General features: G+C 63.0%; 57 protein-coding genes and 1 pseudogene (2 of these 58 running past the window's edge). 14 read left to right on the top strand and 44 right to left on the bottom strand.

Features of this window, described 5'->3' with window-relative positions; translation table 11 throughout:
* The 6 genes from O0881_RS09325 to rpsF all read right to left on the bottom strand — a co-directional run.
* Nucleotides 1-394, bottom strand: the 5' portion of a protein-coding gene (locus O0881_RS09325; RefSeq protein WP_010400015.1) for a DUF47 domain-containing protein. 233 nt of this gene lie to the left of the window's left edge; the window shows 394 of its 627 coding nt (coding positions 1-394); it begins with the start codon at nt 392-394; the stop codon falls past the left edge of the window.
* 94 nt (nt 395-488) lie between these two features.
* Entirely contained in the window at nt 489-1,874 is a 1,386-nt protein-coding gene (locus tag O0881_RS09330) for a replicative DNA helicase (RefSeq protein ID WP_034750488.1), read from the bottom strand.
* 135 nt (nt 1,875-2,009) lie between these two features.
* On the bottom strand, nt 2,010-2,465 hold the full coding sequence (gene rplI / locus O0881_RS09335) for a 50S ribosomal protein L9 (protein WP_034783456.1): 456 nt from the start codon (nt 2,463-2,465) through the stop codon (nt 2,010-2,012).
* A gap of 27 nt (nt 2,466-2,492) precedes the next feature.
* Nucleotides 2,493-2,783, bottom strand: coding sequence for a 30S ribosomal protein S18 (rpsR, locus tag O0881_RS09340; RefSeq protein ID WP_010400024.1), 291 nt, complete (start codon nt 2,781-2,783; stop codon nt 2,493-2,495).
* 25 nt (nt 2,784-2,808) lie between these two features.
* On the bottom strand, nt 2,809-3,108 hold the full coding sequence (gene priB, locus O0881_RS09345) for a primosomal replication protein N (RefSeq protein ID WP_034783455.1): 300 nt from the start codon (nt 3,106-3,108) through the stop codon (nt 2,809-2,811).
* 20 nt (nt 3,109-3,128) lie between these two features.
* A complete protein-coding gene (gene rpsF / locus O0881_RS09350) occupies nt 3,129-3,518 on the bottom strand; it encodes a 30S ribosomal protein S6 (RefSeq protein WP_034750499.1) in 390 nt (129 codons plus the stop codon).
* Between the two features lie 275 nt (nt 3,519-3,793).
* Between rpsF and lexA the strand changes: the two genes are divergently transcribed.
* Nucleotides 3,794-4,429, top strand: a complete 636-nt coding sequence (gene lexA / locus O0881_RS09355) for a transcriptional repressor LexA (protein WP_034783454.1) — start codon at nt 3,794-3,796, stop codon at nt 4,427-4,429.
* Nucleotides 4,430-4,499: 70 nt separating this feature from the next.
* Here the strand turns inward: lexA and O0881_RS09360 are convergent, their stop codons facing one another.
* From O0881_RS09360 to leuC, 16 genes are all read right to left on the bottom strand, one after another.
* On the bottom strand, nt 4,500-5,741 hold the full coding sequence (locus O0881_RS09360; protein WP_289911028.1) for a cystathionine gamma-synthase family protein: 1,242 nt from the start codon (nt 5,739-5,741) through the stop codon (nt 4,500-4,502).
* A 43-nt stretch (nt 5,742-5,784) separates the two neighbouring features.
* Nucleotides 5,785-7,308: an amidophosphoribosyltransferase gene (purF, locus tag O0881_RS09365; RefSeq protein WP_034783451.1), complete on the bottom strand. Its 1,524-nt coding sequence runs from the start codon at nt 7,306-7,308 to the stop codon at nt 5,785-5,787.
* A gap of 38 nt (nt 7,309-7,346) precedes the next feature.
* A complete protein-coding gene (locus O0881_RS09370) occupies nt 7,347-7,835 on the bottom strand; it encodes a CvpA family protein (RefSeq protein ID WP_289911029.1) in 489 nt (162 codons plus the stop codon).
* A 20-nt stretch (nt 7,836-7,855) separates the two neighbouring features.
* On the bottom strand, nt 7,856-8,839 hold the full coding sequence (locus tag O0881_RS09375) for an SPOR domain-containing protein (RefSeq protein ID WP_289898562.1): 984 nt from the start codon (nt 8,837-8,839) through the stop codon (nt 7,856-7,858).
* A gap of 24 nt (nt 8,840-8,863) precedes the next feature.
* A complete protein-coding gene (gene folC, locus O0881_RS09380; RefSeq protein WP_289904076.1) occupies nt 8,864-10,162 on the bottom strand; it encodes a bifunctional tetrahydrofolate synthase/dihydrofolate synthase in 1,299 nt (432 codons plus the stop codon).
* 101 nt (nt 10,163-10,263) lie between these two features.
* A complete protein-coding gene (gene accD, locus O0881_RS09385) occupies nt 10,264-11,136 on the bottom strand; it encodes an acetyl-CoA carboxylase, carboxyltransferase subunit beta (RefSeq protein WP_010400390.1) in 873 nt (290 codons plus the stop codon).
* A 197-nt stretch (nt 11,137-11,333) separates the two neighbouring features.
* On the bottom strand, nt 11,334-12,131 hold the full coding sequence (trpA, locus tag O0881_RS09390; RefSeq protein WP_251350432.1) for a tryptophan synthase subunit alpha: 798 nt from the start codon (nt 12,129-12,131) through the stop codon (nt 11,334-11,336).
* An 81-nt stretch (nt 12,132-12,212) separates the two neighbouring features.
* Nucleotides 12,213-13,463, bottom strand: a complete 1,251-nt coding sequence (gene trpB, locus O0881_RS09395; RefSeq protein WP_289898564.1) for a tryptophan synthase subunit beta — start codon at nt 13,461-13,463, stop codon at nt 12,213-12,215.
* Nucleotides 13,456-14,139 carry a phosphoribosylanthranilate isomerase gene (locus O0881_RS09400; RefSeq protein ID WP_099666996.1) on the bottom strand — a complete coding sequence of 228 codons (684 nt, stop codon included), beginning with the start codon at nt 14,137-14,139 and terminating at the stop codon, nt 13,456-13,458. Before O0881_RS09400 ends, trpB begins: the two co-directional genes overlap by 8 nt.
* A 22-nt stretch (nt 14,140-14,161) precedes the next feature.
* Complete coding sequence (gene truA / locus O0881_RS09405; RefSeq protein ID WP_289911030.1) at nt 14,162-14,965, bottom strand: tRNA pseudouridine(38-40) synthase TruA; 804 nt, start codon at nt 14,963-14,965, stop codon at nt 14,162-14,164.
* Nucleotides 14,966-15,138: 173 nt separating this feature from the next.
* A complete protein-coding gene (locus O0881_RS09410) occupies nt 15,139-17,628 on the bottom strand; it encodes a FimV/HubP family polar landmark protein (RefSeq protein ID WP_289911031.1) in 2,490 nt (829 codons plus the stop codon).
* 244 nt (nt 17,629-17,872) lie between these two features.
* Complete coding sequence (gene asd, locus O0881_RS09415) at nt 17,873-19,000, bottom strand: aspartate-semialdehyde dehydrogenase (RefSeq protein ID WP_071653756.1); 1,128 nt, start codon at nt 18,998-19,000, stop codon at nt 17,873-17,875.
* A 45-nt stretch (nt 19,001-19,045) separates the two neighbouring features.
* Nucleotides 19,046-20,116, bottom strand: coding sequence for a 3-isopropylmalate dehydrogenase (leuB, locus tag O0881_RS09420; RefSeq protein WP_289911032.1), 1,071 nt, complete (start codon nt 20,114-20,116; stop codon nt 19,046-19,048).
* A gap of 11 nt (nt 20,117-20,127) precedes the next feature.
* Nucleotides 20,128-20,775 (bottom strand): 3-isopropylmalate dehydratase small subunit, encoded by a 648-nt coding sequence (gene leuD / locus O0881_RS09425; RefSeq protein ID WP_251350427.1) that lies wholly within the window; start codon nt 20,773-20,775, stop codon nt 20,128-20,130.
* A 51-nt stretch (nt 20,776-20,826) separates the two neighbouring features.
* A complete protein-coding gene (locus O0881_RS09430; protein ID WP_010400408.1) occupies nt 20,827-20,949 on the bottom strand; it encodes an entericidin A/B family lipoprotein in 123 nt (40 codons plus the stop codon).
* A gap of 68 nt (nt 20,950-21,017) precedes the next feature.
* Nucleotides 21,018-22,421, bottom strand: coding sequence for a 3-isopropylmalate dehydratase large subunit (gene leuC, locus O0881_RS09435; protein ID WP_289904070.1), 1,404 nt, complete (start codon nt 22,419-22,421; stop codon nt 21,018-21,020).
* Between the two features lie 587 nt (nt 22,422-23,008).
* On the opposite strand from leuC, the pseudogene O0881_RS29230 reads away from it, so the two are divergent.
* Nucleotides 23,009-23,722, top strand: a pseudogene (locus tag O0881_RS29230) (S41 family peptidase); the annotation flags it as partial.
* A gap of 348 nt (nt 23,723-24,070) precedes the next feature.
* On the opposite strand, the gene O0881_RS09445 reads toward O0881_RS29230, so the two are convergent.
* Nucleotides 24,071-25,960 carry a chemotaxis protein CheA gene (locus O0881_RS09445; protein ID WP_289911034.1) on the bottom strand — a complete coding sequence of 630 codons (1,890 nt, stop codon included), beginning with the start codon at nt 25,958-25,960 and terminating at the stop codon, nt 24,071-24,073.
* The gene (locus O0881_RS09450; RefSeq protein WP_289911035.1) at nt 25,960-26,826 is read right to left on the bottom strand and encodes a protein phosphatase CheZ; all 867 of its coding nucleotides are present in this window, start codon (nt 26,824-26,826) and stop codon (nt 25,960-25,962) included. Before O0881_RS09450 ends, O0881_RS09445 begins: the two co-directional genes overlap by 1 nt.
* A 466-nt stretch (nt 26,827-27,292) precedes the next feature.
* On the opposite strand from O0881_RS09450, the gene O0881_RS09455 reads away from it, so the two are divergent.
* The 6 genes from O0881_RS09455 to O0881_RS09480 all read left to right on the top strand — a co-directional run bounded on the left by O0881_RS09455 (nt 27,293) and on the right by O0881_RS09480 (nt 31,828).
* The gene (locus O0881_RS09455) at nt 27,293-27,760 is read left to right on the top strand and encodes a universal stress protein (RefSeq protein WP_099666987.1); all 468 of its coding nucleotides are present in this window, start codon (nt 27,293-27,295) and stop codon (nt 27,758-27,760) included.
* Between the two features lie 154 nt (nt 27,761-27,914).
* Nucleotides 27,915-28,559 carry a response regulator transcription factor gene (locus tag O0881_RS09460; protein WP_034783426.1) on the top strand — a complete coding sequence of 215 codons (645 nt, stop codon included), beginning with the start codon at nt 27,915-27,917 and terminating at the stop codon, nt 28,557-28,559.
* Nucleotides 28,560-28,899: 340 nt separating this feature from the next.
* Nucleotides 28,900-29,706 (top strand): helix-turn-helix domain-containing protein, encoded by an 807-nt coding sequence (locus tag O0881_RS09465; RefSeq protein ID WP_289911480.1) that lies wholly within the window; start codon nt 28,900-28,902, stop codon nt 29,704-29,706.
* Nucleotides 29,707-29,954: 248 nt separating this feature from the next.
* Nucleotides 29,955-30,152 (top strand): hemin uptake protein HemP, encoded by a 198-nt coding sequence (locus O0881_RS09470; RefSeq protein WP_034750559.1) that lies wholly within the window; start codon nt 29,955-29,957, stop codon nt 30,150-30,152.
* A gap of 85 nt (nt 30,153-30,237) precedes the next feature.
* On the top strand, nt 30,238-30,564 hold the full coding sequence (locus tag O0881_RS09475) for a hypothetical protein (protein ID WP_251350423.1): 327 nt from the start codon (nt 30,238-30,240) through the stop codon (nt 30,562-30,564).
* Nucleotides 30,565-30,601: 37 nt separating this feature from the next.
* Nucleotides 30,602-31,828, top strand: a complete 1,227-nt coding sequence (locus O0881_RS09480) for a DUF2325 domain-containing protein (RefSeq protein WP_289911036.1) — start codon at nt 30,602-30,604, stop codon at nt 31,826-31,828.
* 13 nt (nt 31,829-31,841) lie between these two features.
* Here O0881_RS09480 and O0881_RS09485 read toward each other — a convergent pair whose 3' ends face one another.
* The 6 genes from O0881_RS09485 to O0881_RS09510 all read right to left on the bottom strand — a co-directional run bounded on the left by O0881_RS09485 (nt 31,842) and on the right by O0881_RS09510 (nt 36,942).
* Entirely contained in the window at nt 31,842-32,393 is a 552-nt protein-coding gene (locus tag O0881_RS09485) for a glutathione peroxidase (RefSeq protein ID WP_289911037.1), read from the bottom strand.
* A gap of 72 nt (nt 32,394-32,465) precedes the next feature.
* Nucleotides 32,466-33,830, bottom strand: coding sequence for a sulfite reductase subunit alpha (locus O0881_RS09490; RefSeq protein ID WP_289911038.1), 1,365 nt, complete (start codon nt 33,828-33,830; stop codon nt 32,466-32,468).
* A 12-nt stretch (nt 33,831-33,842) separates the two neighbouring features.
* Nucleotides 33,843-34,874 carry an FAD:protein FMN transferase gene (locus O0881_RS09495; RefSeq protein ID WP_289904058.1) on the bottom strand — a complete coding sequence of 344 codons (1,032 nt, stop codon included), beginning with the start codon at nt 34,872-34,874 and terminating at the stop codon, nt 33,843-33,845.
* A 30-nt stretch (nt 34,875-34,904) separates the two neighbouring features.
* Nucleotides 34,905-35,729: a DUF4198 domain-containing protein gene (locus O0881_RS09500; RefSeq protein ID WP_099666981.1), complete on the bottom strand. Its 825-nt coding sequence runs from the start codon at nt 35,727-35,729 to the stop codon at nt 34,905-34,907.
* 10 nt (nt 35,730-35,739) lie between these two features.
* Complete coding sequence (locus tag O0881_RS09505) at nt 35,740-36,255, bottom strand: DUF2271 domain-containing protein (RefSeq protein WP_077407565.1); 516 nt, start codon at nt 36,253-36,255, stop codon at nt 35,740-35,742.
* A 33-nt stretch (nt 36,256-36,288) separates the two neighbouring features.
* Nucleotides 36,289-36,942 carry a PepSY-associated TM helix domain-containing protein gene (locus O0881_RS09510; RefSeq protein ID WP_289911039.1) on the bottom strand — a complete coding sequence of 218 codons (654 nt, stop codon included), beginning with the start codon at nt 36,940-36,942 and terminating at the stop codon, nt 36,289-36,291.
* 273 nt (nt 36,943-37,215) lie between these two features.
* Between O0881_RS09510 and O0881_RS09515 the strand changes: the two genes are divergently transcribed.
* Nucleotides 37,216-37,713 (top strand): pyridoxamine 5'-phosphate oxidase family protein, encoded by a 498-nt coding sequence (locus O0881_RS09515; protein WP_289911041.1) that lies wholly within the window; start codon nt 37,216-37,218, stop codon nt 37,711-37,713.
* 134 nt (nt 37,714-37,847) lie between these two features.
* Here the strand turns inward: O0881_RS09515 and O0881_RS09520 are convergent, their stop codons facing one another.
* From O0881_RS09520 to O0881_RS09555, 8 genes are all read right to left on the bottom strand, one after another.
* On the bottom strand, nt 37,848-38,111 hold the full coding sequence (locus O0881_RS09520; protein ID WP_077407571.1) for a hypothetical protein: 264 nt from the start codon (nt 38,109-38,111) through the stop codon (nt 37,848-37,850).
* A 200-nt stretch (nt 38,112-38,311) separates the two neighbouring features.
* Complete coding sequence (locus O0881_RS09525) at nt 38,312-38,680, bottom strand: KGG domain-containing protein (protein ID WP_289911043.1); 369 nt, start codon at nt 38,678-38,680, stop codon at nt 38,312-38,314.
* 312 nt (nt 38,681-38,992) lie between these two features.
* Nucleotides 38,993-39,391 (bottom strand): MAPEG family protein, encoded by a 399-nt coding sequence (locus O0881_RS09530; RefSeq protein WP_099666977.1) that lies wholly within the window; start codon nt 39,389-39,391, stop codon nt 38,993-38,995.
* Between the two features lie 49 nt (nt 39,392-39,440).
* The gene (locus tag O0881_RS09535; protein WP_289911044.1) at nt 39,441-42,845 is read right to left on the bottom strand and encodes a PAS domain S-box protein; all 3,405 of its coding nucleotides are present in this window, start codon (nt 42,843-42,845) and stop codon (nt 39,441-39,443) included.
* Nucleotides 42,842-43,966 carry a hybrid sensor histidine kinase/response regulator gene (locus tag O0881_RS09540; RefSeq protein ID WP_289911046.1) on the bottom strand — a complete coding sequence of 375 codons (1,125 nt, stop codon included), beginning with the start codon at nt 43,964-43,966 and terminating at the stop codon, nt 42,842-42,844. The genes O0881_RS09535 and O0881_RS09540 overlap by 4 nt, the downstream gene beginning before the upstream one ends.
* 106 nt (nt 43,967-44,072) lie before the next feature.
* Complete coding sequence (locus O0881_RS09545) at nt 44,073-44,681, bottom strand: chemotaxis protein CheB (protein WP_289911048.1); 609 nt, start codon at nt 44,679-44,681, stop codon at nt 44,073-44,075.
* Nucleotide 44,682: 1 nt separating this feature from the next.
* A complete protein-coding gene (locus O0881_RS09550) occupies nt 44,683-45,516 on the bottom strand; it encodes a CheR family methyltransferase (protein ID WP_034783398.1) in 834 nt (277 codons plus the stop codon).
* A 130-nt stretch (nt 45,517-45,646) separates the two neighbouring features.
* Nucleotides 45,647-46,633, bottom strand: coding sequence for an aldo/keto reductase (locus O0881_RS09555; protein ID WP_289911050.1), 987 nt, complete (start codon nt 46,631-46,633; stop codon nt 45,647-45,649).
* Between the two features lie 89 nt (nt 46,634-46,722).
* Between O0881_RS09555 and O0881_RS09560 the strand changes: the two genes are divergently transcribed.
* The 3 genes from O0881_RS09560 (at nt 46,723) to O0881_RS09570 (ending at nt 48,191) form a co-directional block, all read left to right on the top strand.
* Nucleotides 46,723-47,112 (top strand): LysR family transcriptional regulator, encoded by a 390-nt coding sequence (locus O0881_RS09560; protein WP_289911051.1) that lies wholly within the window; start codon nt 46,723-46,725, stop codon nt 47,110-47,112.
* A 9-nt stretch (nt 47,113-47,121) separates the two neighbouring features.
* The gene (locus O0881_RS09565; protein WP_289911052.1) at nt 47,122-47,613 is read left to right on the top strand and encodes a LysR family substrate-binding domain-containing protein; all 492 of its coding nucleotides are present in this window, start codon (nt 47,122-47,124) and stop codon (nt 47,611-47,613) included.
* Nucleotides 47,614-47,741: 128 nt separating this feature from the next.
* Nucleotides 47,742-48,191: a GAF domain-containing protein gene (locus tag O0881_RS09570; RefSeq protein WP_289898890.1), complete on the top strand. Its 450-nt coding sequence runs from the start codon at nt 47,742-47,744 to the stop codon at nt 48,189-48,191.
* Here the strand turns inward: O0881_RS09570 and O0881_RS09575 are convergent, their stop codons facing one another.
* Entirely contained in the window at nt 48,192-48,788 is a 597-nt protein-coding gene (locus O0881_RS09575) for a class I SAM-dependent methyltransferase (RefSeq protein WP_289898578.1), read from the bottom strand.
* 38 nt (nt 48,789-48,826) lie between these two features.
* Complete coding sequence (locus O0881_RS09580) at nt 48,827-49,717, bottom strand: DMT family transporter (RefSeq protein ID WP_289911054.1); 891 nt, start codon at nt 49,715-49,717, stop codon at nt 48,827-48,829.
* Between the two features lie 107 nt (nt 49,718-49,824).
* On the opposite strand from O0881_RS09580, the gene O0881_RS09585 reads away from it, so the two are divergent.
* Both O0881_RS09585 and O0881_RS09590 read left to right on the top strand, forming a co-directional pair.
* A complete protein-coding gene (locus O0881_RS09585) occupies nt 49,825-50,604 on the top strand; it encodes a helix-turn-helix transcriptional regulator (RefSeq protein WP_289911056.1) in 780 nt (259 codons plus the stop codon).
* Nucleotides 50,605-50,683: 79 nt separating this feature from the next.
* Complete coding sequence (locus O0881_RS09590; RefSeq protein WP_289911058.1) at nt 50,684-53,146, top strand: hypothetical protein; 2,463 nt, start codon at nt 50,684-50,686, stop codon at nt 53,144-53,146.
* On the opposite strand, the gene O0881_RS09595 is transcribed toward O0881_RS09590, so the two are convergent.
* From O0881_RS09595 to O0881_RS09610, 4 genes are all read right to left on the bottom strand, one after another.
* Entirely contained in the window at nt 53,143-53,790 is a 648-nt protein-coding gene (locus tag O0881_RS09595; protein WP_289911060.1) for a heme-binding beta-barrel domain-containing protein, read from the bottom strand. The genes O0881_RS09590 and O0881_RS09595 overlap by 4 nt on opposite strands.
* 78 nt (nt 53,791-53,868) lie before the next feature.
* On the bottom strand, nt 53,869-54,393 hold the full coding sequence (locus tag O0881_RS09600; RefSeq protein WP_289911061.1) for a hypothetical protein: 525 nt from the start codon (nt 54,391-54,393) through the stop codon (nt 53,869-53,871).
* 2 nt (nt 54,394-54,395) lie between these two features.
* Nucleotides 54,396-55,199 (bottom strand): type I methionyl aminopeptidase, encoded by an 804-nt coding sequence (gene map / locus O0881_RS09605; protein WP_099666967.1) that lies wholly within the window; start codon nt 55,197-55,199, stop codon nt 54,396-54,398.
* A gap of 14 nt (nt 55,200-55,213) precedes the next feature.
* A protein-coding gene (locus O0881_RS09610; protein WP_034783384.1) for a TetR/AcrR family transcriptional regulator crosses the window boundary here: on the bottom strand, nt 55,214-55,602 show its 3' portion. It continues 208 nt past the right edge of the window; 389 of the gene's 597 nt are visible here — the last part of the coding sequence; its start codon lies beyond the right edge, outside the window; the stop codon is at nt 55,214-55,216.

Consider the following 55,602-nt stretch of genomic DNA (forward strand, 5'->3'; position numbering starts at 1 on the left):
GCATGGCGACGGCGTCGCGCACTTTTTCGGTACAGGCCAGCACCAGTTCGGCCAGGCGCTTGGCTTCCGGCGTGACGGCCTTCAGGTCGTACAGCGAGACGGTTTGCGCCGCATCTTCCAGCAGGTCGAGGATATCGTCCTGGCGCGTGATCAGCTGATGGATGTCATCGCGGTCGATCGGCGTGATGAAGGTCTTGTGCAGCATTTCCACGGTGGCGTAGGTGACTTTGTCCGCCTGTTTCTCGATGCTTTCGATCGCATGCACGCGGTTTTCCAGGTCATCGAAATTGGTCATCAGGCCGAGCATCTCTTTGGCGCCCTTGACGCACAATTCCGCGTGCTGGTTAAACAATTCAAAAAACTTGCCCTCAGTGGGCATCAAGCGTCCAAACATGTCATTCTCCGTTAAGCATTGAGTCGTGTTATTTACTACAGAAAGCCACCCCTTTTGATGAAGGGGCGGCCAATGGAATATCAGTGCTGCTGTGTTAGTCGCCTTGGTAAAGCGCCAGGCCACCACTGTAATTGCCAAATTTGGTGTACTGCCCCATGAAGGTGAGGCGGATGCTGCCGATTGGACCGTTACGTTGTTTACCGATGATGATTTCGGCCGTTCCCTTGTCCGGCGAGTCGGGGTTATACACCTCGTCGCGGTAAATGAACAGGATCACGTCGGCATCCTGCTCAATAGCGCCCGATTCGCGCAAGTCGGACATGACAGGACGTTTGTTCGGGCGTTGCTCCAGCGAGCGGTTCAGCTGGGACAGCGCAATCACGGGGCAACCGAGTTCTTTCGCCAGGCCTTTCAATCCTCGTGAAATCTCGGAAATCTCCGTGGCGCGGTTGTCGCCCGGCGTATTGGCCGACATCAGCTGCAAGTAATCGACGATGATCAGACCCAGCTTGCCGCATTGACGCGACAAACGGCGCGAGCGGGCGCGCAACTCGATGGAATTCAAGGCCGGCGTTTCATCGATGTACAACTGCGCGTCGTTCATCTTCTGGATCGCATTCGTCAGGCGCGGCCAGTCTTCGTCGTTCAGGCGGCCCGTGCGCAGGCGATGCTGGTCGAGCTGTCCGACGGAGCCGAGCATACGCATGGCCAGCTGGGCGCCGCCCATCTCCATCGAGAACACGGCCACGGGCAAGCCGCTGTCGATGGCCACGTTTTCGCCGATGTTGACGGAAAACGCCGTCTTGCCCATCGATGGACGTCCTGCCACGATCACCAGGTCGCCCGGCTGCAGACCGGAGGTCATGCGGTCGAGGTCGATGAAACCGGTGGGCACGCCCGTGATTTCACTCTGGTTGTCGCGGCTGTACAGTTCGTCGATGCGCTCGACCACCTGCGTCAGCAGGGGCTGGATGGCGGTCCAGCCCTGGGCGCCGCGCGCGCCCTCTTCGGCGATGGCGAAAATCTTCGATTCGGCCTCGTCAAGCATCTGCTTGACTTCCTTGCCCTGCGGGCTGAAGGCCGTGCCGGAGATATCGTCGGCGACGGTAATGAGTTTACGCAGCACGCCGCGGTCGCGCACGATCTCGGCGTAGCGCCGGATGTTCGCGGCCGATGGCGTGTTTTGCGCCATGGCGTTCAGGTAAGCGAGTCCGCCCACATCATCGGCCTTGCCGAGCTGGGTCAGGGTTTCAAAAACAGTAATGACATCGGCTGGCTTGGAAGCGTTAACCATCTTGACGATTTGCTCGAAGATGATGCGATGGTCATAGCGATAGAAATCCTCCGCATGCATGAAGTCGGCGATGCGGTCATATGCGGCATTGTCGCGCAGCAGACCACCGATAACGGATTGTTCTGCTTCGATCGAATGCGGCGGAATACGGAGGGAATCCAGTTGCGGATCAGAGGGGGCGTTCATGGCGCGAATTATACCCGCTTCGGCGTGCTGGCAAAAATAAAGGGCTGAAATTGAGCGAAAAAAAGGCCACAAAAAAGCCGGGCGAACCCGGCTTTTCATAGTGCGGCAACGCTTGCGGGCCAGGCCCGCAGACGATTACGCGTTCGCGTCTGGAACGACAGCGATAACAACTTCCACAACCACGTCGGTATGCAGAGCAACCGAAACGTTGTGCTCGCCAACGATCTTCAGCGGGCCGGTAGGCATACGGATTTGTGCTTTTTCAACAGCAAAACCTTGCTTGGTCAGCGCTTCAGCGATGTCGAAGTTGGTGACGGAACCGAACAGACGGCCATCAACACCAGCTTTTTGAGCAACTTGAACGGTCAGGCCGCTCAGTTTTTCGCCCTGGGCTTGCGATGCGGCCAGTTTAGCGGCAGCAGCTTTTTCCAGTTCGGCGCGCTTGACTTCGAATTCAGCCACAGCGGTTGCCGTAGCACGACGTGCCAGGCGTTGCGGGATCAGGAAGTTACGTGCGTAACCGTCTTTGACTTTGACGACTTCGCCGAGGTTACCGACGTTAACAACTTTTTCTAACAGAATGATTTGCATAGTTCTTCTCCAGGAATATCTGACCGATTAAGCGTGGTGCAGATCGGTGTATGGCAGCAGCGCGAGGAAGCGAGCGCGCTTGATTGCGGTGTCAACTTGGCGCTGGTAGTGCGCTTTGGTACCGGTCAGGCGTGCTGGCATGATCTTGCCGTTTTCTTGGACGAAGTCTTTCAGCGTGTCGACGTCTTTGTAGTCGACTTGCTCAACGTGAGCTGCGGTGAAGCGGCAGAACTTCTTGCGTTTGAACAACGGGTTTTGCTGTTTGCGTTTTTCTTTAAGCTTGAGCTTATTTTTGTCGAACTTTTTACCGAATGCCATGTCAGGCTCCTGTATCTAAAATGCGCTAGTCAGAATTGACTGCACTAAAATCAATGATGTGAAACACCAAACTCTTGCTGTTGCGGCTCTTCCTGGCCAGGAAACCCGTGAACTGATACACCCCGCCCAAGCTTGCCTGGCTGAACCGGCCTGAGATTTCGCCAGCGGCTAGCGCGGCAACATCAAACTCGGTCAAACGGGCAATCCCTGCTTCCATCTGCTGCGAACTGTGTTGCAATACTGCATTCACAATCGGCAGCCCTGCCGGGGTATAGCGCAATATTTCGCGCTCAGCAATGATGGCGGTTACTTGTAGCTGGTTCAGCGCACGATCCTGGTCAAGAATTAAGCTGCTGCTGCGGCTGGAGCGGCTGCTGGTGCTTCGGTGCGGTGGCTTTTGGCCGCGTCTTCGCGTTGTACCGATTTCATCATCGGCGAAGGAGCTGTTTCAGCTTTCTTCATTTTAACGGTCAGGTGACGCAACACGGCATCATTGAATTTGAATGCTGTTTCCAACTCGACCAGGGTCTCGTTGTCGCATTCGATGTTCAGGCAGATGTAGTGTGCTTTAGGCAGCTTTTGGATCGAGTAAGCCATTTGACGGCGGCCCCAATCTTCCACGCGGTGAACCGAACCGCCGCGGGTGGTTACGCTGGCTTTGTAGCGTTCGATCATCGCGGGCACTTGCTCGCTTTGGTCCGGATGGACGATAAAGACTATTTCATAATGACGCATGCAAACTCCTTCAGGTCGGATTGATAATCGCCCACCCCGGCGTCAAGACGGGTGTGGGAAGGTCAGCCGAAGATTATAACCGCCTTTTGCAAACGTTTCAATCATTCCTTCCACATGGGCCCGAAAAGCCCGCGCGCCACCGTGCTTTCCGCCCGTGGACAAGTATTTCTTGCGAAATTCGCCCAAAACACGGAAATCCCCTTGCATAGTGGGCGATACTGTACAAAAATACAGACTGTTCATATAGACAGCATTTTAGTATGCACCCACCGCTCATGATCAAGCTGACAGCACGACAAGAACAAATCCTGAACCTGATCAAGGACGCGATTGAAAACACGGGCTTCCCTCCCACCCGTGCCGAAATCGCCAATGAACTGGGTTTCAAATCGGCCAACGCGGCCGAAGAGCATTTGCAGGCCCTGGCCCGCAAGGGCGCGATCGAGATTTCGCCCGGCACCTCGCGCGGCATCCGCCTGATTGGCGCCGCCGCCGAAGCGCTGCCATCGAAGGTGCCGGCAGCGCTGCTGATGTCGCTGCCCCTGATCGGCCGGGTAGCGGCCGGTTCGCCCATCCTGGCGCAGGAAAACCTGGAAGCGAGCTACAACGTGGACCCGGCCCTGTTTTCGGCCAAGCCCGACTTCCTGCTGAAGGTGCGCGGCTGGTCCATGCGCGACGCCGGCATCATGGATGGCGATTTATTGGCTGTCAAGAAGGTCGACAGCGCCAAGAATGGCCAGATCGTCGTGGCCCGCATCGGCGACGAAGTCACCGTCAAGCGCTACAAGAAGACGGGTTCCGTCATCGAATTGCTACCGGAAAACCCGGACTTCAAGGTGATTACCGTGTCGCCGGAAGATGAGTTTGCACTGGAAGGGCTGGCTGTCGGCCTGATGCGCAGCTGGCATTAAATCACTGCAGCTAAAGAAAGGGCCGCAACAGCATGACTGTTGCGGCCCTTTCTACATGCTGCGCGGCTGTTTAGGCGTCCAGCGCGTTTTTGAAGTCGTCCAGCAAATCGGCCTCATCCTCGATGCCGACGGAGACGCGGATCAGCGACTCGGCGATGCCCATGCTGGCGCGCCGCTCGGCACCCATCTCATAGAAAATCGTGTGGGCGACGGGAATGACGAGGGTGCGCGTGTCGCCGAGATTGCTCGCTGGAATGGCAAGATTGAGACGATTGAGGAAATCGAAGCAGTCGATGCCGTCCTTTAATTCAAAGCTGAACAGCGAGCCATAGCTGCGGAACAAGTCCGTCGCCAGCGCGTGCTGCGGGTGCGACGCCAGGCCCGGGTAATGCACGGCCGCCACTCTCGGGTCGGCGGCCAGCATGGTGGCCAGCGCCAGGGCGTTCGAACAGGTGCGGTCCATGCGCAAGGCCATGGTTTCCGCGCCGACGGCGATATGGTGCGCCGCTTCCGGCCCCAGGGAGGCGCCAAAGTCGCGCAAGGCCTTGGCGCGGATTTGCGCGATGCCCCACTGCGCGGGCGCCGCCTTCTTGTAATTCTCGAAGATGTTCGGATACTGCGCCCAGTCGAACACGCCCGTATCCGTCAAGCTGCCGCCCAGCGCATTGCCGTGGCCGCCGATGGATTTCGTCAAGGCATTGACCACCAGGCCCGCGCCCACGGCTTTGGGACGGAACAAGTATGGCGTCGTCATCGTATTGTCGACGATGTACAGGATGCCCTTCTCGCGGCACAAGTCACCGATCTTCTTCAGGTCGGCGATCTGCGTGCGCGGATTCGCAATAGTTTCCACGAAAACAATCCGCGTGGCCGGCGTGATGGCGGCAGCCACATTGGCCACGTCGGTGGCGTCAACGAACGACACGGCGATGCCCTGCCCCGTCACCGTTTGCCACAGGCTGTTGGTATTGCCAAACAAAAAGGCCGACGATACGACATGGTCGCCCGCGCGCAGCAAGGATTGCACCACGGCACCGATGGCGCCCATGCCGGTGGCGAAGCACAGGGTCGCCACGCCGTCTTCCATCTTGTTGACCTTGTCTTCCAGCGCGGAAACGGTCGGGTTGCCCTGGCGGCCATAGCGAAAACCCGGTTCCTTGCCCTGGAACACGGAAGCGAGCTGGCGCGCATCGGCGTAACCAAAGGCAACGGAAGTGTGCACGGGCTTGTGCAGGGAGCCATGTTCGATGCCCTTGCGGCGATCGTTATGCAGGATGGTGGTGGTAAAGCCGTAGTTTTTTTTATCGTTCATGATCGCGGAGAAAAAAATGCCCGGCATCGGCCGGGCAGCTTACTTATGCTTCTGTTGTCGCCAGGTTCAGGTTCAGCTGGGAACGCGGCGTATCTTCGGGCGCTGCCGCCTTCGGATGGTGACGCGCATATTCCAGGCGGTCCAGGTATTCCTGCGACACGTCGCCCGTCACGTACACGCCATCGAAGCACGAAGCCTCGAAGTTGGTCAGGGCCGGGTTGACGTCGGCGATAGCCTGTTTCAGCGCGCCGATATCCTGGTACACGAGGTAATCGGCCGTGATTTCACGGCACACTTCTTCCGTCGTGCGGCCGTAGGCGATCAGTTCGTCGCGCGTCGGCATGTCGATGCCATACACGTTCGGGTAGATCACCGGCGGCGCGGCCGAAGCGAAGATGACCTTCGTCGCGCCCGCTTCACGCGCCATCTGCACGATTTCACGGCTGGTGGTGCCGCGCACGATGGAATCGTCGACCAGCAGCACCACTTTATCCTTGAATTCGGACGGAATCGCGTTGAGCTTCTGGCGCACGGATTTCTTGCGCGCCGCCTGGCCCGGCATGATGAAGGTGCGGCCGATGTAGCGGTTCTTGATGAAGCCTTCGCGGTACTCGATGTTCAGCGCCATGGCCAGCTGGATGGCGGCCGGACGCGAGGAATCGGGAATCGGCATGACCACGTCGATATGTACGCCAGGCAATTCAGCGCGGATCTTTTCGGCCAGGTACTCGCCCATTTTCAGGCGCGTGGCGTACACGGAGGCGCCGTCGATGACGGAATCGGGACGGGCCAGGTAGACGAATTCGAATACGCACGGGTTCAGGCTGGCATTGTCGGCGCACTGGGCGCTGTGCAATTGCTTGTCAGCATCGATGAAGACGGCTTCGCCGGGACCGATATCGCGCACGAAACGGAAGCCCATGCCTTCCAGGGCCACGGATTCGGAAGCGATCAGGTATTCGGGACCCTGCTCCGTTTCATTGATGCCCAGGCACAGCGGACGGATGCCATGCGGGTCGCGGAAGGCCAGCAAGCCCACGCCGGCGATCTGCGCCACGGCAGCGTAGCCGCCCTTGACGCGGCGGTTCAGCACGGTGACGGCCTTGAAGATGGCTTCCGGGTCCAGATTCAGGCCCGTCGTCGCTTCCTGGATTTCATGCGCCAGCACGTTGAGCAGCACTTCCGAATCGGAATCGGTATTGATGTGGCGGCGGTCGTTCTTGAACATTTCCAGCTTCAACTGTTCCCAGTTGGTCAGGTTGCCATTGTGCGCCAGGGTGATGCCGAACGGCGCATTCACATAGAACGGCTGTGCTTCCTCTTCGCTCGACGAACCGGCCGTCGGGTAGCGGCAATGGCCGATGCCCGTCGTACCTTGCAGCGAACGCATGTTGCGCGTACGGAAGACGTCACGCACGAGGCCATTGGCCTTGTGCATGGAAAACATACTGCTGTGATTGGTCGCAATCCCTGCCGCGTCCTGACCGCGATGTTGCAGGAGCAACAATGCATCATAGAGCAATTGATTGACAGGTTGATGGGAAACGACGCCGACGATGCCACACATGGTGTGCTCCTAAACTGTGCTACTGATTTTAAAAAAATTCAAAATTTCACATGCTGCGCGTAAGCGGCAGGCAGATAAGGCTTGATGGCGCGCGCGCCCTGCTCCGCGAGCGGGCTGAGCTGCGCGTTTTTCCAGAATGGCTGCTGCGGTATGGACGTCATGCCACACAAGATGACGGCGGTCAGCACGATCACAAGGCCCCGCGCCACGCCGAACAGGCTGCCCAGGGCGCGGTCGGCCAGGCTCAGGCCCGTCACCTTGACCAGCGCGTCGACCGTCATGGACAGCAATCCCATCAAAATACGCACACCGATGAACAGCACCACGAAAGCCAGCAACAAACGGATGGCTTCGCCCGGCACGGCTTCCGGCAGGAATTTCGCCAGGGTGGCGCCATAGGCATTGGCAATGACAAAAGCCACGACCCAGCTGACCAATGACAGTATTTCCTTGACCAGGCCGCGCATCATGCTGATCAGCACGGACGTCACCAGCACAAACAGCACCAGGTAATCGAAAATCGTCACGCCCGTTCAGCCTTGCAACATCACGCCGGTACCAGGCTGCCGCCCAGGCCCAGCTTTTGCAGCTTGGCGCGGGTCTTTTCGGCGTCTTCGCGGCTGCCGAACGGTCCCACGCGCACGCGGATGCGTTCGCCCGCCGGGCTCGAGACTTTCTGCGTGTACGACTTGATGCCCGCTTCGCGCAGCTTGTCCTGCAATTCGTCGACCTTGTCCTGCGTCGCCAGCGCCGCCACCTGCACCACGAACTTGCCGCTGCCGGCGTCGTGCGCCTTGTCCTGCACCTTCTCTTGCGGCTTGTCCTGCGGCTTGCCTTCCAGGATGGCCAGCGCGCGCGCGGCATCGTCGGCCGATTGCGCCGGCTTGGCAGGCTTCGGCTCGGGCTTGGCTTCCGGTTTTACTTCATGCTTGGGCTCAGGCTTGGACTCGTGTTTCGGCTCGGCCTTGGGTTCCGGCTTGGTTTCGTGCTTCGGTTCCGGTTTTGGCTCCACCTTGACCGGCTTGGGCTCGGGTTTCGGTTCCACGTAGGCTGGCTTGACCGGCGCAGGCTGGACGGCGGCCAGCACGGGTGCCGGTGCAGGCGTCGGCTTGGCCGCAGGCGGCAGCGGCGCGTCGACGATCTCCTCGGACTGGTCCAGGCCATTCGATGCGGCCCGGACCGGAACGGCCGGCACGGGCGCCGGTGCAGGCGCTACGGCCTTTTCCTTCGACGGAATATCGATGGCGATATCGTTGAACGGCGCCTTCGGCTCGGAGTCGAGCAGCATCGGCAAGCCGACAGCTACGCCCAGGGCCAGGGCAATGGCCCCGACCAGGCGGCGGCGTGCGCGCTTTTTTTCAGGCAAGACCGGATCCGGCGCTTCCTTGCCGCCACGGCGCGATCCGCCGCCACCGGAGGTGTTGGCGGCGCGTTTGCGGGTCGGCGACTGTGCTTCGCCAGGGACATAAAAGCCGCTGTCTTCGCCAGAGGATTCTTGCTTGTTTTTAAACAGTTTCGAGAACAAGCCCATGCGTGATTTTCAGTCGAGTGCGTTTCAGTGAAGTGAGGATTTTCGGGCCTTCATCACGCCGGCAACGGTGAGGAAAGAACCAAAGACCACAATTCTATCATTCTCACCGGCCCGGCTCATTGCATTTGCAAAAGCTTGTGCCGGATCATCGAAAATAGATACAGTATGCTCGCTGCTGTCGGGCTTATCTTCCAGCATGATCTGCACCTTGGCGGCCAGCTCGGACGCCGTGGCCGCGCGCGGCGAAGGCAAGCCCGTCAGGCACCAGTGGTCGACGTGTTCGCTCATCGCGGCCAATACGCCATCGATATCCTTGTCCAGCATGGAGCCGAACACGGCATAGGTGTACGGGTGGAAACCCATATTGCCCAGGTTCTGGTTCAGCGCCGACGCCGCGTGAGGGTTATGCGCTACATCAAGGATCACGCTGGGGCGGCCAGGCAAGACCTGGAAGCGGCCCGGCAGCTCCACCGTCACGAGGCCCGTGCGCACTTCCTGCGCGCCCACGGGCAGTTTCAGCTTCAGCACTTCCAGCGCGGCCAGCACGGCCGTCGCGTTGAGAATCTGGTTGGCGCCGCGCAAGCTTGGATACGCGAGCGAATTGCGGCGCTGCTCGCGCCCGCCGTAGTTCCACTGCTGCTTGTCGCCCGAATAATTGAAATCGCGGCCCATCAGCCACAGGTCGGCGCCGATGGCTTCCGCATGGTCGATCAAGGATTGCGGCGGCACGGGGTCGCTGCAGATGGCCGCCTTGCCCGGGCGGAAGATGCCCGCCTTTTCAAAGCCGATCGCTTCGCGCGTGTCGCCCAGGTAATCCGTGTGGTCGATATCGACGCTGGTGACGATGGCCACGTCCGCATCGATCACGTTGACGGCGTCGAGGCGCCCGCCCAGGCCCACTTCCAGGATGGCCACGTCCAGCTTGGCCTGCGACAGCAGGTGCAGGATGGCCAGCGTGGTGAATTCGAAATACGTGAGCGGCGTGTCGCCCCGCACGGCTTCGACGGCGTTGAAGCTGGCGACGATCTGTTCGTCGCTGGCCATCTCGCCCAGCACGCGGGCACGCTCGTTAAAATCGAGAAAGTGCGGCTTGATGTACAGCCCCACTTTGTAGCCGGCACGCAACAGCACGGATTCCAGCATGGCGCAGGTGGAACCCTTGCCATTCGTGCCCGCCACCATGATCACGGGGCAAGTAAACGCCAGCTGCATGCGCGCCTTGACGGCTTGCACGCGGTCCAGGCCCATATTGATCTGGGTTTCCGAATGGCGGGTTTCCAGCATGGCGAGCCAGTCCGGCAAGGTGGTGGGGAGCTTGAGCATGGGAGACTTCTTGATGAGGAGACAGTGCGCGAGGCGCGGAGATGGTGTGGCGTGGCAACCGGGCGTGTCCTGCGGACGCCGCCCGGCCTGTTACGTTGGCGCTACGCCAAGACTTCGACGGCCTGGTTTTGCAACAAGGCCAGCAGACGGGCGATTTCTTCGCGCATCTTGCGGCGGTCGACGATCATGTCGACGGCGCCCTTGGTGACGAGAAACTCGGCGCGCTGGAAGCCTTCCGGCAGTTTTTCGCGCACGGTGTTTTCAATCACGCGGGGGCCGGCAAAGCCGATCAGCGCTTTCGGTTCAGCAATGACCACGTCGCCCATGAAGGCGAACGAGGCGGACACGCCGCCCATGGTCGGGTCGGTCAGCACGCTGATGAATGGCAATTTCTTTTCCGACAGCTTGGTCAGCATGGCCGTGGTTTTCGCCATCTGCATCAGGGACAGCAAGCCTTCCTGCATGCGCGCGCCACCGGTGGCGGTGATGCAAATGAACGGCACCTTCTGTTCCAGCGCGATTTGCGCGCCGCGCACGAAGCGCTCGCCCACGACGGAGCCCATGGAGCCGCCCATGAATTCGAATTCGAAGCACGCCACGACCACTGGCAGGCTCATGATGGCGCCGCCCATGACGACCATCGCATCCGTCTCGCCCGTCGCTTCCATGGCGGATTTCAGGCGGTCCGGATATTTCTTGCTGTCCTTGAACTTCAGGGTATCGACAGGCAGGATTTCCTGGCCGATTTCATAGCGGCCGCCCGCGTCGAGCAGGCTGTCGAGGCGTTCACGCGCGCGGATGCGCATGTGGTGATCGCATTTCGGGCACACGTGCAAATTCGATTCCAGGTCCGTACGGTACAGCACGGCTTCGCACGACGGGCACTTGACCCACAGGCCTTCCGGCATGGTCTTGCGCGCGGCAGCATCAGAACGCTGTATGCGCGGTGGCAGCAGTTTTTCCAACCAACTCATATTTTCTCCTTGGGCCCTTGTAGGGGTAGCGTCGGTGGACGCCCCCGGCAGACGGTAAACGGCGACGCCCCGCAGGGCGCCACCAAAAATTTTATCTATTGCACAATAACAGGCAAATCAGTGGCCGAAGTGTAGCCGTTTATCGCCGGGCTGTCGAACTTTGCCGCCAACGCATATTGCGTAAACGGCAAGCTTGCTCAGGCGTCCAGTGCGGCGCGGATGCCTGCCGTAAAGCTGCGCACGGCGTCGACGGCGCCGCCTTCCGGGGCATTTTCAATCTCCTGGATGATGCGGCTGCCGATCACGACGGCATCGGCGACCTTGGCAACGGCCTTGGCCGTGGCCCCATCGCGGATGCCGAAGCCCACGCCGATAGGCAATTTTACATGCTGGCGGATGGCCGCGAGGCGCTCTGCCACCTGTTCCGTATCAATGTTGCCGGCACCCGTGACGCCTTTCAGCGACACATAATAGCTGAAGCCGCCGCCAACCTTGGCCACTTGCGCGATGCGCTCTTCGGTCGAGGTGGGCGCCAGGAGAAAGATCAGGTCGAGGCCCGCTGCGCGCATGGCGGCCGCGAATTCCTCGCACTCTTCCGGCGGATAGTCGACGACGATGGCGCCATCGGCGCCGGCCGCTTGCGCTGCATCAATAAATGCGGCGCTGCCGATGCGTTCGATGGGATTCGCATAGCCCATCAGCACCACGGGCGTCGTCTGGTTCGTTTCGCGGAATTGGCGCACATAGCCGAACACGTCGTGGATGCCGACGTTGAATTTCAAGGCCCGCTCGCAGGCGCGCTGGATGACGGGGCCTTCGGCCATGGGGTCGGAAAACGGCACGCCCAGTTCAAGCACGTCGGCGCCGCCCTCGACGAGCGCGTGCATCAGGGGCACGGTGGCGTCGGGACCGGGATCGCCAGCGGTAATGAAAGTGACCAGGGCGGTCTTGTTGTTGGATTTTAAGTTGGCAAAGGTGGCGGAGATACGGGACATGGCGAGCTTTCGTGTTATCGGTGAGAGATGTCGGATGGCGCGCTATGCGCTCATCCGACCTGCGCGGGATCTTTCAGCTGTTTAGCTGAAATTGAGTCCCATGCGTTCCGCCACGGTATGCATGTCCTTGTCGCCGCGGCCCGACAGGTTGGCCAATACAATTTTATCTTTCGGCAAGGTGGCCGCCAGCTTGGCCGCGTAGGCCAGCGCGTGCGACGATTCCAGGGCCGGGATGATGCCTTCGATATGGCAGCAATCGTGGAACGCCTGCAGCGCCTCTTCATCCGTGATCGACACGTACTGCGCGCGGCCCGAGTCTTTCAGCCACGCATGTTCCGGGCCTACGCCGGGATAGTCGAGGCCGGCCGAGACGGAATGCGTCTCGATGATCTGGCCGTTTTCATCCTGCAGCAGGTAGGTGCGGTTGCCGTGCAGCACGCCCGGGAAACCGGCCGTCAGCGAGGCCGAGTGCTTGCCCGTGTCCAGGCCTTCGCCGGCCGCTTCCACGCCGATCAGTTTCACGTCTTTCTGGTCGATATACGGGTAAAAGATGCCCATGGCGTTCGAACCGCCGCCGATGCAGGCCAGCACGTAGTCGGGCTGGCGGCCCGTCATTTCCGGCATTTGCACCAGGCATTCCTCGCCGATCACGGACTGGAAGTCGCGCACCATCATCGGATACGGATGGGGGCCGGCCACGGTGCCGATGATATAAAAGGTGTTTTCGATATTCGTGACCCAGTCGCGCATGGCTTCGTTCAGCGCATCCTTGAGGGTCTTGGAGCCGGATTCGACGGGCACGACGGTGGCACCCAGCAATTTCATGCGGTACACGTTCTGCGCCTGGCGCTTGACGTCTTCGCTGCCCATGTAGACCACGCATTCGAGGCCGAAGCGGGCGCAGATGGTGGCCGTGGCCACGCCGTGCTGGCCGGCGCCCGTCTCGGCGATGATGCGCGGCTTGCCCATGCGCTTAGCCAGCAGGGCCTGGCCGATGACGTTATTGATCTTGTGCGCGCCCGTGTGGTTCAAGTCTTCGCGTTTGAAATAGATTTGCGCGCCGCCGGCCAGTTCGGACCAGCGCTTGGCGTGGTAGATCGGCGATGGGCGTCCCACGAAATGCTTGAGCTCGTAGCGGAATTCTTCCAGGAATTCCGGATCGACGCTGTAGCGGGCATACGCTTCCTTCAGTTCGGCCAGCGCATGCGTGAGCGTTTCGGCAACGAAGGAACCGCCGTACGGGCCGAAGTGGCCGCGCAGGTCGGGAAACGGGTAATCGGTGGCGTGGAACAATGCGGCGGCTGCGCCGGGCGCGGTGGTGTGGTCATTCATGGTTGTTTCCTCTGGCAATGATGGCATCGGCATCCTGCACCGCGGCGATGAACGCGCGGACACGGGACGCGTCCTTGATGCCCTTGGACGCTTCGACACCACTGCTGATGTCGACGGCGTAAGGGCGCACGCGCACCACTGCGTCAGTCGCGTTTTGTACGCTCAAGCCACCACTTAAAACGACCCGAGGCGCGAGTTCTTTTGGAATGAGGGACCAATCAAATACCTTTCCTGCGCCACCGTAGGCATCCACATAGGTATCGAGCAAGAGACTCGAAAACAAGGGACTGGCGGCGCGATAGCGCTGTTCGTATTCTAGCAAATCTTCAAAGGAGGTGTCGGGTTTGACGCGGAACACTTGCGTAAACGGCGTATTCACGGCGCCAGCCAGCGCGGCGCTGTGTTCGGGCGTCTCGTCGCCATGAAATTGCAGCAGAGACAATGGCGCCACGGCCTTTGTTGCCTGCACTTCTTCCAGCGTGGCATTGACGAACAGGCCCACCGTCGTCACGTACGGCGGCATGGCGGCGATCAGGCTGGCCGCCTGCTGCGGCGTGACGTAACGGGGGCTTTTCGGATAAAACACGAAGCCGATGGCGTCGGCGCCCGCCGCCACGACGGCCTGGATGTCTTCAGCGCGGGTCAGGCCGCAGATCTTGATGCGTGTGCGAGGCATGGCTATCCTTTATTGATGCAGATCAAAACCAGGGCAAGGCGCTGCTGCTGTCTTGCGGCAAGGCCCATTTCGGATCGTAATCGATCTGCGCCAGGTACAAGCCGTCCGGCATGAACGTGGGCGCAGCGGCATGACGATCCTTGCTTTCAAGCAAGTGCCCGAGCCAGTCCGGTTTTTCGCGTCCCGTGCCGATGTAGACGAGCGAACCGACCAGGTTGCGCACCATGTGGTGCAGGAAGGCATTGGCCGTAATCGTAAAAATCACGCAATCGCCGCGCCGCTCGATGCGGATATCATGCATCAGCTTGACAGGCGACTTGGCCTGGCATTGCGCGGCACGGAAGGCCGTGAAATCGTGCCAGCCCAGCAGCGGCTGCACAGCCTGGCGCATCAGTTCCACGTCCAGCGGACGGAAAAAGAAACCGGCACGGCCTTCCACCAGCGGCGAACGGGTAGCGTTGTTGTACAACACATAATGATAGGTACGCGCGCGCGCGCTGAAACGGGCGTGGAAGAAGTCATTGACCGTCGGATCGCCTTCGAGTTCCTTGGCCCAGCGCACGGCGATGGATTTCGGCAGGAAGGTGTTGACGCCGCGCACCCACGAGTGCACATCGCGGTTCAAGTCCGTATCGAAATGCACGACTTGCTCGAGCGCATGCACGCCCGTATCCGTGCGGCCGGCGCAGGTGGTAGCCAGGCGCACACGGGCAAACTGTTCCAGCGCGTTTTCCAGCTGGTCCTGTACCGTCTGCCCGTCTTCCTGCTTCTGGTATCCGTGCCAGGCCGTGCCGTCGTACTGCAGGCCGAGGACGATACGCTTCAATGGCGTTGCTGTCGTAATATTTTGCATCGAAGCATTATACCGGCGCAAAGGCGGCCCCGCCTTCCGGCCACACAAGCGCCTGAGACGGCGTTCAGGGCAAGGCGCGCGGTCGAAGACAGTACGAATAGTACGGCGAGACCGTGCAACGCAGCCATGGACGTCGTATCAGGTGCTTAGCTCAGCAAAGCTCTCATGGTATTCGCTTTCTTCACCTGCTCTTCGCTGCCACCCTTGATGACCTCATCGATCAGCTCGCGCGCGCCTTCCTTGTCGCCGATTTCCTGGTAAGCGATCGCCAGGTCCAGCTTGGTATCCATTTCCATGTGGATGGCCGACAACGGGTCGTCCACGCCCACGCTGGCCGTCTTGCCATCGTTGAGGTCCAGGTCGATGCCGGACAGGTCGAATTCCTGCGCCGGCGGTATGGCTTCCGGCAAGGTGGCGGGCGTTTGCGCATCGTCAAACAGGCTGTCGATGGAAGGCTCGGCCGCCACCACCGGCGCGGCAGCGGGCGCGACAGGCTCGTCGAGGTCGAAATGGGCCAGGTCGACATCCTTCAACGGATCAGGCAACGGCGTCAAGCCGGCGCCCACGCCGTTCACGGGACCGGCTGGCGGCTCCAGGTCCAGGCCGAAATCCATGCTGGCGTCATAGTGCACATAGTGCGCATCCTGCGCGGCAGAAACAGGCTTGCTGTCCGGCCCCGGCATGACGATCGGGTCGCTGGTGGAAACGGGCTCGAAATCGAGGCTGTCGAGGTCAAAATCGAGCGGATCGCGCGCATCGCGGGCCGCCACGGAAGACACCGGTTCGGCCGGCGCCAGGTCAGCCAGCGGCGCAGGAGTAGACAAATCGTCCGGCAAGTCCATGCTCTGGCCATGCAAGTCGTCGCCGGCAGCCTTGCTCAGGCTGACAACGGCGTCGTCTTCCGTATCGCCATACAGGGGATTGGAAGGGTCGAGCGCCAGGCCCAAGGCAGCGGCCTGCGGCCACTCTTCGCCCTGGCCACGCGTCAGGCTGTACAGCTCGCTGGCCTGGTCTTCAAACGCGCGCACGTCGTTGCGGGCCGAATAGATTTCCAGCAACTTCAAGCGGGCCGCATGGCGCTCGGGGTGGATGCGCAAGGCTTCCTTGAGGATATCTTCCGCCTGGCCATCGCGGCCGTAGGCGATATACACGTCCGCTTCGGCGACGGGATCCGTTTCATTCGCGTCGAGCATGCTGGCGCCCGCTGCGGCGGCCACGCCGGCAGCGGCGGCGCCCGTGCCGAACAGGTGGTTGCTCGCTTCGGACTGCTGGTCTTCCGGCGCCAGGCCGGCCGGCGGCGCCACTGGCGCTTCCGGCTCGAACACGGGGGCGATATCTTCGGCGGGCGGCGGCGTCTCCTTGCGGCGGCGCGCGATCACCAGCGCGGCCACGGCGGCCAGCAGCGCGGCCAGGCCGATGCCGATAGCGCCCAGGTGGTCGCTGATCTTGTCGGCGAAGGTCGGTTCCAGCGGCGATGGCTTTTTCACCAGCGGCACCGGTTTTGCCTTCGGTACGGGCGGCTGGGCTTCGGCAGGTGCGCTGGCAACGGCGCTTGCCGCTGCGCTGGCAGCGGCCTCGGCCGGCTTGGCGGGCGCCGGGGCGCTCTTGTCGGCCATGGCCTTGCTCTTGACCGCCATCAACTTTTCCAGGTCGCTGACGTTCTTTTCCAGTTCCTTGACGCGGGCGGCCGCTTCATCGACCTGCTTCGCCTTGGCGATCTTGTCTTCTTCGCTGGCAACGGCGCTCTTGCCGGCCGACTTGGCCGCCGGCTCCGCCTTCGACAGTTTCAGCTTGTCTTGCGACTCGCTCACGGCCGTCGGTTTTTCCTGCACCTTGGTCGGGCCGATCTTGCCGGCCGTGCTTTGCGTCGCCTGCGCGGCCTTGGCCGGCTTGCTTTGCGACACCTGGCCAGCCAGCTTGTTGCGGTAGGCGTCGAAATCGATGGCGTGCGCCGTCACGATGCCCTTCGCTTCGGCCGCGCCGGTGGCGCGCACGGTGTCCGCACCCGGCACGGCCAGGATGCGCCCGGCCTGCATGCGGTTCATGTTCTCGCCCTTGAAGGCATCGGGATTGGCGCGGTACAGGGCGACGAGCATCATGTCGAGCGACACGCCCGATGGCTTCAGTTCGCTGGCGATGCGGCTCAGGGTGTCGCCCGCCTTGACCTTGTATTCGCCTGCCGCCTTTTTCGCGGCTGGTGGCGCAGAATCAGCAGCGGCAGCGGCCGGCTTGGCCTTGCCAGGCTCGACTGGCGCCGTCACTTGCGCGCCGCGCGTCTGGCGCGCTTCGGGCGTGTCGAGCACGAACGCATATTCGCGCACCTGGCGGCCGCTCTTGCTGCTCAGCTCCAGCAGCAGGTCGACCATGGGTTCGGCCACCGGTTGCGCCGAGCTGATGCGGATGAAGGACTTGCCGTTGCGGTTTTCCACGGCAAACGTCAAGGCGTTCAGGGCGGGATTGAATTCCACGTTGGCCTGGCGGTAGGCGTCCGGCGGCGCCAGCTTGGCCAGCAGGCTCGAAGCCTCGCCTGGCTTGACGGCCGATAATTCGACCTCGGCGCGCAGCGGCTGGCCGGCGGCGGACAGCACCGTGATCTTGCCCAGCTCGGCTGCGGATACCGCCGGTGACAATAACACCGCACAGGCGACAGCGCTGCTGAGTGTTTTAATGGCAAGGGAGGCGACCCGGGGACGAGTGTGTACAGGCATAGTTGGCGGCATCTTAGTTGACATGGGAAAACTGTTACTTTTCCAGAGGTATCAACATATCATCATGCCCAGAGCTATGCAAGCTCCGCATGGTTGAGCCTTGACGGGCTCAGGACGAAAAAAAAGCCGGGAAAACAGCCCCGGCTTGATCTGGATCAGCAATTAATTGCCGTTATGCGTCCAACAAAATACGCAGCATGCGGCGCAGCGGCTCGGCCGCACCCCACAGCAATTGGTCGCCCACGGTGAACGCGGACAGGTATTCGCCGCCCATGCTCATCTTGCGCACGCGGCCGACGGGAATCGTCAGGCTGCCCGTGACGGCTGCCGGCGACAGATCGCGCACGGACGCTTCGCGCGTGTTCGGCACGAATTTCACCCATTGGTTGTTGCTGGCGATGATGTCGTTGATTTCATCGAGCGGCACGTCTTTTTTCAGCTTGATGGTCAAGGCTTGCGAATGGCAGCGCATGGCGCCGATGCGCACGCACAGGCCGTCGACCGGGATTTCCTTCGTGCCGAAATCGATGCCGCGGCCCAGGATCTTGTTGGTTTCCGCGCCGGCCTTCCACTCTTCCTTCGACTGGCCGTTGCCCAGGTCCTTGTCGATCCACGGGATCAGGTTGCCGGCCAGCGGCGCGCCGAATTGCTTGATTTCATCTGGGGAGTAGCCGTGCTGGGTGGCCAGCACCTGGCGGTCGATTTCCAGGATGGCGGAAGCGGGGTTGTCCAGCAGCGCCTTGACGGAACCGTTGATGGTGCCGAATTGCGTCAGCAGTTCGCGCATGTGCTGCGCGCCGCCGCCCGATGCCGCCTGGTACGTCATCGACGTCATCCAGTCGATCAGGTCGTGCTGGAACAGGCCGCCCAGGCCCATCATCATGCAGGACACGGTGCAATTGCCGCCGATATAGTTCTTGACGCCCTTGCCCAGCGCATCCTTGATGACGTGCAGGTTGACGGGGTCGAGCACGATGACGGCGTCTTTTTCCATGCGCAAGGTCGAGGCCGCATCGATCCAGTAGCCGTTCCAGCCCGCCGCGCGCAGCTGCGGGAAGACGGCGCTCGTGTAGTCGCCGCCCTGGCAGGAAATGATGATGTCGCACTTGGACAGTTCGGCGATGTTGTTGGCATCCTTGAGGATGGTTTCATTCTTCGCCATGGCCGGCGCCGCGCCGCCCGTGTTCGAAGTGGTGAAAAACACCGGTTCGATGTGGGCGAAATCGCCCTCTTCCTGCATGCGCTGCATCAGGACCGAACCGACCATACCGCGCCAACCTACCAAGCCAACTAATTTCATTACCATTCCTCAAGATGAGACGGCGACTGCCGTCATTAGACTATTTTATCCCAGTGCTTTTACAACTGCATCACCCATGGCCTCGGTACCGACCAAAGTCGTGCCCGTTTCATGGATGTCGGCCGTGCGCAAGCCCTGCGCCAGCACCTGCTTCACGGCCGTTTCGATGCGGTTTGCCTGCTCTTCACGATTCAGCGAATAACGCAACATCATGGCGGCCGACAAGATCGTCGCCAGCGGATTGGCGATGCCCTTGCCCGCGATATCGGGCGCCGAACCGTGCGATGGCTCGTACAGGCCCTTGTTGTTGGCGTCCAGCGAGGCCGACGGCAGCATGCCGATCGAACCCGTCAGCATGGCGGCCGCGTCCGACAAGATGTCGCCGAACATGTTGCCGGTCACCATGACGTCGAATTTCTTCGGCGCCCGCACCAGCTGCATGGCCGCGTTATCGACATACATATGATCGAGCGCAACATCCGGGTATTCCTTGTGCACGTCGATGACGATGTCTTTCCAGAACTGGAACGTTTCCAGCACGTTCGCCTTGTCCACGCTGGTGAGGCGCTTGTCGCGCTTTTGCGCGGCCTGGAAGGCCACGTGGGCGATGCGGCGGATTTCGCCTTCCGCATAGCGCATGGTGTCGTAACCTTCGCGCTGGCCCTTGAACGGACCGTCCGGGCACTCGCGCACGCCGCGGGGTTGCCCGAAATAAATGTCGCCCGTCAATTCGCGGATGATCAAAATGTCCAGGCCGGACACCACTTCCGGCTTCAGGGTCGAGGCACCCGCCAGTTCCGGATACAAAATGGCCGGACGCAGGTTGGCGAACAGGCCCAGGTTCTTGCGCAGGCCCAGGATCGCCTGTTCCGGGCGGAACTGGCGCTCCAGATTGTCGTACTGGTAGTCGCCCACGGCGCCGAACAGCACGGCATCGGCCGCCTTGGCCAGGGCCAGCGTGCCTTCCGGCAAGGGGTGGCCATGGGCCGCATAGCCGGCGCCGCCCACGGGCGCGCTTTCCAGCTCGAACGATTCGCCCAGCACATTCAAGACCTTGACGGCTTGCGCGACGATTTCAGGACCGATGCCGTCGCCGGGTAAGATTGCAATTTTCATATTTTTATCGATTAGATGACGTTGGCGAGCCAAGGCTGATTGTTCAAATGACGCTCTTCGAAGGCGCGGATATCGTCCGCGTGGCGCAGGGTCAGGCCGATATCGTCGAGCCCATTCATCAGGCAATATTTGCGGAAGGCATCGATCTCGAACGGGTACGACACGGAACCATTGCTGGTGCGCACGCATTGCTGCTCCAGGTCCACCACCAGCTTGAAGCCGGGGAAGGCCTTGACTTCATTGAACAGGTGCTCGACCTGGCTTTCCGACAGCACGATGGGCAGCAAGCCGTTCTTGTAGCAATTATTGAAGAAGATGTCGGCAAACGAGGGCGCGATGATGGCGCGGAAGCCATATTGATCGAGCGCCCACGGCGCGTGTTCGCGCGAGGAACCGCAGCCGAAATTCTTGCGCGTGAGCAAGATCGAGGCGCCCTGGTAGCGCGGCTCGTTGAGCACGAACTCCGGGTTCAGCGGGCGGCGGCTGTTGTCCTGGCCCGGTTCGCCATGGTCGAGGTAGCGCCATTCGTCGAACAGGTTGGGGCCGAAACCGCTGCGGTGGATCGATTTCAGGAATTGCTTCGGGATAATCGCGTCGGTGTCGACGTTGGCGCGGTCCAGCGGGGCGACCAGGCCTTCGTAAATCGTAAATTTATCCATGCTGTTTCTACTCGGTAAGACGCGCGGCGCAGGGCGCCGGCACGTCGCGGTTTATTTTCCGCCGGCGCCAGTGACAACCTGGCCGACTTTCTGCACATCGCGGCCGATGCCGGAGACGGTGTTGCAGCCAGACAAGATGACGGTGGCGATGAGGAGGGCGAAGAGTTTTTTCATGATGATTTCTTGATAGTAAGTAAGGGACTGGGAACGCTAGTGTAAACCAGCGGCACCAGTCCCTGCCGTCATCGCAAGCCCCGCACGTCGACAAAGTGGCCGGCGATACCTGCCGCGGCCGCCATCGCGGGCGACACCAGGTGGGTACGCCCGCCCTGCCCTTGCCGGCCTTCGAAGTTGCGGTTCGACGTGGACGCGCAGCGTTCGCCCGGTTCCAGGCGGTCCGCATTCATGGCCAGGCACATGGAGCAGCCCGGCTCGCGCCACTCGAAACCGGCATCCTTGAAGATGCGGTCGAGTCCCTCGCGCTCCGCCTGATCCTTGACCAGGCCGGAACCGGGCACCACCAGCGCCAGCGAGACGTTCGAGGCGCGGTACTTGCCGCGCACCACGGCCGCTGCCGCGCGCAAATCCTCGATGCGCGAATTGGTGCAGGAACCGATGAAGACCTTGTCGATGCGGATATCTTCGATGGCCGTGTTCGGCTTGAGGTTCATGTAGACGAGCGCCTTTTCCATCGCATCGCGCTTGACGCTGTCTTTTTCCTGGTCGGGGTCCGGCACGCGGCCATCGACGCCGATCACCATCTCGGGCGACGTGCCCCAGGTCACTTGCGGCACGATGTCTTGCGCGTTCAGGGTGACGACGAGGTCGAAGCGGGCGCCCGGGTCCGAATGCAGGGTGCGCCAGTAGGCCACGGCGCGTTCCCAGTGCGGGCCGGCCGGCGAAAACGGACGGCCCTTGACGTAATTGATGGTGGTGTCGTCCACGCCGATGATGCCGGCGCGCGCGCCCGCCTCGATGGCCATGTTGCACACCGTCATGCGGCCTTCCATCGACAGGGCACGGATGGCCGAACCGCCGAACTCGATACAGTAGCCCGTGCCGCCGGCCGTGCCGATCTTGCCGATGATGGCCAGCACGATATCTTTCGCCGTCACGCCGGCCGGCAAGGCGCCGTCGACCTGCACCAGCATGGATTTGGATTTCTTTTGCAACAAGGTCTGCGTGGCCAGCACGTGTTCCACTTCGGACGTGCCGATGCCGTGCGCCAGCGCGCCGAACGCGCCGTGCGTGGACGTGTGCGAATCGCCGCAGACGACCGTCATGCCGGGCAAGGTCGCGCCCTGCTCGGGGCCGATCACATGCACGATACCCTGACGCTTGTCGTTCATGTTGAAGTAGGTCAAGCCATAGTGCCGGGCGTTCTTGTCCAGGGTTTCCACCTGCAGGCGCGAGACCGGGTCGGCAATGCCGTCGACCCGGCTGGTGGTGGGCACGTTATGGTCGGCCACGGCCAGGTTGGCGGAAATGCGCCACGGCTGGCGGCCCGCCACGCTGAGGCCATCGAAGGCTTGCGGGCTGGTGACTTCGTGCAGCAGGTGCCGGTCGATGTACAGAATTGTCGTGCCATCATCTTCGGCCCGAACAACGTGGGATTCCCAAAGTTTGTCGTAAAGCGTCTTCATCATGATTTATGCAGCGTTGCCACAGCCTGTTTAAGTGATCAAGTGATACCAAGTCATACGGTGATCCACAAGGATTATGCCATATATCGGGGAATACAGAACCGAAACAGGCAAAAGCGTGGGATTGGCGATACAAAGTTCGGCCACATTGTTGGATATGAGCTGGAAATTGCCGATATCGGCATATTGGCGGCATGCCGACCCCATCCGCAGGCGGGCTGCCGAACGAGCCACGGCGCCACCCGAAATGGATATTTTTTCCTCAATCTTTCGTGTATTGTATTTCAACAATAATGACCGGCGCACACGCGCCGGCCCACCTGGAGACCTCGATGAAACTGAACTTGTTGGCACTGGCCGCCCTCACCCTGGCCGCCAGCCATGCGGCGGCTACTACGCCGGGAGACACCTGCGTGCAGGACTTGCGCGCCATAGCACCCTTCCTGCTGGAAAACGACACGGGCGCGCGCCAGCACCTGGAGCAAAAGGGCCAGGCATATTTCGACCTGGCGCTGGCCACGGCCACCACGGCGGCGGCCGGCGCGGCCGACGGCAAGGCCTGCGATGCAATCCTGGAAAACTATGCACGCATGTGGCGCAAGGGCCACCTGCATATCAAGCCAGGCAGCGCGCTCGACATCGCCAAACCGGCGCCGGCACGGCCGGCCGCGCCAGGACAGGCAGCGCTAACGAAGGAGCCGGCGCTGCAGATATTGTCGGACTCGACCGTGCTCCTGACCTTGCCCAGCTTTCACGGCAGCTACCGCGCCGCCGTGGCCAAGCTGCTCGACACGCACCGCACGGCGCTGGCGGCCCGTCCCAACTGGATCCTCGACGTGCGCCGCAACGGCGGCGGCAGCGACAGCACGTATGCGCCGCTGTTGTCCTGGATCAGTTCGGACGAAATAGTCACGATGGGCGCCGAATGGCTGTCCACGCCGGCCAATATCGACGGCCAGGAAAAAGTCTGCGCGCTGCTGGCGCCCGGCGACCAGGCGTGCGCCGCCTTTGCGACCCAGGCCGTGACGCAGATGCGCACCGTCAAGCCGGGCCAATACGCGCCGCAGCAAAGCAGCGGCACCGTCAGCTATACGCGCGTGGAAACGCCGGAGCCACGCCGGCCGGCGCGCGTGGCGGTGCTGGTCGACCGCGACTGCGCCAGTTCCTGCGAAGAATTTCTGCTGGCGGCGCGGCAAAGTTTTCATGTGAAATTGATCGGACGCAACAGTTACGGCGCGCTCGATTATTCGAACATGCGCCTGCACATCCTGCCGTCGGGCCAGCGCCACCTGCAATACGCTACCTCCCGCTCTGCCCGCTTGCCGCAGCTGCAGGTGGACCTGGGCGGCATCATGCCCGACATCTATTTGCCGCCGCCGAAGGACGAGGCGGGCCGCGCCCAGGAAATCGTGCGCGTGCAGCGCTGGCTGGAAGGCGGAACTTTGCGCCCGGACAACATTTTACGCCGCTGGCACCATCAAAAAAGCCCGCTACACATAGCGGGCTTTTTAATGAATAAAGCAATACTTACGACGCCTGACAAAACCGTCGCGAGCGGAAGGGAGAGGTGGCTAAGAAGCGCAACCGTACTCTGGTACGGTGAGCATCGCAGGCCGCCTATGCCGACGCGCAGCAGGTTTGGTCAGGTGTCCTCAGGCCGCCAGACGCACGCTGCTGCGGCAACCGTCCATCAGGAACGACAGGCCGACGACCAGCACCAGCTCGCCTTCGGCCGAGCGGGCCGTGCCCGTGATGCCTTCCACGGTGATGGCCGTCATCGGCTTGATCACGAGGTCGGCCGTGCCATCGACGGCTTCCACGGCGAGAATGTACGGCTGTGGCGCAGCGACAACAATGCCGACGCGCTCGCTGCACGATTCGTAGCCCAGCGAACCGGCCAGCGACCGCACGGGCAATGGACGGCCCTGGTCTTTCAGCACGGGCGCGCCGCCCACTTCCATGAAGGTTTCCGGCAATTCGACGACGCGCTGCACCACGGCCATCGGCAGCGCCAGCGCGGCGCCCGAGGTCGACACGAGCATGGTCGGCACGATCGACAGTTCGATCGGCAGGCGGATGGCAAATTTCGTGCCCTTGCCCAGCGCCGATTCGATGTGGATGGCGCCGCGGTTTTTCTCCACGGCCGTTTTCACCACGTCCATGCCCACGCCGCGCCCGGAGACGCTGGAGGCGACTTCCTTGGTCGAGAAGCCCGGCAGGAACACCAGCTGGAAGCATTCATCGTTGCTCAACTGCGCGTTTTCGCTGATCAAGCCCTTTTGCTGGGCCTTGCTGCGCAGGAAAGCCGGGTCCATGCCCTTGCCGTCATCCTGCAGCACGATCATGACACTGTTGGCTTCCTGCCATGCCTTCAGTGAAATATACGATTTGGCGGGCTTGCCCGCAGCCAGGCGCGCTTCCGGCGATTCGACGCCGTGGTCGAGCGAGTTGCGCAGCATGTGCACGAGCGGATCGTACAGGCTGTCGACCACCACGCGGTCGACTTCCGTCTCCGCGCCTTCGATGGTCAGTTCGACATCCTTGCCCAGGTCCTTGGCCAGTTCGCGCACCAGGCGCGGGAATTTCTGGAACAGGCGGCCGACGGGCTGCATGCGCGTGGCCAGGGTGGCCCGCTGCAGTTCCGTCGAGTAACGCGAAGCGCGTTCCAGGGTTTCCGCCAGGGTCGCCATCAAGGTGGCGGCCTGGCCTTCGAATTTGAATTGCAGCAAGCGCTCGAGCAGCACGGCAGCCTGGTTGGCGGCCTGCACGGATTCGCCGGCCACTTCCAGCAATGCGTCGAGCTTGACGGCGTCGACGCGGATGCTGTCTTCCTTGACGGGCGCGGCATGGCGCACTTCCGGACGCTCTTCGCGGCGTTCGGCGCCATCCCAGGCCTTGGCGGCCGGTTTGGCGGCGGCAGCAGCGGCAGGCGCGGCGGCCACGACGGCAGGCGCAGCGGCGACGACGGACACCGGTGCGGCAGCGACGCGGCTGCCCTCGGGCACGACGGCGTTATACATGCCTTCCCAGTCCAGGCCATCGGCGCTGGCAGTGGTCACGACAGCGGCAGGCGCGGCCGCAAGCACTTCAGCGACCTCGGCAACAGGCGCGGCCGCTTCCGCCACCACGGCGGCGGCAGGCGCAGGCGCGTCCATGCCCTTGCCTTCGATGGCGTTCGTCAGGATGTGTTCCAGCTCTTCCGGCATGGCCGGCAAGCTTTCCGGCGCGGCGCCATTTGCCAGCTCCGTCAGCTGGTCGGCCACGAAACCGGACGCTTGCAGCGCCGCCTCGATGGCGATCGGCGTCACGGGCGCGGCGCCCGTGCGCAAGGCGTCGAACAGGTTTTCCGTCAGGTGGCAGGCCGCCACCAGCGCAGGCAGGCCCATGAAACCGGCGCCACCCTTGATGGTGTGGAAGGAACGAAACACGGCATTCAGTGTTTCCTTGTTGTCAGGATCACGCTCGAGGCGCAATAAGTGCTCTTCAACATTAACCGCAAGATCCATCGCCTCAACGACGAAATCCTTGAGCATATCGTCCATTAGAATCCCAAATCCGCAAGAAGGTCGTCTACATTATCCTGGTCCAGCGCCACCGACGGCACGGACGGGCCCTGCATCAGCGGCACCGGCTTTTGCGCCAGTTTTTCGCGCACCTCGGCCGGCGCGTTGTCGCGCAGCAGCTGAGCCAGCTCGTTTTCCACCGTCTTGGTGATGTTGACCACTTTTTTGATCAGCTGGCCCGTGATGTCCTGGAAGTCCTGGGCCATCATGATTTCCAGCAAGCGGGCTTTTTCCGCTTCCGTCGCTTCGGCAACGGCTTGCGCGAACTGGCGCGAATCGCCGGCCAGGGCCTTGAATTCTTCCAGGCTCAGCTTGCCGTCAAACAGCGCCGTCCAGCGGCCGTCCATGTCCTTGGCTTTCTTCGACAGCACGTCCTGCGCCGGCATGCCCTCGTCGAGCGTGTTCAAGACCTTGTTGGCGGCCTGTTCCGTCAGGGTGGCGACATATTCCAGGCGGTCCTGGGCGTCGACGATCTGCGACGACGCTTCCGTCAACGCCTTGTCGTAGCCCAGTTCGCGCAGCGAATCGTGCAGCAGGCGCACGATGCCGCCCAGGCGCTCGAACATCGGCTTGTCGGACTGGTCGACCGGGTCGGCCGCTTCGCCAGGCGCGTCGGCGCCGGCCACGGGGGCCGCTTCCGCTGCGGCTGGCGCGGCAGCCACCGGCGCCGCTGCGGCTGCCGGTACGGCGACGCTGGCCGACACGGAGTCGAACAGCGCATCAAAATCGTCATCCGCGATCACGGCGGGAGCGGGCGCGGCGGCAGGTGCCGGCGTGGCTGCGGCCGCGCTTTGCGCGGATACTTCATCGAATAATGCATCGAAATCATCAGCGGCGTTGGTCATATCCCTGCTTCTCCATAATTTGTCAAAATTCCGCCTGAACTGTGCGTTTTACAGACTGATACCCACAATTTCTCGATTAAGATGATTTGAGGCAATACCGCTGCGATGGTGCGAGTGTAGCAGGGCGCCGCCCTGTTGGTAAATCTCAAAACGCGCTTCCTGGTGCAAAGCGGGTCCGCAAGAGCTTTTCCGCCAGGAAATAAGTGTTCCTGCTGTTGTATTTTGAAATACTACCATTGGCGTGCGTGCAAGACCACGCGCGACACAAGAAATCCTGCTCTCAAGCGCCTGTACAACGGCGCCAGGCGGACCCTGCCGCAGCTAAACACGATCTTTCTGCCAATGTTGTCTATACTGAAGGTGCAGTAGTATTGATAATTATCAAGTCTTTACATGAATACAATGCTGCCGCGACGTCTACAATGAGAGGCGTTGCGCGCGCTGAGTCACTGCCAAAGGACCTGCCATGTATAAGAAAATTCTGATCGCCACGGACGGCTCCACCGTCTCCAACTTGACGGCCTGTGCCGGCGTTGCCTTTGCCGAACAAATGCACGCCGACATCCTTGCCGTGTATGTGGCGCCCGAGTACCAGTACCCGGTGTACATCGAAATCATTCCGCCGAGCTATCCCAGCGAAGAGGAATACCGCGTCGCCATGCGCAAGGCGGGCGCCGACCACTGGCAACCCGTGCTCGACGCGGCTGCCAAGCGGGGCTTGCAAGCGACGGGATTGACGGCCTTTTCCGACAGTCCCGCCCTGAAAATCGTGGAAGTGGCGCAATTGCAGCAATGCGACCTGATTTTCATGGGTTCGCATGGCCGCAGCGGCTGGGGTCAGCTGCTGCTGGGCAGCGTGACCAACAAGGTGCTGTCGCACTCGAAATTGCCCGTGCTGGTGCATAGGCTGATCAAGGAACCCCCGACAAAATAAGGGGTCACATGGCCACGGGGGCCGTCGCACCGGCACATCGCAAGAAAAGGCACAGTGCGGCCGCTTCGGTTAAAATGACAACATTTCTCGTTTCTCAACATTTGATTGTCCGGTGACGGACAGAGCAGATTACACGCCACCAGATTGCCCGCCTATGATACGTATTGTGATTGCCGACGACCACACCATCATGCGTGAAGGATTGAAGCGCATCCTTGACGGCGCGCCGGATATCGACATCGTGGGTGAAGCCATCGACGGTTTTGAAGTACTCAACCATGTGCGCCAGGGCGGCTTCGACCTGTTGCTGCTCGACCTGTCGATGCCGGGCCGCAGCGGCGTCGACCTGATCCGGCAAATCCGCAGCGAGGCGCCCAAGCTGTCCATCCTGATCCTCACCATGCACGAGGAAGAGCAGTATGCGGTGCGCGCCATCCGCGCCGGCGCGCAAGGCTATCTGACCAAGGAAAGCGCGGGCACCCAGCTCGTGGGCGCCATCCACAAGGTGGCGTCGGGACGTCCCTACATCAGCGCCGAGGTGGCGGAGCAGCTCGTGCTCAACATCATGATGCCGAATGAAAGCTTGCTGCATAAACAGTTGTCGGACCGCGAATTCGAAGTCTTTTCCCTGCTGGTGGCAGGCAAGTCGATCACGGAAATTGCCAACAACCTGCATCTGAGCGTCAAGACAGTGAGTACGCACAAGACGCGCATCATGCAAAAGATGGGCATGAGTTCGCTGTCTGAAATGGTCCAGTATGCCGTGGCGCACCGCCTGCTCTCCCCCTTCAAGACCTGAATACGGCGGCGCGCGCCCGCGCGTCGACTGTAGGAACAATCCTACTTCATCTACCACAGCTCCTACTGCCATATTCAGCCACTGCTGATATTAATTGCATACGCTTGTTGGCATACTGAAACCAGTAATCAAGTTGCTGGAAAGTTATTTCATCACACAGCAAGTCTTCAGCGAATTGAGCATTACCTGCCCGAACGCGCGCCGCCGGCCCACGCCTGCCCGCCGTCCCGTGCACCCCGTCATTCAACTCTGAACTACCTGTCACCAGGAGATGAACATGCTGTCCACGCAAATGCCCGACACCCGCGCCGCCTCACCATCGCTGGCCCCCTCCGCTCCGATGGAAGCGGGACGCCAGCGCCAGGGCCGGCTCTGGTCGAACCTGAAGGAGGTGTGCGACCTGCTGCATATCTCCAGCGCCTGCACCATCGCCGCCGACGAACTGCTGTTCCAGCACGTGCAATTCAAGACGGGCCAGCGCGTGCATACGATCGGCCAGCCGTTCGACACCCTGTACATCGTCAATTCGGGCTTCCTGAAAACCGTGCTCATCGATGAATTCGGCAATGAGCAGGTGCTCAGCTTTCCCATGAAGGGCGACATGCTGGGCGTCGACGGCATCCACTCGCGCCACTATTCCTCGGAAGCGGTGGCCCTGTCCGACTGCGACCTGATCCTGCTGCCGTTCAAGAAACTCACGGCGCTGGGCCGTGTCCACTTGGAACTGGAAAATGTCATGTACGGCGTGATGAGCCGCGAACTGGTGCGCGAGCAAGCCATGATCGGCATGCTGGGCGCCCTCAGCGCTGAAGCCCGCGTGGCGCGCTTCCTCGTCTCGCTGGCCGACCGCTTTGCGCAGATGGGCTACTCGAGCAAGCTGTTCAACCTGCGCATGACGCGCCATGAAATCGGCAGCTACCTGGGCCTGACCCTGGAAACGGTCAGCCGCACCCTTTCCGCCTTCAATGAAATCGGCCTGATCACGGTTGACCAACGCACCATCGGCATCAAGGATCCGGACGCCCTGAAAACCCTGCGCCGCCTGCCGCCTTCGCGCTCGCGCGCCAAGCAGCTGGCCGCCGCCAAGCTCAAGGCCGATACCACCGCGGCCGCCAGCGCCTCGGTGCAATTGCTGGCCACCATCTAGCCTCATCCCGATTTCCTCAAGCTTGGCACAGGCTTGACCCGGCCAAGGCGCACTGCCTTGCCGGGTCTTTTTTGCTGCCGCCCCCTTCCGCGCCGCGCCAGCGGCCGCCTTTGCGCAGCACTCGCTCCCACACTGCCATCCCACCGTAAAAAAGCGCGGATTCCGCACAAATAAGCCTTGCTTTTCGGGCCACATTCAACAATAATGCAAATACGAATCATTCTCAACTGAGACAAAGAAAGCCCAACATGCAAAGCTCAAAACCAGCCTTGATCCAGGATGCCGCTACCGCCCACGTCCGTCCTCCCGTCAGCATGGCCCAGCCGGCGCGCCGCATCACCAGCGAAGCGCTGCTGCAGCAGGGCCGCGAAGTGGAGATTGAGCACAGCGGCAAGATCTATCGCTTGCGCGTCACCCAATTGAACAAGCTGATCCTGACTGCCTGAAGCAGCACGGCAGCCAGTCACCACACTCGCCAGCCAGTCGCGCCCCGTGCGCGCAGCCAGCCAAACCACCGCACAGGAGTGTTTGATGGCGAACGACCGACCTTCCCCGATGTTTCCTCCCCCGCAAGGCCAACAGCCCGAATTGCTGCTGTCGGCCGTGCTGCACCTGATGTCGCACTACCATGCGGGCAGTCCCTGCGAGAAACTGGCGGGTGTCATCGAACGCCATCTGCAAGTGCTGTCAAACTCGCCCGGCCTGGGCCCCGTGCTGCAAGCGACCTGCCAGCAACTGTCGCAGCAATGGGCTGCCCTCGTGGCGCTGCACCGGCCCGCACCGCCCAGGACCAGCTGGCTTGAGCGCCTGGCGCGCATGCTGAGCGCCAAGCGCCCCGCCTCGCCCCTGCCGCAATAATTTCTTTTCCATCCCCATCGCCCAACAGGATATCGCCATGTGTGACAAAGACCAGTCCCTGCCCGTCATCAGCAATTGTTCCAGCGGCGGGGCCGAACCGGCCGCGCTCGCTTCACGCCGCCGTCGGCTGTGGGAACTGTCGCATACCTGTCATTGCCCGCTGGTCGGCGTGGGCTTGCCCCTGGGATACTTGCGCAAGCTCGTGGGCAAGATGACGGGCGGGCGCGTGCTGGCCGACGATTACGAAGTGCACGTGGGCGCCGTGACGGAATGCGGCGCGCGCAACCGCCTGTCCGAAGCGCTGCAAAAGGAACTCGAACGCCGCTACGCCCCCGTGATCCTGCGCTTTCGCGGCGCCAAGACGACGGAGCAAGTGGCCGAACTGTGGCGCACGGCCGTCGCCAACGGCGACGTGTCGGGCGCTTTCTGGGCCGGCCTGACGCACCCGCGCTGCGACGCCGAGCTGGAAGAGCAGATGTGCAGAGACTTGCACATGATCCAGCACCAGGCCGGCGCCTGCGTGCGCGCCGACATGGGCAAGTTTACGGCCTTGCAGGAAGAAAATACGCGCCTGACGCACGAACTGGCCAAGCTGCAACAGCGCAGCCAGGCCGCACTGATGGAAAAGACGGGCGAACTGGAACGCCAGGAAGCCGTGCTGCTGCGCACGCGTGCCGAGGCGATCGGCAAGGATAGCGTGATCGACGGCTTGCGCGCGGAACTGGCGCAATTGCAGGCGGCCATCCCGGCGCTGGAATCGCGCACGCGCCTGGTCGAACGTCTGGCGCAAATGGATGAGCGCGAAAAGGAATTGCGCCAGCAAATCGCGGATTTGAAGCAAGCCCAGCCACGTCCGGCCGCGGCCGTGCCGCCACCGGCGCCGAAGCTGGAAGTGCCGACGGGCGGCAAGCTGAAAATGCCGATCCGCCTCGTCGATCAAAGCGTCCTGTGCGTGGGCGGGCGCAGCGGCAATGTCGCCACCTACCGCGCCCTGATCGAGCGGGTCGGCGCGCAATTCGCCCACCACGACGGCGGCCTGGAAGACAATGCCAACCTGCTCGATTCGAGCCTGGCGGCGGCCGACCTGGTGATTTGCCAGACGGGCTGCATCAGCCACAGCGCCTACTGGCGCGTGAAGGATTATTGCAAGCGCACGGGCAAGCGCTGCGTCTTCATCGACAACCCCAGCATTTCCAGCCTGGCACGGGGCTTGCAGGAAGTCAGTGGCGAGATGGAGCCGGCCGCGCTGGACGCCGCCGACTGAGCCAGGCCTAAACCTAGGCCTGCAACTCGCGCGCGATCGCTTCGCGCAAGAGCGCATCGTCGACCGTGGTGTCGGGCGCGAAACGCCCCACCACCTTGCCGTCCTTGCTGATCAAAAACTTCTCGAAATTCCACAGCACGTCGCCGGGATGCTCCTGCGTGATGCCGTAGCCGGCCAGCTTGGCGCGGAAATCGCTGCCCGGTTTTTCCTGCGCCCGCGGCTGCTCCTGCACCAGGCGCTGGTACAGCGGATGCTGGCCCGGCCCCTTGACGACGATTTTTTCAAACATGGGAAATTGCACGCCAAAGGTGCCGCGGCAAAAGTCGGCGATCTCGGCATTGCTGCCCGGCTCCTGCGCGCCGAATTCATTCGCGGGAAAACCGGCCACCACCAGGCCCTCGGCCTGCTTGTCGGCGTAGAGCTTTTCCAATCCTTCGTACTGCGGCGTCAAGCCGCAGGCGGAGGCGACATTGACCACCAGCACGACCTTGCCGCGATAGGCGTCCAGGCTGGTGGGTTCGCCATTGATGCGGCGCAAGGGAATGTCGTAAATACTGTCGCTCATGATGTATCTCCTCGGCGGATAAAACAATCATGATAGCCGTGTGTGCGCGAACGCGCTGGCGGCGTCAACAACTCAGTAGACGTCGCGCCGGTAGCGCCCTTCCGCTGCCAGCGCGTCGAGCGCGGGCCGTCCCAGCATGTCTTGCAGGGCCTGGTCGACGCCGCCCGCCATGCCGGCCAGGCTGCCGCAAATGTAGATGGCCGCGCCCTGCTGCAGCCACAATTTGATTTCATCGGCATTGCCGCGCAAGCGGTCCTGCACATAGGTCCGCTCGGCCTGGTCGCGCGAAAACGCCAGGTCCAGGCGCGGCAAGTCGCCGCTGGCATGCCAGCGCTCAATTTCCTCGCGATAATGGAAATCGTGAGCCAGGTTGCGTTCGCCAAAGATCAGCCAATTGCGCCGCTGCCCTGCCAGCACGCGGCTTTTCAAATGGCCGCGCAAGCCGGCGATGCCGCTGCCGTTGCCAATTAAAATCAGGGGCCGCTGGGCATTGTCTTCCAGGCGGAAACGCCGGTGCTGGCGCAAGCGCAGTTGCACCACGTCGCCGACAGCGGCCTGCGCCGTGAGCCAGCCGGAGGCCAGGCCCAGGCTGCCGTCGGGATGCGCATGCTGGCGCACCAGCAAGTGCACGCCGCCGTCGCGCGGAATCGAGGCGATCGAATACTCGCGCGGTTGCGCAGGATCAAGCGGCGCGGCCACCTGCACCAGGTCGCCCGACTGCCAGTCAGGCAGGCTGCCCGCCACGGGCGCCAATTCCACGTGATAGATGGGGCCGCCGGCGCTGCCAGGATTGAGCAACTGCCGACGCGTCAGGCGCCAGTCGCCGAAGGCGGGCGCGCTCCAGTCGGGTGCGTCGCTGGTGCCGGCCAGGTGGCTCAGGTGCTGGAACCATTGCTCGATGGTGGCGCTGGCGCTGCGGTCGACTTCGATGCGCTCGAACAGGCGCGAGGCGCCCTGCTCCGCCAGCCAGGCATCGAGCGCGCGGCCGAAGCCGCAGAACTGGCCATAGCTGCGGTCGCCCAGGGCCAGCACGGCGTAGTGCAATTGCGGCAGCGCCAGTTCGCCCGTCATCAAACGGCCCATGAAGGCGGCCGCATTGTCGGGCGCATCGCCTTCGCCATACGTGCTGACCAAAAACAAGGCCCGTTCCGCTTGTTGCAGATCAATGGCCGTGAGGTCGGCCAGCGCGCACAGGCGCACGGGAATGCCCGCCAGTTGCAGGCTCTGCGCCGTTTGCGTGGCCAGTTCCTCGGCATTGCCCGTCTGGCTCGCATACGCCACCAGCCAGGCGGGACTGTTGGCCAGCGCCTCCTTCGCGGCGTCGGACGCGCGGCGCTTGGCGCGCGCGCGCAGCCAGGGCGCCAGGCACACGCCCGCATAACTGAGGGACAGGGCGGCCAGCAAGGCCAGCCGCGTCGTATCGTGCGTAAAAATCATGGAATCAATCGTTCATTCGTCGAGCATGGCCAGCATGTGGCTGCTCAGCGTTTCATGGTAGCCATCGCCGTCGCGCTGCAGGAAGCGCGCGGCCAGGCCCTGCTCTTCGGCCAGCGCCATGCCGGCTTCCGGGCCCAGCACCGTCAAGGCCGTCGACCAGGCATCGGCCGCCATGCATTCGGCGTGCACGACGGTGACGGAGGCGAGTTGATTGGCGATCGGCATGCCGCTGCGCGGATCGATGGTGTGCGAGAAACGCACCGTGCCATCCTCGAAGAAACGCCGGTAATCGCCCGACGTCGCCACGGACAAGCCGTGCAGCGCCAACAGCATTTCCGGCGGATGCTGTGCATTATCGGCAACGCCATCGACCTGTTCCAGCATCACCCACCACGGCTGGCCGTCGGGCTTGCTGCCGGCGCCGCGCAGCTCGCCGCCCACTTCGACCAGGTAATGATGGATGCCTTGGCTGTCCAGGTAGCGGGCCAGGCGGTCCACGCCATAGCCCTTGGCCACGGCGGACAAATCCAGCTGCAAGCCGCCCGGCTGGCGCGCGCGGCGGGCCGGCAAGTCCAGTTCCAGGCGGCGGCGCTGGCGCTGCGCCAGCAGCAGCGCCACGGTATCGTCTTTCGGCGGCAGGAAGCCGGGCTCGTCGTAGCGGTTGCGGGGGCCGAAGCCCCACAGGTTGACGAGGGTACCGGCGCACGGGTCATACGCGCCGCCGGACGCCTGCGACACGTGCATGGCAAAGCCCAGCACCTCGCAAAAGGCGGCGGGCAGGCTGTGCCAGCTGCCGGGCTCGGCCCGGTTGAAGCGGCCCAGGTCCGAGTCCTCGTCCCAGTGGCTCATTTGCGCTACAACAAGATCCAGCTGCTGCTGCAAGCCCTGCTGCAGGTCGGCGCTGCCCGCGCGTCCCGGCATGGAGGACTCCAGCAAGCGCACCGACCAGCTGGTGCCCATCGACAGGCCGCGCAAGTCCCGGATCGCGGCGCCGGGCGGCGCGACCTGATCGGAAATATGCTGCGGCAGCAGGACCCGGCGCATCGGCGCTCTCGCTCGCGAAGATGCCGCCGCTTACTGCGGCAGCACTTCCACGGAAGCCGCGTAGGTGGCGCGGCGCTCCGGCATCACGGGCGGCTGGCCGGCCACGGCTGGGGCGGCCGCTGGCCAGGTGCTGCTCAGGTAGTACATGCCGGCGGCCGGCACGGTGAACGTGATCTCGCCCTTGGCATCCGTGCTCTGGCGGATTTCCCCCAGCACGCCACGATAGCGCACGCCGCCTGGCACCAGGCTGAACGCCTGGTTCGCCGCCGGCTTGCCGTCGATCAAGAAACGCCAGGTGGCTTTCTCGCCCGCGCGCAAGTCGTTCGGGTGCGTCACCGGCACGAATTCCAGGCCCACGCCCGTCGGTTTGAACACTTCCGTGCTGGTTTCGCCATTGCTGAAGAAAGTTTCCAGGCGCGCTGCCGTGCGCGTGATTTTCACGTCTTTCGCGTCGGCCGGCACGTCTTTCTTGAAGGTTTCCTCGTTGCCGCGGAAACGCTTCTGCTCGCCGTTCACGGTGTAGCTGCCCATCACGTTTTGCGACACGATGGCCGCCTTGTACGTGCCCGGCTTTTCCATTTTCACGTCGAAGACGCTGCGCAAACGGCCCGTCAGCGTATTTGCTGGCGCGACCTTGGCACCGTCCGGGCCGATGACTTGCAGCGCGTCCAGGCGCAGCGGCTGGTGGTCGATCTCGAACAGGCCGTCGGAGACGGCGGCATCCACCGTCACCCAGGCGTCCTTGCTTTCCACCATCGTGCTCGATGGCACCATCCAGCCGCGGTGGGCGTGGGCGTTCATGGCCAGGCCAGCCAGGGCCAGGGCGATCAGGGGTTTGTTGAATTGCTTGAACATGGGGTGCGCCTTATGGTTTGAGTTGGACGACGACATTACCGAGTTCTTCCTTGCCTTTGGCTGGCACGGACTGGGCCGATTTCAGCGGCCACTGGAACGGCACGCGCACCAGTTCGCGTCCGCCCGCTTCGCGCGCCGCTTCCACCACCACCTGGTATTCGCCGGCCGGCAACTTGTCGAGCAAGGCCTTGGCGCCTGGGAAGGTCAAGGTATGTTCGCCCGGCGCACGCGTGGCGCCGCTGACGCCGTCCACGGGCATGGCCAGGTCGCGGCCGCTCTTGCGCCACCATTGGCGCATGTCCTTCAGCCACTTCTCGCCGACCTTGTCCTTCTTTTTCACGTCGTACAGCACGGCCAGGTTGCCAACCACCTTCTGGTCCGCCGTTTCCAGCCACGCCGCCACGTAAGGACGGTGGTATTCCGCCACGTTCAATTGCGGGAGTTCAAGCTTGAGGGACAGGTCGGCCGCCATCGCCGACGTACCGATCAGGGGAAGGCCAAGCGCCAGGGTGTAGCGTAATTTCATGGTGTGCCTGTAAAAAAGTAAGAATAAAAACGATCAATGAATAAACAGCAAGGCGATCGCGCAAGGTATCAAGATACCGAGGCCAACCATCGGCCAGGTAAATGGCCGGTTGGCCGCGTGGAACTTCAAAATCAATAAGCCCGTCAGGCAAAACACGATGCAGGCGCCGGCAAAGATGTCGATGAACCAACTCCACGCCACGCCCGTGTTGCGGCCCTTGTGGACATCGTTGAGCCAGGAGACCCAGCCCCGGTCCGTCAATTCGTATTCGGCGGCCCCGTCTTCCAGGCCGATGCGCACCCAGGCGTCGCCACCCGCCCTGGGCAGCGGCAGGTAGACTTCGTCGATCGACCATTCGGCGGGACGGCCGCCCGCATTGAGCGACCACTGCTGCTTGAGCCAGGCTTCGGCGTCGGCCGGCATGGGCGCATTGGCGCCATCGTGCTTGGCGGCATACGCGGCCAGTTGCGTGACGAGGGGTACCGGCAACGCCGCCTTCTGGCGCGTGACCGCCGGCTTGGCTTCGATCTGGCCGGCGTGGTTCAAGGTGATGCCGGTAATGGCGAACAGAAACATGCCCAGCAGGCAAAGCGCTGAGCTGATCCAGTGCCATTGATGCAAGTTCTTCAGCCAGACGGCGCGGCTGGCGTTGTTCTTGGCCTTGTCTGCTGCGCCCGCATTACCCATCGAGCGCTCCCGGCAAGGAGCGGGCCAGGTGGCGCGACAAGTCAGTGTGCTTCATTCCCATCCTTCAATCAAAGTTCATGCCTCATTTTCAAACAAATGATAATGATTATCATTTATTAAGTCAATACATGGGGCGCCCCGCCGGGCCAGCGTTTTGTAACAGCTTTGAAACATGGCGCGAGGCAGGCAGTCGCCACTACGTAAGCTGCCGTACAGAGCCGCCTGCCGCGCCCGCCTATGCTGTTGTTCAGGACAACCATCAAGGGAGCACCCATGCAAACATATTCCAGCGAACAACTGGCCAGCATCGCGGCCAGGATCAAGGACGTCAAATTCGGCATGCTGACCACCAGCGATGACATGCGCACCCTCACCAGCCGGCCACTGACGCAGCAGCAGGTCGACAGCGAAGGGCACATCTGGTTCTTTGTCTCGGACGAAGCCGCCTACACGCGCGACTTGCTGAACAATCCGCAAGTCAACGTCAGCTTTGTCGACACGGGCGACAGCCTGTATGTATCCGTCTGCGGCCACGCGCAGTTGCTGAAGGACCGCGCCAAGGCGGAAGAATTGTGGAACCCGCTGCTAAAAGCCTGGTTCCCGGGCGGTGCCGACGATCCGAAGCTGTCGCTGATCAAGGTAACGATACAGTCGGCCGAATACTGGGATAGCAGCGCCAGCAAGATGATGCAATTCTATGAAATGGCCAAGGCCGCCATCACGGGCGAACCGCCAAAGGATCTGGGCGAACACGGACGGGTCGACCTGTAGCCGGGTCGCCAGTCTTACCCGCGCCGGCAAGCAGGCGACGTTGTCCGCGCACAAGGGGAAACGGCCAGCCGCCGTGCGCGAACGCGCCCGGCGGCTGGCCCTGCGGAAATTATCAGACAGTCAGGAAGGGAAGCTCAGACGCCCGTACTGCCCGTGGTGTCGGGCGCATCGTCGGCGCTCTGCCGGCTTTGCCCGGCGGAGCCGGACTGGTGATGCGGCAAGCGGTCGGCGCGCCGCACTTCGCCGATGGAAAACAGATCGTCGCCGATATCGAGACCTTGCTCGCTATCGACCAGTACAAAGTTTTCGGCCGAGTCGGCCGTGCTTTGCTTGCTGCCCGCCGTGGATGGCGTGCCGCCCTGGCTATTGCCCGGTTGCGGCGTATTCGCGTTGCCCATTATCTTCTCCCTGATCATCAATGCGAGTTGACTGCGAGGCGATTGCCAGGCGATTGCACCTTGCCAGCGCAGCTATTTCATCATAGTCCATGCCTGCTGCATTGCATCAAAATTTTGCGACGACCGGACAGATGCGGCCATGGCCAGCGGCGTGCCTGCCGCTGGCCATGGTCACCGCTACCGCTCATTACCACTTGCTGCTACTTGTTGCGCGACCCCGCGGAACCCGAACCCGAGCCGCCGCTTTGCTTGTTGCCACTGTCGCGGTTGCCCTCCTGGTTCATGCTGGCATTGTCCCGCGTGCCGCTGGAGCTGGAGGCGCTTTGCCGGCTGGCATCGTTCTTGTGGCTTTGGCTGCCTGCGCGGCGCGCCTCTTCCGACGTGAATTCATGCGCCGTGCCCTTTTCATGCGCGGCACGTCCGCCTTCGCTGGCGATTTCGCGCTGCTGGGCGGGGTCCATGGAAGCGAAACCCCGTTTGCTGGTATCGCTTTGCTTGTTGCCGCTGCCGCCGCTACTGCTGCTACTGGTTTTACTACCTTGCTGTTTATTGTCGCTCGATGTGGCCATGATGATCTCCTTGATCGATGGAATCAGAAACAGTGCAAACCATGCAATTCTTTCCCCTCGCATGGCAAGGGAACCGTCATCTTAGTGCGCGCATGGGGTGCAAGAAATAGGAGGATGCCAAGAGCGCATGTAGGATGAGTCCCGCCCGTGGTGGCGTAGTTACTTTCAGTTTTCCACCAAAAGTACCAGATACTCAGCAGTTAGCGAGGCAGCGCACGCGGCCAGCCGCCAGGGCGGCTGGAGAACGGCGGCATCGGAACTTGCCGCGCATCGCCTCGGGCGCGCGGCCGCGGGACGCCAGCGGCGTGGAATTCAGGAAGCGAAGAGGATGGCCCAGAACAGCATCAGCAAGCCGGCAATCGATACGCACCACACGAGCGTGCGCACGACGGGCACGCCAAACGCATACAGGGGCAAGTACAGCACGCGCGCGGCCAGGTACAGGGCGGCGCCATACAGGGTCAGCGCGCTTTCCTGCGCCGTCACGTGGGCGATCAGCACGGCGGCGGCGAACAGGGGCAGGGTTTCGAACAGGTTCGCCTGGGCCCGCTGCAAGCGGCCCGTGATCTTGCCTACAGGCGGGCCTTCGCCGTCGCGCGCGCTCACGTTATACGCCGTGCCCGTCTCGCGCGTGCGAAACAGTGCGGGCAGCAGGATTTGCACCAGCGCCAGCACGAGGGTACAGGCCAGCATCGTCAGTTCAGGAGTCATGCCTTACCTCTGCAGGGTGGGACAGGCTGGCCATGCCGGCGCATGCCCGTCAGGGTTGGTCGAGTGCCGCTTGCAACTCCATCAAATCATAGGGCTTGCGCAAGACGCTGGCGGAAAAGCCCAGCTCATCCATCGATTCCTTGCCATAGCCGGTGGAAAAGATGATGCGCATGTCCGGTTTATCGCGCAGCACCATGCGTGCCAGCGCGATGCCGGACATGCCGGGCAGGCTGACATCCGTAAACAGGATATCGAAGTCTTGCTCGTTGAGCAACTCCCACGCCGCCTCGCCATCGGACACGCCGCTGACCGTGTGGCCCAGCATGCCCACCAGCTCGCACACCATCAGCTGGGAATCGAGATTGTCTTCCACCACGAGTATCTTCATCGAAGTCGGCATGTCCCCCTGCGGCACCAAAGCATGGCCCGTCAAGTCCAGCCCCGGTGTGCCGCCTCCCAGCACGCTGGCCGCCGTGCTGCCGCTTGCCAGCGTGCCGGCCACGGGTGCGCCGGACCGTTCGAACTGGCGCGCGCGCATTTGCTGCTGGCGGTTGGCCAGCACATGGCGCAGCTTGCGCGCCAGCTCTTCGCGCCGGTATGGCTTGCTGAGCAATTCCACCCCCGCATCGAGCCGGCCTTCGTGCACGATGACATCCTGCGCGTAGCCCGAGGTAAACAAGACGGCGATATCGGGCTGCAACTCGCGCGCCTGGCGCGCCATCTCCGTGCTGCTGACGGGACCGGGCATGATCACGTCCGTAAACAGCACATCGATCTGCGCACCGCTGTGCAGCACGGCCAGCGCGCTTTCGCCATCCTCGGCCTTGAGCACCTTGTAGCCGAGCGCGCCCAGCATGTCGACCACGGTGGTGCGCACGCCCACGTCGTCTTCCACCACCAGCACCGTTTCCGTGCCGCCCGTGACGACGCCGCTCAGTTCCAGTTCCTCGTCCGCTTCGGCCATCAGGGATCGGGGCAAATAGATTTTGACTCCCGTGCCCACGCCAGGTTCACTGTAAATGCGGATATGGCCGCGGCTTTGCGTGACAAAGCCGTACGCCATCGACAAGCCCAGACCCGTGCCCGCGCCTTCCGGCTTGGTCGTGAAGAACGGTTCGAAGGCGCGCTGCAGCACGGGGCCGCTCATGCCGCGGCCCGTATCGGTCACCGACAGCATCACGTACTGGCCCGCCGGCACGTCGACCAGGTTGTGCACATACTGTTCGTCGAGCACGACGTTGCCCAGCTCGATGGTCAGCTTGCCCACGCCATCCATGGCGTCGCGCGCATTGATGGCCAGGTTGAGGATGACGTTCTCGATCTGGCTGCGGTCGACCAGGGTATTCCACAGTCCGCCGCCGCCCACCAGCACGATGTCGATCGCTTCGCCCAGGGCGCGCCGCAGCAGCGCATCCATGTTGCGCACCACGCGCGTCAGGTCGGCCACCACCGGTTGCAAGGGCTGGCGCCGCGCAAACGCCAGCAGGTGCGACGACAGCTTGGCGCCCCGCTCGACGGCGGCGATCGCCGTGTCCAGGCGCTGGCGCATGAGGCCATCCGTGCCCGCCAGGTGCTGCAGCAAATGCAAATTGCCGGAAATGATTTGCAGCACATTATTAAAGTCGTGTGCGATGCCGCCCGTCAACTGGCCAACGGCTTCCATCTTTTGCGCCTGGCGCAAGGCGTCTTCGGCCTTGGTGCGCTCATTCACTTCCTGTTCGACCCGGTGCTCCAGCGTTTCGTTCAATTCATGCAGCGCTTTTTCCACGCGGCGCCGGTCCGTGATGTCCGTCTTGACGGCGATCAAGGAACGCGTATGACCCTGCTCATCGACCAGGCGACTGACATTGCTCGACACCCATACTTGCGAGCCATCGGGCTTCAGGTAGCGCTTTTCCAGCGAGAACGATTCGCCCGTTTCCACCAAGCGCTGGAACAGCACGCCGTTGCCAGGCACGTCCGCCGGATGCATGATGTCGTTCATATTCAGGCTCAGCAGTTCTTCGGCGGAACGGCCCAGCATGCGGCACAGGGCGCCGTTGACACGCTGGAAACGGCCATCGAGGCCCAGCTCGGACAAGCCCACGGAAGCCTGGCCGAAAATGGCGGCCATGCGCTCCTGGCTGGCGTTCAGTTCATCCTCGATCTGGCGCCGCTCCGTCACGTCGAACGACACGCCCACGTAGCGGCGCTGGCCCGGCACGCGGCCGGCCACCACCTCGCCCTGGCGCGCGATCCAGCGCAGCGCGCCATCGGCGGGACGGCGGATGCGGTATTCCACGTATTCGAGGGGATTGGGCGCCAGATCCAGCTTGCTGGGTCCGACCTTTTGCTGGTCGCGCGCATCGACCAGGCTCACCAGCAGGCGCTCCGTCACTTCTGTCTCGTCGGCAATGCCCCACAGGCGGCGGAAGGTGGGCGACACCAGCATCGCGCCCGTCTCCGGGAACCATTCGAAGGTGCCGATGCCGCCCGCCTGCTGAGCCAGGCGCAGCCGCTCCTCGCCTTCCATGCGCTCGGTGACGTCGATGCCTTCGACGAGGATGCCCGTGACCGCGCCCTCGTCATCCTTGATGGGTTGGTAGACGAAATCGATGTGGCGCTGGCCCGTCTGCCCGTTCGCCGTCTGCAAATCCACTTTGACCTGGCGCCCTTCGTAAGGTTCGCCCGTGCGGTAGACCTGGTCGAGCAGCGCGATGAAACCTTGCGCCTTGACTTCGGGCAAGGCCACTTCGACTGTCTTGCCCAGCAGCTCAAGTTCGGGGCGTCCCACCAGGCGCAGATAATGTTCATTCGCCAATTCGAACACGTGCTGCGGCCCGCGCAGCATGGCCATGAAGCTGGGCGCCTGCTGGAACAGGGCGCGCAGCAGCGCGCGTTCCTCGCCCAGGCGGCGGTTGGCCGCGCGCACGGCCTCGCTCTCGGCTTGCAAGGTGGTATTGAGCTCGCCCAGTTCGGCCGTGGCCAGTTTCAGCTGGCGCCCCTCCTCCATGCGCGCCGTCAATTCCAGCGCCGTGCACAGCACGCCATCGACCTGGCCGCCGGCGCCATGCACGGGCGTGTAAAACAGGTCGAAACAGACATCCGCGTGCTGTCCGCCGCGCAACAGCGGCAGGCAGCACTCGCGGTGCACCTGCGTCTCGCCGCGCAATCCCGCGTCGAGGATGCGCGCGTTCCAATCCCAGATTTCGGGCCAGACTGCCGGCACCGTGCCGCCCAGCGCCGCCGGATGGCGCGCGCCGGCGATCTGGATGTAGTCGTCGTTGTAAATCATCACATGCTGCGGGCCCCACATCAGCACCATCGCCATCGGCGAATTGAGGACGATGTCGACGCTGGTGCGCAAATTGGCGGGCCAGCCATCGAGGGCGCCAAGACCGGTGGCGGACCAGTCGCGCTGGCGCACCAGCTCGCCCATGCTGCCGCCGCCGCGCGGCCAGGCTGGCGCGCTCATGTGGCCAATCCCGCTTGCACGCGCACCTGGCACTGGCGCGGGATGCGCACCGTCGCCAGCGTGCCCTGCGCGTCCGTCGAACTGAGCTCGACCGTGCCGCCATGGGCCTTGACGAACATGTTCACCGTGTACAGGCCCAGCCCCAGGCCCTGCCCCGTCCTGCGCTTTTCGCCTGCCTGCTGGAACGGCTCGAACAGGGTCGGCAGCAAGGCGGCGGGAATGACGCCGCGATTGGCGATGCGCAATTCAATGCTGTCGGCGTCGCGTCCGTCGAGGGCCAGCTGCACCGGCGCGCCCGCCTCGCCATGCGTGAGGGCGTTGCATAGCAAATTCGAGATGACTTGCGACAGCAAGCCCGCGTCGCATTGCCCGTGCAGCTCGCCAACACTGCTGAGTTCGACAAGGGGCGCCTGGCCGGCCGTCTCGAATTCCTCGACGATGGCGCGCGCCAGCGCCAGGTAGTCGTGCATGCTGCTGCGCAACTCCATCGTGCCGGAACGGATGCGCGCCAGGTCCAGCAACTGGTCGACCATGCGCGCCATGCGCTTGGCGCTGCTTTCGATGCGCTGCGCCGTGACGATCACCTTCGGGTGGTCGCTCATCATCGGCAACAGCATGGCGCCGTTCATCACCACCGACAGGGGCGTGCGCAAGTCGTGGCCCAGCACGGCCGTGAACAGTTCATTCAGGTGCAAGGCATGCTTGAGTTCATCGAGCTGGGCCGACAACTCGCGTTTCTGCTGGTACAACTGGACCAGCACGGCCACCTTGCTTTGCAAGGCTTTCACGTCGATGGGCTTGTACAGGAAATCGACGGCGCCCGCCTCGTAGCCACGGAAACTGTAGCTCGGTTCGCGCGACGCGGCCGTGAGAAAAATCAAGGGAATGCTGCGCGTGCGTTCGCTGCCGCGTATCAGCTCGGCCAGCTCGAAACCATCCATCTGCGGCATCTGCACGTCGATCAGGGCCAGCGCCACGTCATGCGTCAACAGCAATTCCAGCGCCTCGGCGCCCGAGCCGGCCTTCAGGATGACAATACCGGGCCGCGCCAGCACGGCTTCGGCGGCGACCAGGTTTTGCGCGATGTCGTCAACGACGAGGATATGGATAGGGGCGGTCACGGAATCATCTTCAGGCATCGCAACGGCAAGATGCCATCGTGTTTCGATATGGACATAAACATTGTTTCAATTCTCACATATATTACACGCACTACACCATTCCCATTCACTTGTGTTCACCATCGCCGAGCAAGGCCAGGCTGGCAGCCATCTGCGGCAAATCGAGCACGCGGTCGGCGCCGGCCCGCTTGAGCGCGGCGGCCGGCATGATGCCACAACTGGCCCGCTGCGGGTCTTGCACCCAGGCACTACCACCCAGCTGCCGCACGCGCGCCAGGCCCGCCGCGCCGTCGGCCGAGGCGCCCGTCAGTATGATGGCCAGCATGGCGCGCCGGTAAGCGTACGCGGCTGTTTCCAGCAAGACATCGATGGACGGACGCGAAAAATACACGGGCGCTTCTTGCGACAGGGAAAAGCTGCCATCGGGTTCGACTTGCAAATGGTAATCGGGCGGCGCGAAATACACGGTGCCGCCCTGCAAGGGTTCCTTGTCCTGCGCTTCGCGCAAGGGCAGCTGGCAACGTTCCGCATACAGCTGCGGCAACTGGCTCGAACGGCCCGGCGCCAGGTGCAGCACCACCACCACGGCCGCGCGGCAGGTGGCGGGCAAGGCGCGCAGCACGATGCCCAGCGCTTCCACGCCGCCGGCCGAGGCGCCGATGGCGATCAGGCGCAGGCCGGCGGGCGGTGGCGCGACGTCGCAGGTCGGCAACATGTCAGGCACGCTGGAAGATGCGTTCAGCCGGGCTCAGCTCATTGAAGCTGGCCGCATGGCGGCTGAAATGCAGGCTTTCCTTCATGCCCAGGCCAAGGAAGCCCCGGTTCACCAGCGCTTCGTGGAACAGGCCCAGGCTGCGGTCTTGCAAGTCTTTATTGAAATAGATCATGACGTTACGGCAGGAAACCATGTGCACCTCCGAAAACACGCTGTCCGTCGCCAGGCTGTGGTCGGCGAAGACGAACTGGCGCCGCAAGCGCCGCTCAAAGATGGCGCCCTTGTAGGCGGCCGTGTAATAGTCGGACAGCGAGCGCTTGCCGCCCGCCAACTGGTAATTCTCGCTGAACTGGGCGATGCGCTCGATCGGATAGATGCCCGCTTCGGCGGCGGCCAGCGCTTCCACATTGATGTCGGTCGCGTAAATCATGCTACGTTCAAGCAAGCCTTCCTCTTCCAGCAAGATGGCCAGCGACCACACCTCTTCGCCGCTGCTGCAGCCGGCCACCCAGATCTTGATGGAAGGATAGGTGTGCAGGATGGGCACGACTTTTTCGCGCAAGGCACGGAAATACGCGGGATCGCGGAACATCTCGCTCACTTGCACCGTGAAAAACTGCAGCATCTGCGCGAACATGGCCGGCTCGTGCAAGATGCGGTCCTGCAACTGCGACAGGCTGGCGCAGCCGAAGCGCTCCATGGCCTGGCGCATGCGCCGGCGCAGCGACGCCACCGAATAATCGCGGAAATCGTGCTGATACCTTAACAAGATTCCCTCAAGCAACAATTTCAGTTCTATATCGAAAATATCGTCATCTAACAACATCCACCTCATCGGATACCTGACCGTTGAACACAGTGCAACACACACCATGCAGTCACTGCCAAATGCTAGCAGATCGCCGGCGATTATCCCGCAAGGAAAGTGTCAGTTAGGTACGCTGGCGTACACTGCGCCATCTTTTTCAGGCATCCACGCCCTTCATGCCTTCCTCCGTGTAACGCGCGCCCGCCGCCATGCCCATAGGAAAGGCGGCATTCATCGCCGCCAGTTCCGCGCCGTCCAGCCGCACGGCCAGCGCGCCCAGGTTGTCGTGCAAATATGCGATACGCTTGGTGCCGGGGATGGGAATGAGGTCGTCCCCTTGCGCCAGCAGCCAGGCCAGCGCCAGCTGGGCCGGCGTGCAGCCTTTGGCGCGCGCGAGGTCCTTCACCTGCGCGACGATGGCCTGGTTGCGCGCCAGGTTGTCGGATGAAAAACGGGGATTGAACTGGCGGAAATCCCCCGCGTCGAGGCTAGCCGCATCGGCGATGGCGCCCGTCAGGAAACCGCGCCCCAGTGGGCTGTAGGCAAAGAAGCTGGCGCCCACGTCGCGGCAGGCGGCCAGCACGCTCTGCTCCGGTTCGCGCGTCCACAGCGAATACTCGCTCTGCACGGCCGCCACGGGGCAAAGCGCCGCCGCACGCCGCAAGGTGGCGGTGCTCACTTCGCACAGGCCCACGGCGCGGATCTTGCCCTCTTGCCGTAGCTGCGCCAGCGCGCCCATCGATTCCTCCAGCGGCGTCTCCAGGTTCAGGCGGTGCAGGTAGAACAGGTCGATGGCCTCCACGCCCAGGCGCGCCAGCGACGCTTCGCACGCCTGGCGGATGTAGGCGGGGGAATTGTCGACGCGGCGCGCATAACTGCCCGCCTCGCGCGCCAGGCCGCACTTGGTGGCGACCAGGGCCTGGCCGCGATGGCTGGCCAAAAAGCGCCCCAGCAATTGCTCGTTGTGGCCGAAACCGTAAGCGTCGGCCGTGTCGAACAGGGTCACGCCCGCCGCCAGGGCCGCTTCCAGGGTGGCCAGCGATTGCGCCTCGTCCGTGGCGCCATAAAATTCCGACATGCCCATGCAGCCCAGGCCCAGTGCCGAGCTGGTCAAGCCGCTATTGCCGATGCGTCGTTGTTGCATGCTGCTCTCCTCACGTGTTGACTCGATGCAGCCAGTCTAGGCCGTGCCGGCCGGCGGGGGAATACGCGATTTCGTGATACCTTTCTGGTATGAGAGCCCTCGATACCCATGCCTTGACCCTGTTTTGCGCCGTCGCCCGCTGCCTGAACTTCCGCCAGGCGGCGGAGCAATTGCATATGACCCAGCCGCCCCTGTCGCGCGCCATCAAGGCGCTGGAAGAGCGGCTGGGCGCGCGATTGTTCGAGCGCGACACGCAGGGCGTGGCCTTGACTCAGGCAGGGCATACCTTGCTGCCGCAGGCGCTGCACATCCTCGATTTACTTGATATTGCGCAAACGTCGCTGCGGCAAGACAGCGCGCCCGCGCGCCTGCGCCTGGGCTTGACCAGTTCCGTGGCGGCCGGCCTGTTCCGGCCCTTGCTGGCGGCGCTGGAAGGGCAACTGGGCAGTATCCGCCTGGAACTGACGTCCGCACCCTAGCCGCGCCTGGTGGCTGGCGTGCGCAAGGGCCAGCTTGATGCGGCCCTGCTGGCCTTGCCCAGCGCCACCTTCGAGCTGGCCGTGCAGCCGCTGGCGCGCCAGCCCATGATGCTGGCCCTGCCCGCCGGGCACCGGCTGGCGAAAAAGCGCAAGCTCAGCCTGTTGGATATCGCCCAGGAATCCGTCTACTGGTTCGAACGGGCGCGCCAGCCCGCCTTCTTCGACCATTGCCAGCAGGTATTTCGCCGGCATGGTTTCGCGCCCGTCTTCCTGCGCGAAGCGCCCGACCACCATGTGCTGCTCGGCGACGTGGCGGCCGGCAAGGGCATGGCGCTGCTGGCCGACTCGTTCCGCGCGCTGCGCCTGGCTGGCGTGGTCTACCGGCCATTGGTGGAAGGTGAGGAATTGGCGGCCGGCATCGGCCTGGCCTGGCGGGCAGACCACGGCCATGCGGCCCTGCCCCTGCTGCGCCGGCTGGCGCAAGAACATTTGAAAAAGTGAAGGCCGCGCACGGATGCGCCAGACGCGCTACCATGGCGCCTTCCCCATTTTTCAGCGCCACCACGACCATGACGTTTACCATCAGCGACGCCGCCTACGGCACCGATACCCCCGCAGCCAAGCACGCCATGTATGCGGACCTGCGCTCGCAGCTGCAAGGCTTGCTGGCCGGCGAGAGCGATTTCATCGCCAATACGGCCAACTTCAGTTCGCTGGTCTTCAACACGATGCCGGGCCTCAACTGGGCCGGCTTTTACTTCCTGAAAGGCGAGGAACTGGTGCTGGGACCGTTCCAGGGCAAGCCAGCCTGCATCCGCATCAAGAAGGGACGCGGCGTGTGCGGCACCACGGTGGTCGAAGGCAAGTCCATCGTCGTGCAGGATGTGCACGCGTTTCCTGGCCACATCGCCTGCGACGTCAATTCCCGCTCGGAACTGGTGGTGCCCGTGTTTGCGCAGGGTCAAATCATCGGCGTGTTCGACCTCGACAGCCCCTTGCCCGGCCGCTTCGACGACGTCGACGCGCAAGGCGTCGAATCGCTGGTGCGCGTACTGGAAGCGGCTATCGTTGCCGAATAATCAGTTGCCCGCCTTGACGGCGATGAATTCGCCCTTGCCGACCGTCGCCAGGCATGCCGTGTAGCGGCTGTCGGCGCGGATGGCGTCGATAAAACCGGCCATGTCCGCGTAGTGCGAGCTGGCATTGTCGACCACCAGCACGCCGCCGGCCGCCAGCACGCGGTCCAGCTGCGGCCACCAGGACTGATATTGCTGGCGCGCGGAATCGAGGAAGATGAAATCGTAGGCACCGTCAGCCGCATCGCGCAGCACGTCGCCCGCGTCCGCCAGCAACTGGCCAATCACGCCTTGCAGTTGCGCGCGCACAAAGTTGGCATGCGCCATGTCGAACTTGTCCTGCGCCTTTTCCACCGTCACCACGCTGCCGCCCAGCGGCTGTACCGCGCGCGCCAGCCACAGGGTGGAATAGCCGTTCGAGGTGCCGATTTCCAGCACCCGCCGCGCACCGCGCGCGTGCACCAGCACGGCCAGCAATTCACCCGTGTCGCGCGTGATATTGAGCATGCGGCTGGCACGCTCCGTATGCGCCGCATCATTGGTGTTACCGAATGCTTCCAGTTCGCTTAACAGGGTATCGAGGGTATCGATGCTGTGCATGCCGCCTCCTTGTGCAAAACATCAGCATAGCAAAAATACTACGCTTGTGCGCGCTTCAATGGGCGTTTCAGGTACTGCACCATCACCACGCCCAGCAGGGTCACGCCGCCGCCGATCACATCGTAGCTGTGCAAGGTTTCACCGAGGAACAGCATGGCGATGATCACCGTGAACACGGGCAGCAGATTCATCAAAGTCGTGGCGCGGCTCGGGCCCAGCTTCGCCAGACCGTGCATCCACAAGAACGGCGCGATGATGGATGCGGGGATGCCGGCAAACAGCACCAGCGGCAAGCCGGCGCTGGTGACGGGCGGCGCCGACTGGCTCAGGTAATACACGAACAGCACGGGCACGGCGCACCACACCTGGATCAGCAGGGAGTGCCAGTTATTCAGGGGAATCTTCCAGCGCTTGAGCAGCACGCCATAGCCCGCATACGACAGGCACGCCAGCAGCATCAGGGCGTCGCCCACGGCCGCGCCATGGGCGATCAGGGCGGCCGGGTCGCCATGGCTGAGCAAGTAGCCGAGTCCCAGCAAGGACACGAAGCCGCCGAACACGCCGCCCACGGTGGGCGCCTCTTTCAACAACAAGACGGACAGGCCCACGGCCAGCAGCGGCATCAGCGATGCGAGGATGCCCATGTTGGTGGCCGTCGTCGTTTGCGCCGCGATGTACGCGAGGCACTGGTACATGACCATGCCCAACATGCCGAGCACAAACAGTTTCCCAAGATATGGTTTCACCACGACCCGCTGCTTCCACACAGCGCGGCCAAACACGAGCGCCAGCAGCACGCCGGCCAGCAGCCAGCGGTAGAACGAGATGGCGGCCGGATCGATCACGCCCACGGCCATCTTGCTGACGATGGTATTGATGGCCCAGATCAGCACGGCGATCACGGGAAACAGATAATGCTTGGCTTTCATGCAGGAACTCCACTATTCAACGAGCACCATTTTCGCATGGTCCGATTCCATGGATATAATGCATATCGGACAAACGATGCAAAGAACAGGACAAAACAGGAGATCCGATGGCCAGCAACCAGCACTTTCCCGCCGTTTCCGACGCCCTGCCCTATCCCGTGTACTTTCGCCTCGACGATTACCACGCGCACCAGCAATTCGATTACCAGAGCCATCCGTGGGGCCAGCTCACGTATTGCTCCACGGGCGTGATGGAAATCATGGTGGCGGGCCAGCGTTACCTGTCGCCGCCCCAGTACGCCGTGTGGATACCGCCCGAGACCTTGCACGACGGCTATATCCGCCAGGATGTCGTGTTTCACTCCGCCTACATCGATGCCAGCCTGTGCGCGCAGTTGCCGACGCAGCCGTGCGCGCTGGTATTGAGTCCCTTGCTCAAAGCCATACTCGGCGACTTTGCCGAACGGGGCGTCACCACACCCGCCACGGCAGCCGACCAGCGCCTGGCGCAAGTGCTGGTCGACCAGTTGGAGCTGGCGCCGTGCAGCCGCAATTATTTGCCCGGCAGCGACGAACCCGTCATCGCGGCGCTGCTGGCCGCCCTGCAGCTTGATCCCGGCAGTAACCGCTCACTGGCCGAGTGGGCCGCGCAATTGCATGTGACCGAACGCACGCTGGCCCGGCGTTGCCAGCGCGAACTGGGCATGCCGTTCGGCGAATGGCGCCAGCGCCAGCGCTTCCTGGCCGCCCTGCCCCTGCTGGAACAGGGAGCAACCGTGCAGGCGATCGCGCTGGAACTGGGCTACAGCACGGCCTCGGCCTTCATCGCCATGTTCCGCCGTCAAGGCGGCGGCACGCCCGACCAGTTCCGCCGCGGCCTGCGCTGAAAAAGGGGCCAGGGGTAGCCGCCTTGTCATATGGGGATGCTAAAATTCAAACATCTTTCCAGAGAGCAAAAGGACGCGCATGAACCCCAGCACCGACACGGCCACCGATACCCAAGGCAGCGAGGACATGCCCCAGGCATCAGCAACAGCCGTGACGGCGCCCGCGCCCATCAAGCTCGACAAGGAAGATGTACCCACCGTGCTGGGCAAGCTGCGCACCCTGGTGCAGGACAAGACGCGCTTCGAGCCGCACGACATCACGCCGCTGGGCGAGGAAGACGTGCTGCAGGATTTTTCCCTGCAAGCCAATTACGCGCTCGAGGCGCGCTTCGAGCAGCGCGTCATCAACGGCTATTTCGCGCCAGCGGGCAATGACTGCCACTGTGGCTCGCACGAAGTGGGAGCACTCGCTCACGCGCAGGAAAAGGAACGGCTGCGCCGCGCGGCGGGCAAGCTCGACAATGCCTTGCGCCAGGCGGGCCAGGCCTACAACGGCGTCGAGGCGGGCGTCTACCTGCCGCACGCCGTCAAGTACTGGCACCTCGATACCTGCAGCAACTGTTCCGGCAAAGGCCGCATCGGCTGCCACACCTGTTATGGCGCGACGACGGAAACGTGCTGGAATTGCCACGGCGGGCGCACCGTCAGCTGCGACGCGTATGGCTGCTACGGCAGCGGCAAGGTGTCGTGCTCGTATTGCAGCGGCAGCGGCACGGTGTCCGAGCAAGTCACCGATTACGTCACGGTGCAAGTGCCCACTACCACCTACAGCAACGGCAGCTCGCACACCAGCTACCACAGCGAAACGCGCACGCAATACCGTACCGAATACCGCTCTTGCTACCATTGCAGCTTCGGCAAGGTCAGCTGCAACACCTGCCACGGTTCCGGCAACATCAATTGCGGCACCTGCCGCGCCAGCGGCAAGGTTACGTGCCGCACGTGCAGCGGCGTGGGCGACTTGCGCTGCAACCCCTGCGACGGTTCCGGCAAGGTGGGCAAGGCGGCCTGGGTCGACGTGCACGTGGCGCCCGGCTACAGCGTCAGCCTGCCCAAGCAGGCGCAGGACGACGCGCGCCGCATCCGCGACAAGGAGAGCGTGCACTCACTGGCAGCCATCGCCAGCAGCCTGGCCCTGGCGAAAGTGAGCATTTACAATGAAGACCAGCCGCAGGAAGTCGACGCCCTGTATGGCGGCAAGCTGCGCATCGTGCGCCTGGACGCATCGTGCAACGCGGAAAAACATCACCTGGTGGCGTACGGCGCGGACTTGCGCTGGCTGACGCTCGACGACATCGTGGAAAAACTGCTGCGCGGCGACCTCAAGGCGCTCAGCGATGCGCTGGCCGGCAGCGCCGACGACGGCCTGTTCTCAGCCCACGTGCAGGGTTTGCTCACGCCGCTGCGCGACGTGGCCGCCTCGGAACTGAATGCGGACGTGATCGAGTCCGTCCTCAGCGGCGACGCGGACCACGCGCACGTCGATGTCGTCTCCGCCGACTATGCGCAGAACGTGCGCACCTGCGTGCTGGGCGCCCTGCGCCAGGTCTACACGCGGCTGGCCAAGCAATTCTGGTGGAAAAGCGCGCTGGCCGCGCTGGCCGCCGCCATCGCCGCCTGGTTCTTCGCCGGCCGCGGTGCCGCCGCCGTGGCCGGACTGCTCGTCACGGGCGCCGGTTACTGGCTGTTCAACCGCAAGGTCAAGACGGTACTCAGCGAGGCGCTGGGCGGCGAACGGCAGGCCGAACGGGCCATGGGCATTGCCGGCAAGGGCCGCCGCAACCAGCTGGCGCAAGTGCTGATCCTCGCCCCCGCCAGCCTGGCCGTGCTGGCCGCCAGCTATGGCTTGCCCGTGCGCGTGCGCCCGGTTTCCGCGCCGCCGCAAACGGCCATGGCGTCGGCGCCCGTCGCGCCCCATGCGCCGGCCGCCGTGCCGCAGGATGCGAGCAGCGCCAAGGCCGTCAAGCTGTATGAAAATGGCGACAAGGCGCAGGCGCTGGCCATGCTGGAAAGCCTGGTCGGCAAGGGCGACGCGGGCGCGTATGGCCTGTATGGCTGGATGCTGCTGATGGGCGAAGGCAAGCCCGGCCCAATCACCGCGCCAACGGCGCAGCAGCGCGAAGCGCGCCAGGTGGCCGCCAAGCCCCTGATCGGCAAGGGCCTGGTGAAGAACGACAGCTATGCGCTGACGGCGAAGGGCGTGATGCTGGCCGAAGGCTGGCAGGAGCCGCGCAACATGGCGCGCGGCCTGGACCTGCTGAAACAGGCCGCGAACAAGGGCAATGCACAAGCCATGCACTTATTGGGCCTGTACCACGTGCGCGGCTACCAGATTCCCGTCAACCACAAGGAAGCGCGCAAATGGTTCACCCTGGCCGCCGACAAGGGCAGCGCGGGCGACATCTACAACCTGGGCCTGATGGACTGGGAAGGCGCGGGCCTGAAACGCCCGGACCGCGCCAGCGCCATGCAGCGCTGGAAGATCGCCGCCGCCATGGGAGAGGAGCGCGCGATCAAGGCGGTGGCGCAAGGAAAACCTTAGGCGGCTGCGGCCAGCGCCTGCAAGGCCATCGGGTTCGGCGTCGGCTCGCCGACTTTGGTCAGCAGGTTGCGGTCCGTGTGGTGGAACGGCTCGTCCTTGCCGCGGATTAGCATGACCGTGTCCTCGTCGTAGCCCCAGGTGCCATCGGCGTGGATATCGACCTTGATGCGGTATTCGACGGTGGTGAACGCGTGTTCGAGGAAGGGGTTCGAGCAGATGCCGTAGGCCGTCGAGTCGCGCTTGGCCACCAGTTCGAAACTGGTGGCGTCCGCCGTCGTCGTGCCGGACGCCATGGCGATCTGTCCGCGCGGGATGGCCAGGGTCTGGATCACGGCGCCCGTGGCCGGCTCCCACAGCCAGTAGCCCACCTGCTCATGATACGTTTTGACTTGGTCCGGCTTGGTGATGTGGATGTAGTAGCGCAAGCCGTAGAACAGTTGCGGGCCGTTGGTGACGGGGTCGATCGGTTGCAGCTCGATGCGCTCGACGAAAGCCTGCTTGCGCGGGCCGTCGGCCTTCGGCTTGACATCCAGGCCGCGCGTGCCCGTCCAGATGCCGGCCATGCAGGTCAGGGGACCGAGGTTGTTCAGGGTGTGCACGTCGGCAGACGGCTCGGTGTAGATATCTTCGGGAAAATCGCTCATGCGGAAGTCTTCAAAATGGGGCAACAGTGCTTGCCGCCATTGTAAGACGCGCGCCCGCCGGCGGCAAAGCGCCAGCCGTCAGGGAAACTGCGTAGTGTGGCGCTCGATGAACAGCAGGGCCGCGGCAGCCAGCGCCGGGCGCAGCGTTTCAAACACGGTTGCATCGCGCGCTTGCAGCAGGTTGGCGGCCACCTCGGGCAAGTCCAGTGCATCGCCGATGAACGCCGCCACCGCGTCGATATTCGCGTACAGGGCGCTGTCGAAGCCCTCCCATTCCACGTAGGCCAGCCACTCGGCCAGCATCACCACGCCGGCGACGGGCGGCGCCAATGCCGCGATACGCTCCAGGCGCAGCACGCTGTCGCTGCGGATATCTTCGTGCTGCAGCACGGCCAGCGCCACGTGCTGCAGCGCGTCTTCCGGATCGCGCCGGTACTTGTTCAGCAGGCGCTGCGTGAGCGTAAAACGTTCGATGTCGATGCCGCGCAGCGCGGCCGCCACGTCGTCATCGTGCAGCGCCAGGTGGCGCGCCGCGCAAGCGACATCCACGCCCGCTTTCGCGGCGACGATATCGGTGAGCTGCCGCCGGCGCGCGTCATCCATGCTTACACCAGCGGGTCGGTCGAGCCGGTCAGGGTGAAAATCTCGAAACCCGTTTCCGTCACGGCCAGCGAGTGCTCGAACTGCGCCGACAGCGAACGGTCTTTCGTCACCGTCGTCCATTTGTCCGGCAAGACCTTGACCTGGTAGCTGCCCACGTTGAGCATCGGTTCGATCGTGAAGATCATGCCCGGTTCGAGCACGATGCCCGTGCCGGCGCGGCCATAGTGCAGCACTTGCGGCGTGTCGTGGAAGACCTGGCCCACGCCATGGCCGCAGAAGTCGCGCACGGAGGAAAATCCCTGCGCCTTGGCCACCGCCTCGATGGCGGCGCCCACGTCGCCCAGGGTGGCGCCCGGACGCACGGTGTGGATGCCGGCCATCATGGCCTCATACGCCGTGTTGACGAGGCGGTTGGCCAGGATGGAGACGGCGCCCACCTTGAAGGTGCGGCTGGTGTCGCCGAACCAGCCCTGGAACTTCGGCGTCACGTCGATATTGAGGATGTCGCCCACTTTCAGGATCTTGGTCTCGGACGGGATGCCGTGCGTGACCACGTGATTGACGGAGATGCAGCTGGCGTGCTTGTAGCCGTGGTAATCGATGGTGCCGGGGATGGCGCCGGCGGCGCGCATGAATTCCTCGCACAGGGCGTCAAGCTTGGCCGTCGAGACGCCCGGTTTCACGAACGGCGCGATGTAGTCGAGCGTGTCGGCGGCGATGCGGCCGGCCGCGCGCATGCCGATGAAGCCTTCTTCGTCGTGCAGGGGGATTTTCTTGCCGTGTTCAAGCTGGGTGGAATAGCGCATGGTTTTCTTCTTGGTTAGTGTGTGGTGTGGGCGGCCCAGCCGCGCACGGCGTCGTGCGAGGCGCGCAGCATGGCGTCGACGCTGGCGGGGATCGGCCGCTCCTGGGTCAGGTAAGGCTTGACGACGGCCACGGGGGCGTCGATCAGCACGAATTTGAGCAGCATGTGATCCAGGTCAAGCTCCGTGGTCGCGGGCATGGCTTCGGCGCAGCGGACAAAGCAGGCGTCGAGCGCCGCCTGCTCCTCTTCGACGGCGGCCAGCAATTCCTCGCTGAGGCCACTGCTGAAATCGGGGCTGTCCGCGCATTGCAGCAGGAAGCGCGCATACACGGGCTTGCGCCGGCACCAGTCCAGCAAGCCGTGCACGCCGGCCCACGTATCGCCGCCGAGCCAGCGGCTGGCCA

Origin of the sequence: Janthinobacterium sp. SUN100 (assembly GCF_030397705.1) — a bacterium.
GTDB lineage: Bacteria > Pseudomonadota > Gammaproteobacteria > Burkholderiales > Burkholderiaceae_D > Janthinobacterium > Janthinobacterium kumbetense.

What these genes read in the sequence shown, in the direction of transcription:
- O0881_RS09505 (WP_077407565.1), bottom strand. Translation starts at nt 36,255, where the DNA reads ATGAAATTACGCTACACCCTGGCGCTTGGCCTTCCCCTGATCGGTACG.
- O0881_RS09485 (WP_289911037.1), bottom strand. Translation starts at nt 32,393, where the DNA reads ATGAGCGACAGTATTTACGACATTCCCTTGCGCCGCATCAATGGCGAA.
- O0881_RS09560 (WP_289911051.1), top strand. Translation starts at nt 46,723, where the DNA reads ATGAGAGCCCTCGATACCCATGCCTTGACCCTGTTTTGCGCCGTCGCC.
- rpsF (WP_034750499.1), bottom strand. Translation starts at nt 3,518, where the DNA reads ATGCGTCATTATGAAATAGTCTTTATCGTCCATCCGGACCAAAGCGAG.
- O0881_RS09475 (WP_251350423.1), top strand. Translation starts at nt 30,238, where the DNA reads ATGGCGAACGACCGACCTTCCCCGATGTTTCCTCCCCCGCAAGGCCAA.
- O0881_RS09430 (WP_010400408.1), bottom strand. Translation starts at nt 20,949, where the DNA reads ATGAAAAAACTCTTCGCCCTCCTCATCGCCACCGTCATCTTGTCTGGC.
- lexA (WP_034783454.1), top strand. Translation starts at nt 3,794, where the DNA reads ATGATCAAGCTGACAGCACGACAAGAACAAATCCTGAACCTGATCAAG.
- trpB (WP_289898564.1), bottom strand. Translation starts at nt 13,463, where the DNA reads ATGAATGACCACACCACCGCGCCCGGCGCAGCCGCCGCATTGTTCCAC.
- O0881_RS09375 (WP_289898562.1), bottom strand. Translation starts at nt 8,839, where the DNA reads ATGGGCTTGTTCTCGAAACTGTTTAAAAACAAGCAAGAATCCTCTGGC.
- O0881_RS09570 (WP_289898890.1), top strand. Translation starts at nt 47,742, where the DNA reads ATGTATGCGGACCTGCGCTCGCAGCTGCAAGGCTTGCTGGCCGGCGAG.
- O0881_RS09550 (WP_034783398.1), bottom strand. Translation starts at nt 45,516, where the DNA reads ATGAGGTGGATGTTGTTAGATGACGATATTTTCGATATAGAACTGAAA.
- O0881_RS09510 (WP_289911039.1), bottom strand. Translation starts at nt 36,942, where the DNA reads ATGGGTAATGCGGGCGCAGCAGACAAGGCCAAGAACAACGCCAGCCGC.
- O0881_RS09500 (WP_099666981.1), bottom strand. Translation starts at nt 35,729, where the DNA reads ATGTTCAAGCAATTCAACAAACCCCTGATCGCCCTGGCCCTGGCTGGC.
- O0881_RS09590 (WP_289911058.1), top strand. Translation starts at nt 50,684, where the DNA reads ATGAACCCCAGCACCGACACGGCCACCGATACCCAAGGCAGCGAGGAC.
- O0881_RS09470 (WP_034750559.1), top strand. Translation starts at nt 29,955, where the DNA reads ATGCAAAGCTCAAAACCAGCCTTGATCCAGGATGCCGCTACCGCCCAC.
- map (WP_099666967.1), bottom strand. Translation starts at nt 55,199, where the DNA reads ATGCGCTATTCCACCCAGCTTGAACACGGCAAGAAAATCCCCCTGCAC.
- trpA (WP_251350432.1), bottom strand. Translation starts at nt 12,131, where the DNA reads ATGTCCCGTATCTCCGCCACCTTTGCCAACTTAAAATCCAACAACAAG.
- leuD (WP_251350427.1), bottom strand. Translation starts at nt 20,775, where the DNA reads ATGGATAAATTTACGATTTACGAAGGCCTGGTCGCCCCGCTGGACCGC.
- O0881_RS09555 (WP_289911050.1), bottom strand. Translation starts at nt 46,633, where the DNA reads ATGCAACAACGACGCATCGGCAATAGCGGCTTGACCAGCTCGGCACTG.
- O0881_RS09445 (WP_289911034.1), bottom strand. Translation starts at nt 25,960, where the DNA reads ATGGACGATATGCTCAAGGATTTCGTCGTTGAGGCGATGGATCTTGCG.
- rplI (WP_034783456.1), bottom strand. Translation starts at nt 2,465, where the DNA reads ATGCAAATCATTCTGTTAGAAAAAGTTGTTAACGTCGGTAACCTCGGC.
- O0881_RS09585 (WP_289911056.1), top strand. Translation starts at nt 49,825, where the DNA reads ATGGCCAGCAACCAGCACTTTCCCGCCGTTTCCGACGCCCTGCCCTAT.
- O0881_RS09330 (WP_034750488.1), bottom strand. Translation starts at nt 1,874, where the DNA reads ATGAACGCCCCCTCTGATCCGCAACTGGATTCCCTCCGTATTCCGCCG.
- O0881_RS09465 (WP_289911480.1), top strand. Translation starts at nt 28,900, where the DNA reads ATGGAAGCGGGACGCCAGCGCCAGGGCCGGCTCTGGTCGAACCTGAAG.
- O0881_RS09515 (WP_289911041.1), top strand. Translation starts at nt 37,216, where the DNA reads ATGCAAACATATTCCAGCGAACAACTGGCCAGCATCGCGGCCAGGATC.
- O0881_RS09580 (WP_289911054.1), bottom strand. Translation starts at nt 49,717, where the DNA reads ATGAAAGCCAAGCATTATCTGTTTCCCGTGATCGCCGTGCTGATCTGG.
- accD (WP_010400390.1), bottom strand. Translation starts at nt 11,136, where the DNA reads ATGAGTTGGTTGGAAAAACTGCTGCCACCGCGCATACAGCGTTCTGAT.
- O0881_RS09495 (WP_289904058.1), bottom strand. Translation starts at nt 34,874, where the DNA reads ATGCGCCGGGTCCTGCTGCCGCAGCATATTTCCGATCAGGTCGCGCCG.
- O0881_RS09490 (WP_289911038.1), bottom strand. Translation starts at nt 33,830, where the DNA reads ATGATTTTTACGCACGATACGACGCGGCTGGCCTTGCTGGCCGCCCTG.
- O0881_RS09360 (WP_289911028.1), bottom strand. Translation starts at nt 5,741, where the DNA reads ATGAACGATAAAAAAAACTACGGCTTTACCACCACCATCCTGCATAAC.
- O0881_RS09520 (WP_077407571.1), bottom strand. Translation starts at nt 38,111, where the DNA reads ATGGGCAACGCGAATACGCCGCAACCGGGCAATAGCCAGGGCGGCACG.
- leuB (WP_289911032.1), bottom strand. Translation starts at nt 20,116, where the DNA reads ATGAAAATTGCAATCTTACCCGGCGACGGCATCGGTCCTGAAATCGTC.
- O0881_RS09525 (WP_289911043.1), bottom strand. Translation starts at nt 38,680, where the DNA reads ATGGCCACATCGAGCGACAATAAACAGCAAGGTAGTAAAACCAGTAGC.
- O0881_RS09535 (WP_289911044.1), bottom strand. Translation starts at nt 42,845, where the DNA reads ATGAGCGCGCCAGCCTGGCCGCGCGGCGGCGGCAGCATGGGCGAGCTG.
- O0881_RS09575 (WP_289898578.1), bottom strand. Translation starts at nt 48,788, where the DNA reads ATGCACAGCATCGATACCCTCGATACCCTGTTAAGCGAACTGGAAGCA.
- rpsR (WP_010400024.1), bottom strand. Translation starts at nt 2,783, where the DNA reads ATGGCATTCGGTAAAAAGTTCGACAAAAATAAGCTCAAGCTTAAAGAA.
- purF (WP_034783451.1), bottom strand. Translation starts at nt 7,308, where the DNA reads ATGTGTGGCATCGTCGGCGTCGTTTCCCATCAACCTGTCAATCAATTG.
- O0881_RS09455 (WP_099666987.1), top strand. Translation starts at nt 27,293, where the DNA reads ATGTATAAGAAAATTCTGATCGCCACGGACGGCTCCACCGTCTCCAAC.
- O0881_RS09530 (WP_099666977.1), bottom strand. Translation starts at nt 39,391, where the DNA reads ATGACTCCTGAACTGACGATGCTGGCCTGTACCCTCGTGCTGGCGCTG.
- O0881_RS09450 (WP_289911035.1), bottom strand. Translation starts at nt 26,826, where the DNA reads ATGACCAACGCCGCTGATGATTTCGATGCATTATTCGATGAAGTATCC.
- O0881_RS09545 (WP_289911048.1), bottom strand. Translation starts at nt 44,681, where the DNA reads ATGTTGCCGACCTGCGACGTCGCGCCACCGCCCGCCGGCCTGCGCCTG.
- O0881_RS09480 (WP_289911036.1), top strand. Translation starts at nt 30,602, where the DNA reads ATGTGTGACAAAGACCAGTCCCTGCCCGTCATCAGCAATTGTTCCAGC.
- asd (WP_071653756.1), bottom strand. Translation starts at nt 19,000, where the DNA reads ATGAAATTAGTTGGCTTGGTAGGTTGGCGCGGTATGGTCGGTTCGGTC.
- O0881_RS09600 (WP_289911061.1), bottom strand. Translation starts at nt 54,393, where the DNA reads ATGGATGACGCGCGCCGGCGGCAGCTCACCGATATCGTCGCCGCGAAA.
- O0881_RS09460 (WP_034783426.1), top strand. Translation starts at nt 27,915, where the DNA reads ATGATACGTATTGTGATTGCCGACGACCACACCATCATGCGTGAAGGA.
- O0881_RS09400 (WP_099666996.1), bottom strand. Translation starts at nt 14,139, where the DNA reads ATGCCTCGCACACGCATCAAGATCTGCGGCCTGACCCGCGCTGAAGAC.
- O0881_RS09595 (WP_289911060.1), bottom strand. Translation starts at nt 53,790, where the DNA reads ATGAGCGATTTTCCCGAAGATATCTACACCGAGCCGTCTGCCGACGTG.
- leuC (WP_289904070.1), bottom strand. Translation starts at nt 22,421, where the DNA reads ATGATGAAGACGCTTTACGACAAACTTTGGGAATCCCACGTTGTTCGG.
- folC (WP_289904076.1), bottom strand. Translation starts at nt 10,162, where the DNA reads ATGCTCAAGCTCCCCACCACCTTGCCGGACTGGCTCGCCATGCTGGAA.